45 protein-coding genes, 1 tRNA gene and 1 riboswitch (2 of these 47 cut by a window edge) are annotated in these 57,671 nt (G+C 61.9%); of the genes, 31 read left to right on the top strand and 15 right to left on the bottom strand.

Annotation, left to right across the window (positions count from 1 at the left end; translation table 11 throughout):
* From BHD07_RS22480 to exoR, 3 genes are all read left to right on the top strand, one after another.
* Window positions 1-379, top strand: the end of a protein-coding gene (locus BHD07_RS22480) for a valine--tRNA ligase (protein WP_338283137.1). 2,465 nt of this gene lie to the left of the window's left edge; only the last 379 of its 2,844 coding nucleotides appear in the window; its start codon lies beyond the left edge, outside the window; it ends in the stop codon at window positions 377-379.
* 469 nt (window positions 380-848) lie between these two features.
* The gene (locus BHD07_RS22475) at window positions 849-2,138 is read left to right on the top strand and encodes an OmpP1/FadL family transporter (RefSeq protein ID WP_338283136.1); all 1,290 of its coding nucleotides are present in this window, start codon (window positions 849-851) and stop codon (window positions 2,136-2,138) included.
* Window positions 2,139-2,509: 371 nt separating this feature from the next.
* The gene (exoR, locus tag BHD07_RS22470; protein WP_003534542.1) at window positions 2,510-3,316 is read left to right on the top strand and encodes a two-component system ChvIG regulator ExoR; all 807 of its coding nucleotides are present in this window, start codon (window positions 2,510-2,512) and stop codon (window positions 3,314-3,316) included.
* A 59-nt stretch (window positions 3,317-3,375) separates the two neighbouring features.
* Here exoR and xth read toward each other — a convergent pair whose 3' ends face one another.
* On the bottom strand, window positions 3,376-4,167 hold the full coding sequence (gene xth, locus BHD07_RS22465; protein ID WP_100674038.1) for an exodeoxyribonuclease III: 792 nt from the start codon (window positions 4,165-4,167) through the stop codon (window positions 3,376-3,378).
* 208 nt (window positions 4,168-4,375) lie between these two features.
* On the opposite strand from xth, the gene BHD07_RS22460 reads away from it, so the two are divergent.
* Window positions 4,376-5,839, top strand: coding sequence for a phospholipase D-like domain-containing protein (locus BHD07_RS22460; RefSeq protein WP_100674037.1), 1,464 nt, complete (start codon window positions 4,376-4,378; stop codon window positions 5,837-5,839).
* 84 nt (window positions 5,840-5,923) lie between these two features.
* On the opposite strand, the gene erpA is transcribed toward BHD07_RS22460, so the two are convergent.
* Window positions 5,924-6,253, bottom strand: a complete 330-nt coding sequence (erpA, locus tag BHD07_RS22455) for an iron-sulfur cluster insertion protein ErpA (protein ID WP_018097738.1) — start codon at window positions 6,251-6,253, stop codon at window positions 5,924-5,926.
* Between the two features lie 216 nt (window positions 6,254-6,469).
* On the opposite strand from erpA, the gene BHD07_RS22450 reads away from it, so the two are divergent.
* The 15 genes from BHD07_RS22450 to BHD07_RS22380 all read left to right on the top strand — a co-directional run bounded on the left by BHD07_RS22450 (window position 6,470) and on the right by BHD07_RS22380 (window position 23,804).
* A complete protein-coding gene (locus tag BHD07_RS22450; protein WP_100674036.1) occupies window positions 6,470-7,687 on the top strand; it encodes a deoxyguanosinetriphosphate triphosphohydrolase in 1,218 nt (405 codons plus the stop codon).
* A 97-nt stretch (window positions 7,688-7,784) separates the two neighbouring features.
* Window positions 7,785-9,542: an arginine--tRNA ligase gene (gene argS, locus BHD07_RS22445; protein ID WP_100674035.1), complete on the top strand. Its 1,758-nt coding sequence runs from the start codon at window positions 7,785-7,787 to the stop codon at window positions 9,540-9,542.
* A gap of 63 nt (window positions 9,543-9,605) precedes the next feature.
* The gene (locus BHD07_RS22440; RefSeq protein WP_338283132.1) at window positions 9,606-12,461 is read left to right on the top strand and encodes an SPOR domain-containing protein; all 2,856 of its coding nucleotides are present in this window, start codon (window positions 9,606-9,608) and stop codon (window positions 12,459-12,461) included.
* Window positions 12,462-12,569: 108 nt separating this feature from the next.
* The gene (gene nagZ / locus BHD07_RS22435) at window positions 12,570-13,604 is read left to right on the top strand and encodes a beta-N-acetylhexosaminidase (protein WP_338283131.1); all 1,035 of its coding nucleotides are present in this window, start codon (window positions 12,570-12,572) and stop codon (window positions 13,602-13,604) included.
* Between the two features lie 72 nt (window positions 13,605-13,676).
* Entirely contained in the window at window positions 13,677-14,516 is an 840-nt protein-coding gene (locus BHD07_RS22430; RefSeq protein WP_164867107.1) for a segregation and condensation protein A, read from the top strand.
* Entirely contained in the window at window positions 14,509-15,228 is a 720-nt protein-coding gene (gene scpB, locus BHD07_RS22425) for an SMC-Scp complex subunit ScpB (RefSeq protein WP_018097732.1), read from the top strand. Before BHD07_RS22430 ends, scpB begins: the two co-directional genes overlap by 8 nt.
* A 63-nt stretch (window positions 15,229-15,291) precedes the next feature.
* The gene (locus tag BHD07_RS22420; RefSeq protein WP_338283128.1) at window positions 15,292-16,401 is read left to right on the top strand and encodes an ABC transporter ATP-binding protein; all 1,110 of its coding nucleotides are present in this window, start codon (window positions 15,292-15,294) and stop codon (window positions 16,399-16,401) included.
* A gap of 94 nt (window positions 16,402-16,495) precedes the next feature.
* Window positions 16,496-16,702 (top strand): twin-arginine translocase TatA/TatE family subunit, encoded by a 207-nt coding sequence (locus BHD07_RS22415; RefSeq protein WP_003534564.1) that lies wholly within the window; start codon window positions 16,496-16,498, stop codon window positions 16,700-16,702.
* A 73-nt stretch (window positions 16,703-16,775) separates the two neighbouring features.
* Window positions 16,776-17,396 carry a Sec-independent protein translocase protein TatB gene (gene tatB / locus BHD07_RS22410; RefSeq protein ID WP_338283125.1) on the top strand — a complete coding sequence of 207 codons (621 nt, stop codon included), beginning with the start codon at window positions 16,776-16,778 and terminating at the stop codon, window positions 17,394-17,396.
* Window positions 17,393-18,235, top strand: a complete 843-nt coding sequence (gene tatC, locus BHD07_RS22405; RefSeq protein ID WP_018097729.1) for a twin-arginine translocase subunit TatC — start codon at window positions 17,393-17,395, stop codon at window positions 18,233-18,235. Before tatB ends, tatC begins: the two co-directional genes overlap by 4 nt.
* 134 nt (window positions 18,236-18,369) lie before the next feature.
* The gene (gene serS, locus BHD07_RS22400; RefSeq protein ID WP_100674029.1) at window positions 18,370-19,653 is read left to right on the top strand and encodes a serine--tRNA ligase; all 1,284 of its coding nucleotides are present in this window, start codon (window positions 18,370-18,372) and stop codon (window positions 19,651-19,653) included.
* A 27-nt stretch (window positions 19,654-19,680) separates the two neighbouring features.
* Window positions 19,681-20,451: a 5'/3'-nucleotidase SurE gene (gene surE, locus BHD07_RS22395; RefSeq protein ID WP_100674028.1), complete on the top strand. Its 771-nt coding sequence runs from the start codon at window positions 19,681-19,683 to the stop codon at window positions 20,449-20,451.
* Window positions 20,448-21,101, top strand: coding sequence for a protein-L-isoaspartate(D-aspartate) O-methyltransferase (locus BHD07_RS22390; RefSeq protein WP_018097726.1), 654 nt, complete (start codon window positions 20,448-20,450; stop codon window positions 21,099-21,101). The genes surE and BHD07_RS22390 overlap by 4 nt, the downstream gene beginning before the upstream one ends.
* Window positions 21,102-21,342: 241 nt before the next feature.
* Complete coding sequence (locus tag BHD07_RS22385; RefSeq protein ID WP_018097725.1) at window positions 21,343-21,996, top strand: hypothetical protein; 654 nt, start codon at window positions 21,343-21,345, stop codon at window positions 21,994-21,996.
* 266 nt (window positions 21,997-22,262) lie between these two features.
* On the top strand, window positions 22,263-23,804 hold the full coding sequence (locus BHD07_RS22380) for a LysM peptidoglycan-binding domain-containing protein (protein WP_324763339.1): 1,542 nt from the start codon (window positions 22,263-22,265) through the stop codon (window positions 23,802-23,804).
* 104 nt (window positions 23,805-23,908) lie between these two features.
* On the opposite strand, the gene BHD07_RS22375 is transcribed toward BHD07_RS22380, so the two are convergent.
* On the bottom strand, window positions 23,909-24,784 hold the full coding sequence (locus BHD07_RS22375; protein WP_338283123.1) for an ATP-binding protein: 876 nt from the start codon (window positions 24,782-24,784) through the stop codon (window positions 23,909-23,911).
* A 340-nt stretch (window positions 24,785-25,124) separates the two neighbouring features.
* On the opposite strand from BHD07_RS22375, the gene yajC reads away from it, so the two are divergent.
* From yajC to BHD07_RS22340, 5 genes are all read left to right on the top strand, one after another.
* Window positions 25,125-25,457 carry a preprotein translocase subunit YajC gene (gene yajC / locus BHD07_RS22370; protein WP_011975343.1) on the top strand — a complete coding sequence of 111 codons (333 nt, stop codon included), beginning with the start codon at window positions 25,125-25,127 and terminating at the stop codon, window positions 25,455-25,457.
* 166 nt (window positions 25,458-25,623) lie between these two features.
* Window positions 25,624-28,200 carry a protein translocase subunit SecDF gene (secDF, locus tag BHD07_RS22365; protein ID WP_338283121.1) on the top strand — a complete coding sequence of 859 codons (2,577 nt, stop codon included), beginning with the start codon at window positions 25,624-25,626 and terminating at the stop codon, window positions 28,198-28,200.
* Entirely contained in the window at window positions 28,200-28,586 is a 387-nt protein-coding gene (locus BHD07_RS22360; protein WP_003529512.1) for an Mth938-like domain-containing protein, read from the top strand. Before secDF ends, BHD07_RS22360 begins: the two co-directional genes overlap by 1 nt.
* A 21-nt stretch (window positions 28,587-28,607) precedes the next feature.
* Window positions 28,608-29,450, top strand: a complete 843-nt coding sequence (locus tag BHD07_RS22355) for a phytoene/squalene synthase family protein (protein WP_100674022.1) — start codon at window positions 28,608-28,610, stop codon at window positions 29,448-29,450.
* A 1,264-nt stretch (window positions 29,451-30,714) separates the two neighbouring features.
* Window positions 30,715-31,170, top strand: coding sequence for a hypothetical protein (locus BHD07_RS22340; protein ID WP_338283118.1), 456 nt, complete (start codon window positions 30,715-30,717; stop codon window positions 31,168-31,170).
* A 34-nt stretch (window positions 31,171-31,204) separates the two neighbouring features.
* Here BHD07_RS22340 and trmFO read toward each other — a convergent pair whose 3' ends face one another.
* From trmFO to BHD07_RS22325, 3 genes are all read right to left on the bottom strand, one after another.
* The gene (gene trmFO / locus BHD07_RS22335) at window positions 31,205-32,623 is read right to left on the bottom strand and encodes a methylenetetrahydrofolate--tRNA-(uracil(54)-C(5))-methyltransferase (FADH(2)-oxidizing) TrmFO (protein WP_338283117.1); all 1,419 of its coding nucleotides are present in this window, start codon (window positions 32,621-32,623) and stop codon (window positions 31,205-31,207) included.
* Window positions 32,624-32,715: 92 nt separating this feature from the next.
* Window positions 32,716-32,859, bottom strand: coding sequence for a DUF1127 domain-containing protein (locus BHD07_RS22330; RefSeq protein WP_003529520.1), 144 nt, complete (start codon window positions 32,857-32,859; stop codon window positions 32,716-32,718).
* Between the two features lie 304 nt (window positions 32,860-33,163).
* Entirely contained in the window at window positions 33,164-33,307 is a 144-nt protein-coding gene (locus BHD07_RS22325) for a DUF1127 domain-containing protein (protein ID WP_003529522.1), read from the bottom strand.
* 1,141 nt (window positions 33,308-34,448) lie between these two features.
* On the opposite strand from BHD07_RS22325, the gene BHD07_RS22320 reads away from it, so the two are divergent.
* Both BHD07_RS22320 and tig read left to right on the top strand, forming a co-directional pair.
* Window positions 34,449-34,533, top strand: a tRNA-Leu gene (locus BHD07_RS22320).
* A 174-nt stretch (window positions 34,534-34,707) separates the two neighbouring features.
* Complete coding sequence (gene tig / locus BHD07_RS22315) at window positions 34,708-36,183, top strand: trigger factor (RefSeq protein WP_275600026.1); 1,476 nt, start codon at window positions 34,708-34,710, stop codon at window positions 36,181-36,183.
* A gap of 222 nt (window positions 36,184-36,405) precedes the next feature.
* Here tig and gcvP read toward each other — a convergent pair whose 3' ends face one another.
* The 3 genes from gcvP to gcvT are packed head-to-tail and all read right to left on the bottom strand — an operon-like array spanning window position 36,406 to window position 40,788.
* Window positions 36,406-39,270: an aminomethyl-transferring glycine dehydrogenase gene (gene gcvP, locus BHD07_RS22310; RefSeq protein ID WP_338283113.1), complete on the bottom strand. Its 2,865-nt coding sequence runs from the start codon at window positions 39,268-39,270 to the stop codon at window positions 36,406-36,408.
* Complete coding sequence (gcvH, locus tag BHD07_RS22305) at window positions 39,270-39,632, bottom strand: glycine cleavage system protein GcvH (protein ID WP_029962390.1); 363 nt, start codon at window positions 39,630-39,632, stop codon at window positions 39,270-39,272. The genes gcvP and gcvH overlap by 1 nt, the downstream gene beginning before the upstream one ends.
* A gap of 16 nt (window positions 39,633-39,648) precedes the next feature.
* Window positions 39,649-40,788: a glycine cleavage system aminomethyltransferase GcvT gene (gcvT, locus tag BHD07_RS22300; RefSeq protein WP_338283111.1), complete on the bottom strand. Its 1,140-nt coding sequence runs from the start codon at window positions 40,786-40,788 to the stop codon at window positions 39,649-39,651.
* A 142-nt stretch (window positions 40,789-40,930) separates the two neighbouring features.
* Window positions 40,931-41,018, bottom strand: a riboswitch (glycine riboswitch).
* 155 nt (window positions 41,019-41,173) lie between these two features.
* Between gcvT and BHD07_RS22295 the strand changes: the two genes are divergently transcribed.
* Together BHD07_RS22295 and BHD07_RS22290 are read left to right on the top strand one after the other, a co-directional pair.
* Complete coding sequence (locus tag BHD07_RS22295) at window positions 41,174-41,569, top strand: hypothetical protein (protein WP_018097713.1); 396 nt, start codon at window positions 41,174-41,176, stop codon at window positions 41,567-41,569.
* 92 nt (window positions 41,570-41,661) lie between these two features.
* Complete coding sequence (locus BHD07_RS22290; RefSeq protein ID WP_338283109.1) at window positions 41,662-42,645, top strand: DUF1775 domain-containing protein; 984 nt, start codon at window positions 41,662-41,664, stop codon at window positions 42,643-42,645.
* Window positions 42,646-42,669: 24 nt separating this feature from the next.
* Here BHD07_RS22290 and BHD07_RS22285 read toward each other — a convergent pair whose 3' ends face one another.
* Both BHD07_RS22285 and BHD07_RS22280 read right to left on the bottom strand, forming a co-directional pair.
* Window positions 42,670-43,035 (bottom strand): hypothetical protein, encoded by a 366-nt coding sequence (locus BHD07_RS22285; protein WP_338283108.1) that lies wholly within the window; start codon window positions 43,033-43,035, stop codon window positions 42,670-42,672.
* 953 nt (window positions 43,036-43,988) lie between these two features.
* Complete coding sequence (locus BHD07_RS22280; protein ID WP_338283107.1) at window positions 43,989-44,147, bottom strand: hypothetical protein; 159 nt, start codon at window positions 44,145-44,147, stop codon at window positions 43,989-43,991.
* 187 nt (window positions 44,148-44,334) lie between these two features.
* Here BHD07_RS22280 and BHD07_RS22275 point away from each other — a divergent pair, with 187 nt between their 5' ends.
* Window positions 44,335-44,973 (top strand): glutathione S-transferase family protein, encoded by a 639-nt coding sequence (locus tag BHD07_RS22275; RefSeq protein WP_338283106.1) that lies wholly within the window; start codon window positions 44,335-44,337, stop codon window positions 44,971-44,973.
* Between the two features lie 222 nt (window positions 44,974-45,195).
* Here the strand turns inward: BHD07_RS22275 and BHD07_RS22270 are convergent, their stop codons facing one another.
* The 3 genes from BHD07_RS22270 to uvrA all read right to left on the bottom strand — a co-directional run bounded on the left by BHD07_RS22270 (window position 45,196) and on the right by uvrA (window position 53,485).
* Window positions 45,196-48,987: a vitamin B12-dependent ribonucleotide reductase gene (locus BHD07_RS22270; protein WP_338283105.1), complete on the bottom strand. Its 3,792-nt coding sequence runs from the start codon at window positions 48,985-48,987 to the stop codon at window positions 45,196-45,198.
* Window positions 48,988-49,660: 673 nt separating this feature from the next.
* On the bottom strand, window positions 49,661-50,464 hold the full coding sequence (locus tag BHD07_RS22265) for a DUF72 domain-containing protein (RefSeq protein WP_338283104.1): 804 nt from the start codon (window positions 50,462-50,464) through the stop codon (window positions 49,661-49,663).
* Window positions 50,465-50,563: 99 nt separating this feature from the next.
* Window positions 50,564-53,485 carry an excinuclease ABC subunit UvrA gene (gene uvrA, locus BHD07_RS22260; RefSeq protein WP_100674013.1) on the bottom strand — a complete coding sequence of 974 codons (2,922 nt, stop codon included), beginning with the start codon at window positions 53,483-53,485 and terminating at the stop codon, window positions 50,564-50,566.
* Window positions 53,486-53,771: 286 nt separating this feature from the next.
* Between uvrA and BHD07_RS22255 the strand changes: the two genes are divergently transcribed.
* The gene (locus BHD07_RS22255; protein WP_338283102.1) at window positions 53,772-54,299 is read left to right on the top strand and encodes a single-stranded DNA-binding protein; all 528 of its coding nucleotides are present in this window, start codon (window positions 53,772-53,774) and stop codon (window positions 54,297-54,299) included.
* Window positions 54,300-54,365: 66 nt separating this feature from the next.
* On the opposite strand, the gene BHD07_RS22250 is transcribed toward BHD07_RS22255, so the two are convergent.
* Window positions 54,366-54,995 carry a MarC family protein gene (locus BHD07_RS22250; protein WP_100674011.1) on the bottom strand — a complete coding sequence of 210 codons (630 nt, stop codon included), beginning with the start codon at window positions 54,993-54,995 and terminating at the stop codon, window positions 54,366-54,368.
* A 286-nt stretch (window positions 54,996-55,281) separates the two neighbouring features.
* On the opposite strand from BHD07_RS22250, the gene gyrA reads away from it, so the two are divergent.
* Window positions 55,282-57,671, top strand: partial view of a DNA gyrase subunit A gene (gene gyrA, locus BHD07_RS22245; protein WP_324763353.1) — the 5' portion only. 406 nt of this gene lie beyond the right edge of the window; 2,390 of the gene's 2,796 nt are visible here — the first part of the coding sequence; it begins with the start codon at window positions 55,282-55,284; the stop codon falls past the right edge of the window.

Below are 57,671 nucleotides of genomic sequence, written 5' to 3'. Positions count from 1 at the left end.
CATCGTCGGGGCGAAGGCGCTGACGAGCGAGCGGCTCGACCGGCACGCCTCTGCGATCAAGCGTCTGGCGAGAGTGGAGAACATCGAGCACGCGTCAGTGGCGCCCCGCGGCAGCGCTCAGATCGTGGTCGGCGAAGCGACGGCTTGCCTTCCGCTCGGCAGTCTCATCGATCTCGCGGCCGAAAAATTGCGTCTGGAAAAGGCCATCGCAAAGGTCGACGTCGAGCGGCAACGGATCCTCGGCAAGCTCGCCAACGAAAAATTTGTCGCCAATGCCAAGCCTGAACTGGTCGAGGCCGAGCGCGAGCGGCTGGTCGAACTCGACCTGCAAAGAGACTCGCTCGGCGTTGCTTTGTCCCGCGTTACGGAAGCCGGTTAGCTTTTTATCTGCGAGACAAACTCGAAGGCAGACACGGTCCGCGGCGGCAATGCCGCGGATTTTCCAATTTCTCACCCCATGCGGCGAATCGGCTGCCTGGTCTGGCTCGGCGGCAACGCAGGTGGGGGCGATCGACAATGCACGCATGGGTTTTAGCTGCCGGCGTTTCAATGGTACCTCGCAAGGGTGTCGTGTAAAAAGCCATGATGTTGTTCCAGCGTCACACACTGCGATTTGGTAGTATTTAATTCCATTTGTTGATCGAAATCGCGGACATTCTGGAAATCAAATTCTATCGGCGGTCGAATTGTGGCGAGAAGTGGGAATTCTTACGTAAATCCGATGACTGATCCCGACCGGTCGGCTCCGGGGCTTCCAGTTTGCCATTTCACGCAATCGTGAGGATACTTCCCTCAAGCGCGGCCCCGAGGCGGATGGCCGCAGAATTGGAATGCAGGGGAGGAGCTTGATGGCTCGAATTGGATTGAAGCAGGGTATTCTGGCTGCGGTGGCCGGAGTGCTCGTGGCCTCGGCTGCGCAGGCGGGAGGGCTCGAGCGCAGCGGCTATAATATCGATCTCTTGTTCGACCCGTCGGACTATGCGGCCGAAGCGACGGCGACCTACGTCAATCCGCAGCGTAAGCTGAAGAACGTCGAGGACACCGATACCGCCAATACGGACATTCTCGGAGGGACATTCGGTGGCGGAAACCTGAATTATCGTCCAAGCACCGCGGACGACACTGAGAGCTATTGGGCGCCCCGCATCGGCGTTAAGGCTGCTTTGGGTGACAGTATTGACTGTATGGCGGACTACTCGCAGCCTTGGGGCGCCCACACCAACCCCGGCAAAAACTGGGCCGGTGCCAACAACAACATCGAGACGAAGGTGGAGAGCGACAACTATGCGGCCACCTGTTCCTACAAGTGGGAAATGGGACCTGGCTATTTCCGGGTTATTGGCGGTGGATTCTATCAGGAAGTGGGCGGCTTTAAAGAGCGACTCGTGCAGGATTACACCTTCGCGCCGTTTCCGCTTTCGACCTTTTCTGGCGTCGGTCGTCTCGAGCTGGAAGACAGCGGATGGGGCTGGCGCACCGGCGTTGCATACGAAATTCCTGAATATGCTATGCGGGCGAGCTTGGTGTACAACAGTGCTGTAGATCTGGATGATCTTTCAGGCTTCATCGATCTGCGTCAGCTTGCGTTTCCGAACCCTTTCCCGGTCGGTCCTCCGTTGATCACCGGCACCAAATATGACGTTCGGGGTTCGGCCTCGATGCCGGATTCGCTTGAACTCAAGGTTCAATCCGGCATTGCCCCCGGCTGGTTGGCGTTTGGCTCCATCAAATGGACCGATTGGAGTCAGTTGCAGGTTGTAACATTCTGCCCTGCGACGATATCGCCTACTACGCCGTGCACCAGCCTCGATCTCCTTTACCGGGACGGCTGGACCGTCACCGGGGGCATCGGCCACAAGTTCAACGATCAATGGAGCGGTGCAGTCAGCCTCACCTGGGATCGTGGAACAAGCCAAGGCTATGGGGCTCAGACCGATACCTGGACGCTCGGCACAGGCGTTTCCTATACGCCGACCGAGAATGTAGAAATCCGTCTTGCCGGCGTCGTCGGTATCCTGACCAGCGGCAGTTCCGGTCCGGTTGATTTCGAAGGGGAGACGATCGGCGGCGATGTCTCCTACGACTTCGACAATGACTTCGTCGGTGCGATCTCGACATCGCTGAAGGTCAGGTTCTGATCTCCTAAAATCCACTGCTCGAGGCCCGGTCTCCGCCGGGCCTTTTTTATGTCTGGTAACCACGCTTATAAGCGGTTGTGAATGTGACGATTCAGCAACACATTTCCTGCTACGGTTTGCTACTATCCGGGCCGGGTCGATTATGTCCATTTCCCGCCACAAAATGAGAGCAGCGATATAGGGACGAAGGCTAGTCGAGTTCCATGCCCGCGTTGAGGTGAAGTGAGTTTTTGTGCCGTCATGACATCCCGTAGCAATTGGCCTCAGGCGCGCAGCCGGAGCACCGGTGGGCGCAGGAGCCAGCATGTGCAGCATCTTCGCGACGGTGATGGGGTCGGCGAGGCCGGCTCGAACGAAAGAAACTGATTGTTATGCGCGCGGGTGAATTGAAGTCGCTTAGGGTTGCGGTGCTTGGCATGTCGCTGGCGGTTGGCGCAACCGCGGCCGGGCCGGCACGGGCTTTCGATCCCGGAGCCGGCGTGACCAAGGAGTCGGGCCCCTTCGCGCTCTTCAAGTTCGGTTTTTCCGCCTATAAGAGCGGCCGGAAAGACGAAGCGGTCGAGGCCTATCGATATGCTGCGGAAAAGGGGCACACGGGCTCTCGCTGGGCGCTCGCCAATATGTATGCCTATGGCGATGGCGTCGCTGAGAACGATCTCGAAGCATTCAAGATCTACAGCGAAATCGCACAACAGGGTGTCGAGCCCGGCTCGGAAGATACCGGCTACTTCGTCAATGCATTGATTTCGCTTGCCGGCTACTACCGGCGCGGCATTCCCGACACCCCGGTAAGGTCCGACCTGTCGCAGGCCAGGCAGTTGTATTTCCAGGCGGCCTCCACCTTCGGCGTGGCGGAAGCGCAATTCCAGCTCGCGCGCATGTTGCTTTCGGGCGAGGGCGGAAGCGTCAATGTCCAGCAGGCCAAGAAATGGCTCAACCGGGCGCGCAAGAATGGTCATGCCGGCGCCATGGGCGTTTTCGGAAACGTCATTTTCCAGGAAGGTCAGACCGCTCGCGGTCTCGCATACATGACGGCGGCGCTCGGCCAATGTTCTCCCAAGGACCGGCCCTGGCTCCAGGCGATGCAGGAGCAGGCGTTCTCGCTCGCCACCGAAGACGATCGCCGGGTGGCGATAACCATGTCCCAGAACATGCATCTGCAGAACGACGACGATTGAGGTCCTGTGCGGCCCGACCCGAGGATGGCTGACCGCAGGGAAGGGAAGGTCGACTCGCCTCAGGTCGTCTCGAACGCGAATTCAGCCGTTACGGGCACATGGTCGGACGGCTTTTCCCAGGCACGGACGTGCTTTTCGATAGAGGTCGACACGAGCTTGTCGGCCGCCTCGGGCGACAGCATCAGATGATCGATGCGGATGCCGAAATTCTTCTGCCAGCAGCCGGCCTGATAATCCCAGAACGAATAGAGCGGCGCCTCGTCGGAGGTCGCGCGCACCGCGTCTGTGAAGCCGAGGTTGCGCAGCCGCCGAAAGGCGGCACGTGTCTCTGGCAGGTAGAGAGCGTCGTTCCGCCAGACCTTGACGTCCCAGCAGTCATGCGCCTCCGGGATAACGTTGTAATCGCCGGCCAGGATGAGCGGTTCCTCCAGCATGAGCCTCTGTTCCGCGAAGGCGGCCAGACGACGCATCCATGCGAGCTTATAGGGGTATTTTTCCGTCTCTACCGGATTTCCGTTCGGCAGATAGAGGCAGCAGACCCGAAGCGCTCCGCCATTGACGGAGAATACGCCTTCGATGAAACGCGACTGTTCGTCGGCAGGGTCTCCCGGCAATCCGCGATTGATCTCGTCCGGTCTTGTCTTGGAGAGCAGGGCAACGCCATTGAAGCCTTTCTGTCCATGCGTCTCCACATGGTAGCCGAGCGCCTCGATCTCGCTTCTCGGAAATGTCTCGTCGACGGATTTGATCTCCTGCAGACAGGCGATGTCGGGGTTCGACTCCCTAAGCCAGCCGACGAGGCCGTCGAGACGCGCTTTGACGCCGTTGATGTTCCATGTGGCAATCTTCATTGGGCAGCCTTGCCTCTCACGACATTTGAGTCCGTTCGGTCGATTGGTTCTAGCGGCTGGAAATTCTTTTGACAAATCCGGGATCCGCCATTTGGGTTCTGGATCGGGCGGCCGCCGGTCCGGCGCATCTTCCGCTTCTTCCCCACGTTAGGGTTCACCCTTAAGTAGCCGAATTGATTCCGTTCCGCGTCCGTCTATAGTCCCGCGCATGATCGCGTTCATAGAGAGTTACTGGCCGCATTTTCTGGCGCTGCTTTCGGTCGTCCTCGGCGTCCCGGCAATCATCCATGCGGCAATGACGAAGGACGATGTGCGTGCGGCTGCCGGCTGGGTCGGGGTTGTGCTGCTCTCACCGGTCATCGGTGCGGTCATCTACGCGGTCGCCGGCATCAATCGGATGCGCCGCTCGTCTATCGGCCTGCAGCGCTCGCTGCTGCGCTCGACCGAGCGGGACCCGTTCGGGCGCTTCGATGTCACGCATGATCAGGTGGTGGCCCGTTTCGGACAGCGTTTCGCGGCAATGAAGATGCTTGGAGACCGCGTTGCGCGCTTCACGATGTCGGCGGGAAACCACATCACCATGCTCGAGGGCGGCGACGCGGTCTATGCGGCGATGCTCGACGAGATCTCGTCCGCCCGTCGCAGCATTCTCATCGAGAGCTATATTTTCGACCGCGATCCCATCGGCATGCGTTTCGCCAATGCCCTGATCGCCGCAGTGAAACGCGGCGTCGCCGTGCGCGTCCTGATCGACGCCGTGGGTGCGCGCTATTCCGTGCCGTCCATTGTGGGCTATCTGAAGGAAGGAGGCGTGCCGACCGCCGTCTTCAACGGCAATATCATCATGGGCCTGCGGCTGCCCTATGCCAATCTCAGGACACACCGCAAGATCATGATTGTCGACGGTACGGTCGCTTTCGCCGGCGGCATGAACATCCGTGCGGGCTTTTCCGCTGAAATCGCAGGAAAGGCTGCTTCTTTCGATACGCATTTCCGCGTTACGGGACCCGTTGTCGCCGATATCTTTCAGGTTGCTGCGGAAGATTGGCAGTTCTCGAGCGAGGAGGTACTGACAGGCGACGGCTGGCGGCTCGCCGACCTTCCCGCGGAGCCGGACGTGCGATCGGTGCTGATGCGGGCCGTTCCCTCAGGTCCTGACAACACCAACGAGACGAATCACAAGATGCTTATGGGCGCCTTTTCGATGGCGCGAAAACATATCCGGTTGATGTCGCCCTATTTCCTGCCCGACAAGGAATTGATCAGCGCGCTCGTGACGGCGGCGAGGAAGGGTGTCGAGGTCGACATCATCGTGCCCTCCGTCAACAATTTGACACTCGTCGACCGCGCGATGACGGCACAGTTCGACCAGGTGCTGAAAGGTCACTGCCGCGTCTGGCGGGCAAAGGGCGCCTTCAATCATTCCAAGCTGATGGTCATCGACGACCGCTGGGTCTATGTCGGATCGACCAATCTCGATCCTCGCTCCCTGCGCCTCAATTTCGAGTTCGACCTCGAAATACTCGACGAAGCCTTCGCACGCGCAATCGGCGAAAAGGTCTGCGCCATACGCGCGACAGCGGATGAAGTGACCCTTGCGGGGCTCCGCGCGCAGCCGCTCGTAAACCGGCTGGCAAACCGATTGCTCTGGCTCGGATCGCCCTATCTTTAGTGCTGGATGAGGAAAAGCGTGCGCGGTTTTCCGCCCGCATCTCGCTCTAACGTCCTGGAATCGATAACGATGTAGCGCGAGGCGTCAGATCGAAAAGCTCGTTCCGCACCCGCAGCTTGCGACCGCGTTCGGATTGTTGATCTGGAACGACTGTCCGAGAAGATTGTCGACGAAATCGATCTCCGAGCCGCCCATGTAGACCAGCGACAGGCTGTCGATCAGGACCTTGGCGTCGTCCTTTTCGAGGATGAGATCGTCGGCATTTGCCGCGTCCACCAAATCGAACTTGTAGGAGAAGCCCGAGCACCCGCCGCCTTCGACGGAGACGCGCATCGCGCTCTTGTCCTTCTCCGCCTGGAGAATTGCGGCAATGCGTCTGGCCGCCGCATCCGAAAGCGTAACTGTTTCCTGCATCTTATTTGCCTCCTGCCGGGGTCAAGAACCGGAGAGATTCGTCTTCGCTCTGACGCTATAATCGCATGCCGTGACAGGCGATCTTCAGGCTTGCCGCAAGCCGTTGTTCCGCCCCGAGGGGACGGAGTCGCCGGCCAGCGTCGCTTTCCTGTAGCGCTTTCTATAGGTATGAAGACTTGAATGTCCCGTCAATGGGATGACGCGCGCAGGTGTGAAATGACAGTCGACAGGCAGGCCCTTGGTTTCGGTTACGGTGAACACGCAGCTTATGCATCGAACCCCTGGGCTTCCCGCGGCAGACTGTATCCCGAGGCATCGAGCCCCACACGTTCCGATTTCCAACGCGACCGCGACCGCATCGTCCATACCACGGCCTTCCGGCGGCTGAAGCACAAGACGCAGGTCTTCATTGCCGCCGACGGAGACCATTACCGCACGCGGCTCACGCATACGATCGAAGTCGCCCAGATCGCTCGCGCCCTCGCCAGGGCCTTGAAACTGGACGAGGATCTCGCCGAGGGGGTGGCGCTCGTCCATGATTTCGGCCATACGCCGTTCGGGCACACCGGCGAGGACGCTTTGCACGAGGTGCTGGAGCCCTATGGCGGCTTCGATCACAACGCCCAGTCGCTGCGCATCGTCACCAAGCTGGAGCGGCGCTATGCGGAGTTCGACGGCCTCAATCTCACCTGGGAGAGTCTCGAAGGGCTCGTCAAACACAACGGCCCGCTGATGACGGCAGACGGGCAGGGCCTTCGCGGCCCCGTTCCGCAGCCGATTCTCGATTACTGCGCGCTTCACGACCTCGAGCTTGCGAGCTTTGCGAGCCTCGAGGCGCAGGTGGCGGCAATTGCCGACGATATCGCCTATAATACCCACGATATCGACGATGGTCTGCGTGCCGGCTATCTCACTTTCGAAATGCTGGAAGAGATACCGTTTCTCGCCCGGTTGATGCGCGAGGTTCACGACCGCTATCCAGGCCTTGAAAGCAGCCGGTTCACGCATGAGATCATGCGGCGGCAGATCACCGCCATGGTGGAGGACGTCATCGCCGTGGCGCAGAAAAGGCTCGGTGAAGTCCGGCCGGAAAGCGCGAAAGACGTGCGATGCGCGGGCAGGGTAATGGCAACCTTCTCGGATGAGATGGGCGAGACGGACCGCCAGATCAAGAATCTACTCATGACGCGCATCTATCGGCATCCGGAGGTCATGCGGGTACGACAGGGAGCGGCATCGATCGTGACGGACCTCTACCGGGCCTTCATGCACGATCCGTCGCTGATGAAGGAGCATTACTGGATCGACCAAATCGCCGGTATGGCGGTGCCGGCCCGGGCGCGCCACGTCGGCGATTACCTCGCCGGTATGACCGATACTTTCGCGATAAGCGTGCATAGGCGCTTGTTTGACCATACGCCTGATTTGCGCTAGTGACGCCCCCGCGTGGAGGCTGCAGGTTCTCGATGGACCCGGCCTCCTTTGAATTTGCGCCATTCTCCAGTGTGGCTGGAAAAAGCGGACGGATTAGATGAACCTTTTCACAGACTTCGAAGCAAGAATTAACAGAATTCTGGAATCGATTGAGATCATTCGTGAAAAGCGATCCGAGCTGGACTTCGGGCGCATCAATGTAGAGCCGCCGCGCGATGCAAGTCACGGCGATGTGGCGACCAATGCCGCCATGGTGCTCGCCAAGCCCCTTGGCATGAACCCGCGCGCGCTTGCGGAACTGATCGTCGAAAAGCTCGGGCATGATCCGGAGGTTGCCGGCGTTTCGGTTGCCGGTCCCGGTTTCATCAATGTCCGCCTGTCGGTTTCCTATTGGCAGAAGCTTCTGGCAGCCATCACGCGTGCCGGCGTCGATTACGGACGCAGCACGTCCGGCGCCGGACGCAAGATCAACGTGGAGTATGTCTCGGCCAACCCAACGGGGCCGATGCATGTCGGTCATTGCCGCGGCGCGGTCGTCGGTGACGCGCTCGCCAACCTGCTGGCCTTTGCGGGCTATGACGTGACCAAGGAATACTACATCAACGACGCGGGCTCGCAGATCGAGGTGCTCGCCCGCTCGGCATTCCTGCGCTACCGCCAGGCGCTCGGCGAGGATATCGCCGAAATTCCGGCGGGGCTTTACCCAGGCGACTATCTCGTGCCGGTGGGCGAGGCGCTCGCGGACGAGTACGGCACGAGCCTCCGGATCATGCCGGAGGACAAATGGGTGCCGCTCGTCAAGGAGCGTGTCATCGACGCGATGATGGCGATGATCCGCGAGGATCTGGCGGCGCTCAACGTCAACCATGACGTGTTCTTTTCCGAGCGCGCCCTGCACGACAACGGTGCGGCGCGGATCCGCACGGCCATCAACGATTTGACCTTCAAGGGGCACGTCTACAAGGGCACGCTGCCGCCCCCGAAGGGGCAGCTGCCGGAAGACTGGGAAGACAGGGAGCAGACGCTCTTCCGCTCGACCGAGGTCGGCGACGACATCGATCGCCCGCTGATCAAGTCCGATGGCAGCTATACTTATTTCGCGGCCGATGTTGCTTACTTCAAGGACAAGTTCGATCGTGGCTTCCACGAGATGATCTATGTGCTCGGCGCCGACCATGGCGGCTACGTCAAGCGGCTGGAGGCACTGGCGCGTGCGATCTCCGGCGGATCGGCGAAGCTGACGGTGCTGCTCTGCCAGCTCGTGAAGCTCTATCGCAACGGCGAGCCCGTGAAGATGTCCAAGCGTTCGGGCGATTTCGTGACCCTGCGCGACGTCGTCGACGAAGTCGGACGCGATCCCGTGCGGTTCATGATGCTTTACCGCAAGAGCTCCGAGCCGCTCGACTTCGACTTCGCAAAGGTGACGGAACAGTCGAAGGACAACCCGGTCTTCTACGTGCAATACGCTCACGCGCGCTGCCGTTCCGTTTTCCGCCAGGCTGCGGAAGCATTCCCTGATCTTGATCTGTCTTCGGTCGACCTCGCGGGCGCGGCCGGCGCGATTGTCGACCCCACCGAAATGCAGCTCGTCGCCAAGCTTGCAGAATATCCCCGCGTGGTGGAGGCGGCAGCACTCTCGCACGAGCCTCACCGGATCGCTTTTTACCTGTATGATCTTGCCGCGGTCTTCCACGGACACTGGAACAAAGGTAAGGAAAACCCGGAATTACGTTTTGTTAACGATAAGAATAGAGAATTAAGCATTGCCAGACTCGGGCTGGTGCATGCTGTCGCCTCGGTATTGAAGTCAGGCCTGTCGATCACAGGCACTTCTGCACCGGATGAGATGCGGTAAGTCGTGTCACCAATTCCCCACAATGCACTGGCAATTCAACGCAGGCAGTTGTGAGTGGAGAGTATGGCAGACAAACAATTCGCACGAAGCGGGCCGGCAGAATTCGAACCATTGGCCGATGATGATCCGTTGAGCGAACTTGCCCGCATTGTCGGTTACGATGCTCGGCCAGCCGTTCAGCAACTGCAGGAACTTCAGCGCCATCAGGAGGCGATGCGGCGCGAGCCGGCCTTCGATCTCGAGGAGGAGCTCCTCCGCGCGTTCGATAGCTACGATACGCCCCATGCAGCGCCTGTTCGGCCCGATAGCGGCCTTGTCGAACATCCGTCTGCCCCAGTGTCGACCGATGGCGCGCACCCTGTCTTCGACGAACAGGTCGCTCAGAATGCAGTCGTCACCGATGTCGCTCCGGCCCCCGAGGGGGTCGCCGACGCTGCAGCGTCGCCTTCCATCGAGACCCCGGTGGAGCGGACGTCGAACGAGGATTTGACTGCGGTCGCCGTAGCGTCCCATGACGAACCCGCCGTCGACCTGGAGCGCGAGCTCGAATTGTCGCTTGGCTACGATGCGTCGCCGGATGCGACCGACGCCGCCCAGCCGGATGTGGTGCCTGCCGGCGTAAGCGACGTTCCTATCTTCTCCGACTGGCAGGAGCCGCTTTCCGCCAAGCTGGCCGTAGCCGGCAAACTCGCCGAGCAGGCCGGGCTTGCAGAGCCCGTCTATGTCGACATGGCCGGCGATCTCGCCGGTGCGGTCGAGAGCAACGAGCTGGCGGCCATTGCCGTCGCGCCGCCGGAAATGCAGTCGCAACCGTCGGCTTCCACTGACGCCGACCGGCTCCTGACCGATGTCGAACGTTTTCCGGTGCCTGCCGCCGCAGAAGTCGCTGCCCCGGCCGTGGCCGAAACGCAGGATCGGCCCGCTCCGGCGGCCGTGAAGAAGAACAACTATCCTTTTACTCCGACGTTCAGCCGCGCGACTCCGGTCGCGTCGTCAGGCGGCGTCTCGCAGCAGCGGGCTTTTGCCACGCCGACCGCCGAGACGGCTGTCGCAAGCCCGGCTGCCACAGGCGCGGCTGCCACAAGCCCGGGGGTCGTCGTTCAGAGCCTGTCGCCGGAACGAGCGCCCGAGATGCGTGCGGAAGCAGCGCCTCAGGTGCCCGAAAACAGGATGCCGGAAGCGGAAGTCGAGCCGAGCTTCGACATCGAGGACTTCGAACTCGAACTGGCCGACATAGCGCTCGACCTCGATCTTGCGGACAGCCCGGTCGCCGATGCGCCGACGACGATTGTCGCTACGCAGGCCGCCGCAGCGCACCCGGCGCTCGTGGAAACGCCTGCGCAGCCGTACTCGCAGGCTATGGTCGCGCCACGCGAGCCGGAGACATCCGTCCATCAGGCCCCCGTATCGGTTCGGGACATGTCTGTGCCGGTGGAGCCCGAAAAGCCATCCGCCGACGTGGCCTTGCCTTTCGACCCGGCGATGATCGGCGAGACCGAAAGCGGTGTCGCACCGATCGGCGAACTGGACGTTCCACAACTCCCTCCGGTCGAGGCGGAGGAAAAAGCAGCGGCTTATCCGGCCGATTACGATCTGGATATCGACGCCGAGATGGCGCAGCTTTTCAGCGCGCCGGCGCCTGCTGCCAAGAACGGCGCAAACCTCGAACCCGTGGCTGCATCGGCGGAAAAAGCGGATCCTGCATTCGCACCGGCCGATGATTTCGACGAGTTCGAGAAGGCGATGGAGGAAGACTTCCAGCGATCGATGGCGGAGCGCCGGAGCGCAACGCAGGAAGCCGAGCGCATGACGGCGATGCCCCATGCTCAGGCCGAGGAATATCGCGAAGACGGTTATGGCCGGCGGTCCCAGCGCTCGATGTTGCTGGCTGCCAGCGTTGCCGGCATCATCATCGTCGGCGGCGCCGCCGTCTACGCCTGGATGGGCGGCAGCAACGCGGTGCTTTCTGGCGATGGTCCGAAGATAATCCTGGCGGACAAGGCGCCGGTGAAGGTCGTGCCCGAGGAGAAGGGCGGCAAGACTGTGCCGAACCAGGACAAGGCGGTTTACGACCGCGTTGCCGGCGTCTCGGGCAAGGCGCCGCTCCAGCAGAGCCTGGTCTCATCGACGGAGGAGCCGATGGACGTGGTGCAGCGGACGCTGACGCCGGAGACTTTGCCGCTCGAGGGACGTGGAGACGTTGAGACGTTGCCGGGTGCTTCGCCCGCCGACGACGACGAGGTCGCCCGCTTGCTGCCGGGGACCGATGCCGGGAATGCCGCCGATGAAGAGGAAGCGGTTCCCGCCGTTGCACCGCGCAAGGTCCGCACCATGATCGTCAAGCCGGACGGTACGCTTGTCCCCCGTGAGGAACCGGCTCCGCAACAGGAAAGCGCGGCGGCAACAGCCGGCGGTCCGGCGCCGATCCCGGCCCGTGCGTCCGGTGAAGCCGTTGCCGCCGGTTCACAAGCCGAAGCAACGGCTGCCGCGCAGCCGGATCAACTCGCTGCAGCCTCCGAAGGGGCCACGCCCGTTCGAAGCGTAAAGACGACCGCGCTGCCGCAGGCACGCCCGGCCGCTCAGCCGCAGGCCGCTGCTCCCGCCGCGGCCCCCGCAGAAAGCCAGCCTGCAACCGAAACGGCAGCCGCGCCGCTGGCGACGGCTTCGGTTCCCGCCGGCAGCTACGTGATCCAGATTGCCTCTCTGCCTTCGGAGGCCGAGGCGCAGAAGAGCTACAACAATCTCTCCTCCAAGTTCGCGAGCGTGATCGGCGGTCGCGGGGTGGACATCCGCAAGGCGGAGATTGCTGGCAAGGGCACCTATTACCGGGTCAGGATCCCCGTCGGCTCGCGCGAGGAGGCCAATTCGCTTTGCTCTCGCTATAAAAGCGCCGGCGGAAGCTGCCTGGTAACGAAATAAGCCTGAGAAGAGAAAACAAGAAACGGGCGCGGCAGGAATGCCGCGCCCGTTTTCGTTGCGGGATTGCCGCACGTTTATATGGCCAAGTCGGCTACGCTTTAGGGAAACATGCAGTATGCTTTTCGTATGAGCGAATCAAAAGCATTCATATCCGGCTGCAAGGGCCTTACGCTGACGCAGGAAGAACGCGATTTCTTTGCGGGCGAGCGCCCATGGGGTTTCATTCTCTTCGGACGCAATATCGGCGAGGAAGAGCAGATCCGCGACCTGGTGGCGAGCCTGCGTGACAGCATCGGCAACCCCCGGGCTCCGGTATTGATCGATCAGGAGGGCGGTCGCGTTCAGCGCATACGCCCGCCGCTCGTGCAGCAATATCCAAACGGCGCGGCGATCGGCGAAATCTATCGGCGGGACAGGGAACGGGGCCTGCGTGCCGCATGGGTCATGGGGCGTCTGCATGCCTTCGACCTGATGCGCCTCGGCATCACGGTCGATTGCCTGCCGGTACTCGATGTGCCGGTACCCGGCAGCCATGACGTCATCGGCAATCGTGCCTATGGGCATGACCCGGCGACGGTAACCGCGATCGGTCGCGCGATGAGCGAAGGTTTGAAGGCGGGCGGCATGTTGCCGGTGATGAAGCACATGCCCGGTCACGGCCGGACCTTCGTCGACTCGCATCACAACCTGCCGGTCGTCAGCGCCGGTATCGATGAGTTGAAGAGCAGCGATTTTCTGCCCTTCGCGGCCATGAAAGACGAAGCGATGGCCATGTCGGCGCACATGGTCTTCACTGCTATCGACCCGGACAACCCGGCGACGACCTCTGCGAAGGTCGTGAGCGAGATCATCCGGGGCCACATCGGCTTCGACGGCCTGCTGATGTCCGACGACGTTTCCATGAATGCGCTTGCCGGCGACATGACTGCACGTGCCGGCGGAATAATCGCGGCCGGTCTTGATCTCGTCTTGCATTGTCATGGCATTATGGAAGAAATGAAGGCCGTGGCAGATGTCGTTCCGGTTCTCTCCGGCGAGAGGCTCCGCCGGGCGAGGGCTGCCGAGGCCGCTTTCCGGGAACCGGACGACGCAGTCGAAGCTGAACTGCGCGCGGAATTCAACGCAATGTTCGCGCTCGCCTAGGCTCTCGAGCCTGGCGCGCGGGTCCGTTGCTGAAAGGGCAGGGTCGTGAGCAAATCGGACGAAAGGCAGGAAATGCCTTCCGCGAAGGCGCCGATGGAGCCTTTGTGGCAGGACGAGTCTGCCCGTCGCGGATTGCACGAGGACGAGCTCGTCGTCGACATCGCCGGCTTCGAAGGTCCGCTGGACCTCTTGCTGCACCTCGCGCGCAGCCAGCGCGTCGATCTTTCCCGCATCTCGGTGCTGGCGCTGGCGGAACAATATATCGCCTTCGTCGAGCGGGCACGGTCTATCCGTATCGAGCTTGCCGCCGACTATCTCGTCATGGCGGCGTGGCTTGCCTATCTCAAGTCGCGCCTGCTCATCCCCCAGCCGGCAAAGGATGAAGGACCGTCGGGCGAGGAGATGGCCTCGGCGCTTGCATTCCGCCTGAAACGTCTGGAGGCGATGCGCGACGCCGCGACGAAACTCGTGAACAGGAACCGCCTCGGCCGGGACATCTTCGTGCGCGGCGCGCCCGAACACATCGTCACGGAGAGGAAGTCCGATTATGACGCCTCGCTCTACGACCTGCTGACCGCCTATGCGACGCTCAGGCAGCGTCAGGCGATAACCCAGGTGACGATCGAGAAGCGGCATGTCTGGTCGCTCGGCGATGCCCGTTTGATCCTGGCGAGAATGGTCGGCAGCCTTGACGACTGGACCGCGCTCGACCATTTCCTGATCCGCTACATGACGAGCCCGAAGGAGCGCGCGACGGCGATTGCGAGCTCCTTTGCGGCCTCACTCGAAATGGTGCGCGAGGGGCGTTTGGAAATTCGTCAGGAGGGCGCTTTCACGCCGATCTATCTGCGGCGCGGGCCAAATCCGATCGATGCGGCAACCTTGGCGGAGATGGAGGCGGCACGTGGCTGAAGCCCAGAAATTCGTGCCGGGTGACGAGGATTACGAGGAAGAATTCTCTTTCGATCCGAGGCTCGAGCAGGAAGCCGAGCGGATCGCCGAGGCCCTTGTATTTGCCTCCGCCCAACCGGTTTCAGAAACCTATATTGCCGGCCGCCTGCCGCGCGGCGTCGACGTCGCAACCGTTATGGCGCGGCTCAAGAGCCGATATGCCGGCAGCGGCGTCAACCTTGTTCAGGTCGCCGATCATTGGGCCTTCCGCACTGCCGCGGATCTGTCCTTCGTCGTCAATACGGAGGAGCAGGAGGTCCGCAAACTGTCGCGCGCGGCGCTGGAGGTGCTGGCGATCATCGCCTATCACCAGCCGGTGACGCGGGCAGAGATCGAGGATATCCGCGGCGTCCAGACTTCGAAGGGTACCCTCGACGTGCTGATGGAGGCGGGATGGGTGCGGTTCCGCGGCCGCCGACGCACACCCGGACGTCCGGTGACCTTCGGCACGACGAGAGACTTCCTCGATCATTTCGGCCTCGAAGAGATCCGCGACCTTCCAGGCATCGAGGAGTTGAAGGGGGCCGGCCTGCTGTCCGGGCGTGTCCCTTCCAATCTGAATATTCCGGTTCCGATCGGCGACGACGAGTTTGCCGAAAACGAGGATCCCATCACGCAGATGGACCTCGAAGAACTGGGCCTCTTGACACCGAAGGCTGAAGAAGACGATTAAAAATCCTGAGTATGGATATCGGCTTTAGGTTAGAGCCGGATCTTCGGGTCGAGGAATGCAAGCATGGTTTCAGATGCGCGTAGCGGCGCCGTCACGATGACGAGGCGCTCGGGTGTGTCGTTCGCAGCGAACCTGGCATTCGAGAATATCAGCCATCGGTATCATTCCAAGGAAACGATCAAGGGTGTTACGCTCAAGGCCGAGGCCGGCGAAGTGCTCTGCCTGCTCGGACCTTCCGGCTCCGGCAAGACAACGCTGTTGCGCATCGCCGCGGGCATCGAGAAGCAGACGGGCGGGCGTCTGTTGCTGAATGGACAGGAAATATCCGGCCCTTCCATCTTCATTCCGCCGGAGCAACGCGGCGTCGGCCTGATGTTCCAGGACTTCGCCCTTTTCCCGCATATGACCATCCGTGAGAACGTCTGTTTCGGCTTGACCGAATTGCCGAAGAAAAAGGCATTGCTGCAGGCCGATGCCGCGCTGGAGCGGGTCGGCCTTCTGCATTATGCCGAGCGGTATCCGCATGTGCTCTCCGGCGGCGAGCAGCAGCGCGTGGCGCTGGCCCGTGCGCTTGCGCCGCGGCCGGCGGTGCTTTTGATGGACGAGCCTTTTTCCGGCCTCGATTCCCGTCTGAAGGATTCCATCCGCGCCGACACGCTGGCCATACTGCGCGAGACGCGCGCGACCGCCATCGTCGTAACGCACGACGCCGAAGAGGCGATGCGTATGGCGGACCGGATCGCACTGCTGAAAGACGGCCGGCTGGTGCAGGTCGGCACGGCGGACGAGCTCTATCGCCAGCCCTGCGATCTCTTCACTGCCGGCTTCTTCTCGGAAATTAACGTCTTCGATGCGCGCGTGCGGGACGGCCATGTCGAAACGCCGCTGGGGGTTGTGGCAACAGGGCAATATACGGAGGGGCAGCCACTGAGCGTAGCGGTGCGCCTTTCCGGCATCCGGCTCGACGAGACCGGTGGAGAAATTCCGGCACGCATCGTATCCCGGCGCTTCCTGGGCGTCGTGGAGCTTCTGGAACTCGCCGTACCGCAGTCCGAACGTACCGTTCGCGCCCGCATCCGCGCCGATTTGCTGCCGCAAGGATTGCGTGACGTCACGCTTTCCGTTAACGAGCGCGATATATTGGTGTTTGAAAAAGACGCATCAACACCTTAGGGTCCGCCAAGAGGATGGCGTGCCCGGAGGGTGCGCCTGAAAAATGACAACGTGCTGGGCTCTAATTTGTTTAGGGTCTCGAGGGAGTAAGTGGATGGGTTCCTTTAGTATCTGGCATTGGCTGATCGTCCTGGCGGTGGTTCTGCTGCTGTTCGGCCGCGGCAAGATCCCCGAGTTGATGGGCGACGTTGCCAAGGGCATCAAGAACTTCAAGAAGGGCATGGGCGACGACGAGGTTGCTTCGGCCGACAAATCGATCGACGGCAAGACCGTCGACCACAAATCTGACGAAGTCCGCTGACGGTCGGAAGCTGACGGGGCTGGGTGCGACAGGCACCCGGTAGCCCGTATCACGGGTTTTTAGGGCGCGTCGGATGCTTGATATCGGCTGGACCGAGCTTGTTGTTATCGCAATCGTCTTGATCATCGTCGTCGGTCCGAAGGACCTGCCGCCGATGCTGCGCGCGTTTGGACGGATGACGTCAAAGATGCGCGGCATGGCGTCCGATTTTCGGCGGCAGTTCGACGAGGCGCTGCGCGAAGCCGATCTCGACGACGTGCGCAAGACGATCAGCGATGCGCAAAGCCTCAATCCGACCGCGGCATTGCGGGATGCGATGAATCCGCTGCGGCAGCTCGGTAACGAGATCAAGTCCGATCTGCAGAAGGCGACCACGCCCGACAGGCCGCCAGCCCCCACGACGCCCGAACCGCTGGTCGAACCGGTCAATACCGACGCCGCCGGCGAAACCGCGGCAGTAGCCACGGATAAGGTGGCGGCAGCAGCAGTGAGCTCGGCATCGAGACAGATGGACCGTGCCGCCGATGCGCCGAAGGCGAGCGAACCGGAACCTGCCGCCAAGTCCAGAGCGCAGTCGAAGAAGTCGGGCGCTTCCGTCACGAAGAAGTCGCCTGCGCGCAAGGCGCCGGGCGAAGCGCCGGCTGCGAGCAAGTCGAAGACGCGCGCGGCTTCGCGCAAGAAAGGTGACGCATGAGCCGCGATATCGAGGACCGGCCGCAGCCGCTTATCGAGCATCTGATCGAACTGCGCACGCGGTTGATGTGGGCGGTGGGCGCTTTCTTCGTGGCGTTCCTCGTCTGCTTCTATTTTGCCAAGCAGCTGTTCAACCTCCTTGTTCTGCCGTTCAAGTGGGCCGTGAGCTGGGCCGGGCTCAGCCACCGCAACGTCGAGCTCATCTACACGGCGCCGCAGGAGTTCTTCTTCACGCAGATCAAAGTTGCGATGTTCGGTGCGCTGGTGATCGCATTTCCGGTCATCGCCTCGCAGGTGTACAGGTTCGTTGCACCCGGCCTTTACAAGAACGAACGCGCTGCCTTCCTGCCATTCCTGGTCGCTTCGCCACTCCTGTTCCTGCTTGGCGGCGCGCTGGTCTATTTCTTCTTCACGCCGATGGTCATGTGGTTCTTCCTCGCCATGGAACAGGGCGGCGGCGAAGGGCAGGTTGCGATCCAGCTCCTGCCGAAGGTGTCCGAGTATCTCAGCCTCATCATGTCCCTGGTCTTCGCCTTCGGTCTGGTGTTCCAGTTGCCGGTCATCACGACGCTCCTCGCGCGTGTCGGCTTCGTCACCGCCCAGGGCCTCGCCGAGAAGCGCAAATACGCGATCGTGATCGCCTTCGTGGTCGCAGCGGTTCTGACGCCGCCGGATCCGGTTTCCCAGATCGGCCTTGCGCTGCCAGCCATCCTTCTCTACGAAATTTCAATCTACACGGCGCGACTCGTCGAAAGGCGAAGGGCTGCCGAGGCCCTCGAGCGCGAGGCTGCCTCTGAGCAGGAAAGCTCGTCCGAGACGGCTGACCCCGCCAAGGGCTGACCGCGGACGTCTTGTGCCGTTCACGGCGCCCTCGCTCTTCGCACGCGCAAGGGGCGCTGTGGCATTCTGAATCGCTGCAGGATTTCGCCGTAAACGGCTCCGATGTCCTGCAGCAACTAACGCGTGGAACGACTATGCTCGATATCAAATGGATCCGTGAGAATGCAGACAGGCTCGACGACGCCCTGGCGAAACGGGGTGCGGAGCCATTGTCGGCGTCCCTGATCGCACTTGACGAACGTCGCCGCGCAGTCCTCCAGTCCCTGCAGGACATGCAGTCGCGGCGCAATGCTGCGTCGAAGGAGATCGGCGCGGCGATGGCCCAGAAAAACAGCGAGCTGGCCGACAGACTCAAGGCCGAAGTCGCCGACCTCAAGAATGCCTTGCCGGCGGCCGAAGTGGAAAGCCGTCAGATCGAGGCCGAGCTCTCGGACGCGCTGTCGCGCATCCCCAATACGCCGCTCGACGACGTGCCCGTCGGCGCGGACGAAAGCGCCAATGTCGTGACGCGGGTCGTCGGCGCCAAGCCCGGCTGGAATCACAAGCCTCTCGAGCATTTCGAGATCGGCGAGGCGCTGGGACTGATGGACTTCGAGGGAGCGGCCCGGATTGCCGGGTCGCGCTTCACCATCCTGAAGGGCCAGCTCGCCCGGCTCGAGCGGGCACTCGGCCAGTTCATGCTCGATCTGCACACCGCAGAGCATGGTTACATCGAGGTTCAGCCGCCCTTGCTCGTCCGCGACGATGCGATGTACGGCACCGGCCAGTTGCCGAAATTCTCAGACGATCTCTTCCGCACGACCGACGGGCGCTGGCTGATCCCGACTGCGGAAGTGCCGCTGACGAACATGGTGCGGGAGCAGATTCTCGACGGTGAGAAACTGCCGTTGCGCTTCACTGCGCTGACCCCGTGCTTCCGCTCCGAGGCCGGTTCCGCCGGTCGTGACACCCGCGGCATGTTGCGCCAGCATCAGTTCAACAAGGTCGAACTGGTGTCGATCACCGACGCCGAAAGTTCGATCGACGAGCACGAGCGCATGACCGCTTGTGCCGAGGAGGTGCTCAAGCGCCTCGGCCTGCACTACCGCGTCATGACGCTCTGCACCGGCGATATGGGGTTCGGCGCGCGAAAGACCTATGATCTCGAGGTCTGGTTGCCGGGGCAGGACGCCTATCGCGAAATTTCCTCCTGCTCCGTCTGCGGCGATTTCCAGGCCCGTCGGATGAACGCACGTTACCGCGGGAAAGAAGAGAAGGGGACGAAGTTCGTCCACACGCTCAACGGATCCGGCGTCGCGCTCGGCCGGGCGCTGATTGCCGTCATCGAGAACTACCTGAATGACGACGGCTCGATCACGGTGCCGGACGTCCTTGTGCCCTATATGGGCGGCCTGCGGCGGATCGAGAAATCGGCCTAGCACGAATGAAGCGGAAGAAGACCGGCAATGCGCATCCTGCTGACGAATGACGATGGCATTCACGCCGAGGGCCTCTCCGTGCTGGAACGGATCGCCCGGACGATATCGGACGACGTTTGGGTGGTGGCACCGGAAGTGGACCAGAGCGGGCTTGCCCATTCTCTGACGCTTTCGGAGCCGCTGCGTCTGCGCCCGGTTTCCGAACGGCGCTTTGCGCTCCGGGGTACCCCGACCGATTGTGTCATCATGGCGGTCAAGAAAATTCTTGATCGCAAGCCCGACCTCGTCCTTTCCGGCGTCAATGTCGGCGCAAATCTTGCCGACGATGTCACCTATTCCGGAACCGTGGCCGGCGCCATCGAGGGAACGCTGCAGGGCATTCGCTCGATCGCACTCAGCCAGGCCTTTCAATATGCCGTTGGCCGCGACGTTCCCTGGGATGTAGCAGAGACGCACGCACCGGCGCTCATCCGCAAATTGATGGGAGTCGATCTGCCGGACGGAACGCTTATCAACCTGAACTTCCCGAACTGCGCCGTCGATGCCGTTGCGGGCGTTGAAGTCACGTCGCAGGGCAAGCTCGAATTCGGTCTCAGCATCGACGAGCGCACGGACGGACGCGGCTTTCCCTATTTCTGGCTCCGTTTCGGCGAGCGTGCCGGCGATTTCCGTTCCGGCACCGACATCAGGGCTCTTCGAGACAACAGGATTTCGGTAACCCCGCTTAAACTGGACATGACCGATCATGCCGCTCAGGAGCGCATCGCGCGGGCATTGCGGGAAGGAAGTGTCGCTTGAGCGGACGAATTTCGCAGCAGGAGGGGTTTGCAGCGATGGCGCTGCGGCTTCGCTCGGGCGGCATCGTCAATCATGAGCTGCTGAAGGCTGTGGAGCAGACGCCGCGGACGCTCTTCGCTCCGCCGCAATACCAGGACGAAGTCTACTCCAAGCGGCTGATTCCGCTCGATTGCGGCTCGTTCATGGAGGGCTGCGACATGGCCGTGCGGCTTCTGCATTGTCTCAATCTCAAGCCGGGCCAGCGTATACTCGAGGTCGGAACCGGCAGCGGCTTTACCGCCGCCGTGATGGGGCGGATCGCCGAGCGCGTACTGACGATCGAGCGGTACCAGACACTCGTCGCCTCGGCGCAGAAAAACCTCGAGAAGGCGGGCGTGCGCAACGTCGTCGTCCGCCAGGCCGATGGCAGTGCAGGAGTGCCGGGCGAGGGCACCTTCGACCGGATCCTCATTACCGCTGCGTTCAACAGCCTTCCCCGGACGTTCTCCGATCATCTCGTCTCCGGCGGCACGCTGTTGGTGCCGATCATGATGAGCGAAACGCATTGCCGCATCGTTCGCGTCAACCGCACCGGTAGCCGCTTCGACCGGGAAGACCTGTTCGATGCGCCTTACCTCCCGATCGTCCCACAGGTAGCGTCGTTCCTTTAGTCTAATTTTTTGGAATCGATGACGTTCATGTTTTTAGGCCGACCCGACCTGAAACATCGTGATCTCGTGCGCCTCCCGGAAGCGGGTTAATACAATCTTAACCCGCTCCAGCCCCGCGCAAGCTTCCCTCTTTAGGTACCCGACCTGAAATCATCGTGATCCAGGCCGGGACGGCATGAGATGACGCGGAGTACGCATTTGCTCCGCATCGCGGTCGTCATGCGACAGACGGAGACGGCATATGCAGATCGAGAACAGGTTGAACGCTGCCGCTGCGTCCGGTGATGGCTTGGGAAATCTCGCCGGGCGTTCGGCCGACCAGGCCGGTGCCGCAGACAAAGGCGAGAGCGGGGCGCTGGTTGCGCCTGCGGGCTTCGTCGACCCGACACCGCGCATTTCGCTGTCCGCCGACGCGTTGCTCTATCTCGGCCGGGCAAAAAGAACGCCTGAAAAATTGCCGCCGCTTACGAAGGACGAGTGGAACAATCGTCTTTCGCCGCAACTTGCGGCACGCGAGTACCAGGCGTTCGGCAAGCTCGCAGAAACCGGTGACTACAGGGCATACTACCGGGCCTTCATCGACTATTATGACGGCCTTCGCCCGGAGGATCAGAACAGCCTGCGCTATTTCGGGACGCGCGAAGCGGCGGTCGCGGGCCTGCGCTCGCTCGACTATGATGCTGACAGCGGCCTCGACATAGATGCCAAATTCGAGAACCTGGTCAGCGTCTTTCTCGAAGAAGACAAGATTGCCCCTTCGCCGGCCTCGACCACGATGTCGCCGGCAGAGCGCGCCTTTTTCGCCTGGGATGCGTCCAATATCAGCTATGAGGTAAATGCGCCCGAGCCGAGACCGATGACGGAAATCGAACGGCTTTATTCCGAGCTGCTATAGGGTGTTTCACTGTTTCGCTGAAACAGTGAAACACCTTACCACTTTTGGAACTGCGCACTTCCGGACGGAAACCGTTACACACTTTTCCCGGAGGCGCTCTGGCGAACCGTATCCGGGTTCCGCAGCGCACGTATGACCGGAAAACGCCCGCTTCGGCGCGGCTATGGTTAGCATTTCGCCAAAGTGGTGCCGTCTTTAACCGGGCGGTAACTCTAATGCGCTTTAATCCTTCTACAGCGAGTTGCGTTCGGAGTGGGTAAAGCGTCATGCGTAAATTTGTATCTCCCCAGGCAGGCAAGTCCATGATCCGTCTCTGTGCGGCGATCCTGCTTGCGGGTGTAGCGACCGGTTGCAGTTCTGACGCCAGCCGCTTCGGCGGGCTCTTTTCGCGGTCCGACGACATAATGACGGGTGCGATCCCGCAGGGTTCGAGTACGGTACCGAGAGGCGATGTCGCGAGCGGCGGTGCGGCGCCCTCCTACGGGAACAATGCAGCGCTCGGTCAATCCTATCCCTCCGGCGGCGGCAACGGAGGCTACAACACGGCGGCGGCCTCGCCGGTATCCAGCGCCCGTGTCGCATCGACGCCGATGAGCGTTCAGCGCACGAGCCTCGATGAACCATCCGCCGCATCTCGGCAGCCGCAGGTTCAGACCGCCTCCCTCGCGTCGCAGGCTGCTGCCCTCCCGAAGGCGGAGCCGCTGGCGGGGGCAGCCAAGGATATGTCGAGCAAGGGTGGCTGGAGCGCCTCCAACGCGCCGACCATCATGGTCCGTCAAGGCGACACGATTACTGTTCTCGCCAGACGCTTCGGCGTCCCCGAAAAGGAGATACTGAAGGCGAATGGCCTGAAATCGGCAAGCCAGGTAGAGCCGGGCCAGCGGCTCGTCATTCCGGCGTTCGGTACTGCAGGCAGCGCGGCAAAGGCGGCCGCATCGGGTTCGATCGCCGACGTGGAGGGCGGCAAGAAGCGTCCGTCTCCGCTGCCGACCGATCAGCGCGAGGTGGCAATCCTCCCCGGCCAGTCCCAGTCGCGTGAAAAGAGCGAAAGCCGCAGCGATGTCGCGGCGGGCAAGCTCAACAGCGCCGGCGAGGGCGGTGGAAATGGTGCCTATACGGTCAAGCCGGGTGACTCGCTCAACCGAATCGCCAAGGCGAACGGCGTTTCGGTCGCTGCCCTGAAGCAGGCGAACGGGCTTACGACAGAAGCCATCCGCATCGGGCAGAAACTCAACATCCCGAGCGCCTCGGCGAAAACGCCGGCGACCGATGCGGTGGTCACGGCTTCTGTTTCGGCCAAGAAGAACGAGGCCCAGGCGGCTTCGACCGAGCAGGGCAAGCTGACCGAATCCAAGGCGCCTGCCGCCAAGGAAAGCGTGTCGGAGGTTGCCATCCGGTCGGATGGTGACGAGGATCTTCCGAAATCGACCGGCATCGGAAAGTACCGTTGGCCTGTCCGTGGCGCGGTCGTTGCTGGCTATGGCGCCAATGTCGACGGCAACCGAAACGATGGCATCAACATTTCGGTGCCGGAGGGGACGCCCATCAAGGCAGCCGAGAACGGTGTCGTGATCTACTCGGGCAGCAGCCTGAAAGAACTCGGCAATGCCGTTCTGGTGCGCCACGACGACGGTACGGTAACGGTTTACGGCAACGCTGCCGAACTCAAGGTTCAGCGCGGTCAGAAAGTCCAGCGCGGCCAGACGCTCGCATCCTCCGGCATGACAGGCAGAGCGACCCGGCCACAAGTGCACTTCGAGGTGCGCAAGAATGCGACCCCGGTCAACCCTGCGACCTATCTGGAATAAGCGGTGGCACCGGCCGCTCCCGGCTTATGCGCAAATCGAAAGCGCCGCGTGTCTGGCAAGACGCGCGGCGCTTTTGCGATCACGCCGGCAGACGGCAAGTGCGATTATGCAGGAGCGTCGAGCTGTCTGCGCAGACGACCGGCCAGATCCTGAATGAATTGCCAGGCGACGCGGCCGGACCTCGATCCTCGCGTCGTGGCCCATTCAAGAGCCTCGGCATGCAGCGCTTCCGGCTCGAGAGGCAATTTGAAGTACCGCGCATATCCGTCGACCATCGCCAGATAGTCCTCCTGGCTGCATTTGTAGAAACCCAGCCAAAGCCCGAAGCGGTCGGATAGCGACACCTTTTCCTCGACGGCTTCCGAAGGGTTTATGGCGGTGGATTGCTCGTTTTCCATCATGTTGCGGGGAAGCAGGTGTCTACGGTTGGACGTCGCATAGAGCAGAACGTTTGCCGGCCGCCCCTCGACGCCTCCGTCGAGCACCGCCTTCAGCGACTTGTAAGAGGTGTCGTCGTGATCGAAGGAGAGATCGTCGCAGAAGACGATCACGGGCATCGGCGCCGCCTTCAGGATTTCCATCAGCACGGGCAGGGTGGCGATATCCTCCCGGTGGACTTCGACGAGCTTGAGTGCGCTTCCGGTGTCGTGGGCGACCTTTGCGTGAACGGCCTTGACCAGCGACGATTTGCCCATCCCGCGGGCGCCCCAGAGGAGCACGTTATTTGCCGGATAACCGTCAGCGAAGCGAAGCGTGTTGTCGAAGAGAATGTCGCGGACGTGGTCGACGCCGGTAATGAGCGTGAGATCGATGCGATTCGGGTTCGGGACGGGCTGCAGGTGGCGCGTGGCCGGTGCCCAGACGAAACACTCCGCCTCATGCCAGTCATTGACGGCATATGCCGGTCCGGCGATGCGCTCCATCGCGGCCGAAAGCTTCTGTATTTCGTTGAGCAGGACGTCGATCTTGCTTTCGGGCATTTCATCTATCTCCGGCAGGCTGGATTTCGAACATGAGCGGCCGACCCGCGCGATAACGGGCGTGCGCCGGCTTAACCCAAATCCTTGAATCGCCGCGACGTTCATCCTCCGGTCGAATCCGTTGAAGCTGCCGCCGGCGGCGTTTTTCTCGGTAGCACGGCGGTTTGCGCTGGAAAAGACCGGCAGCCTGCAACCAGGGGGTTCTCCTGCTGCGGAATTTGTGCCAGAGGCAGGAGAAACGGGGAAGTGTACCGACGATTTGCGTTACGGGACGGCTTGCCTATATTCCGGCAGGTTTGCCGCGGGGGCAAGCGCGCAATTTGAACTCAAGGAGTGATCGATGTTTATTACCGAAGCTTTCGCGCAGACGGCGGCCCCTGGGGGCGGCGGCGCCGATATTCTGATGTCCATCCTGCCATTCCTGCTGATTTTCGTGGTGATGTATTTCCTGATCATCCGGCCGCAGCGTGCGCAGATGAAGCGCCGCGAAGAGCTCCTGAAGAACATCCGGCGCGGCGATCAGGTCGTCACCGGCGGCGGCATCGTCGGCAAGGTGACCAAGGTCGTCGACGATACGGAGCTCGAGGTGGAGATCGCCGAGGGCACCAAAGTCCGCGTTGTGCGCAGCGGCGTATCCGAAGTTCGCGTGAAGGGCGAGCCCGTCAAGGAATAAATCCGGCGCGGGGAACGTGAAGAAGCGTGCGCGGTTTTCGCCCGCATACCGCGCTTGATATCGGCATCGATCACGGTTTGATTTTGGGGCGACGCGAGGCCAAAATCACCGTGGTTAGGGCAAGGGCCGCGACCGGCAGAGACCGGCGGATGGAGCATTTCGAAATATGCCCAGGTTGTCGCCGTTCAAGAACATTCTCATCTGGCTGGTCGTCCTTGCGGGCCTCGCCTTCGCACTGCCGAATCTTCTTTCCAGAGAGCAGCTTGCCGACTGGCCGATCTGGCTGCCGCATCGGCAGGTGCCGCTCGGGCTCGATCTCAGGGGCGGTTCCCATATCGTCCTGAAGGTCAGCCGCGAAGACATCGTCGCGGAGCGCCTGCAATCGACCATCGACACGATCGCCGATGCCCTGAGACAGGCGGATATCCGCTATACGGGGCTGTCAGGAAGCGGGCAGAGCCTGCAGTTTCGTCTCCGCGATGCAACGAAAGCACCAGCGGCACGCGACGCGCTGAAGGCGTTGGTCGCCCCCGTTCGACAGGGCGGCTTTTTTGGGAGTTCCATACAGGAACTGGTCTACGAGGGAAGCGCGACCAGCGACACGCTTCGGCTTCGCCTGACGGACGAGGGCATAAATCTCAGGGTCTCAGATGCCGTCGCCCAGTCCATCGAGGTCGTACGCCGGCGGGTCGGCGAAGTCATCGCGGTCGTGCCGATCATAGAGCGTCGCGGCGGTGACCGGCTGAGCGTGCAGGTCCCCGGTCTGGACGAGCCGCAAAGGTTGAAGGATCTCCTCGGACAGCGAGGAGATGTCGCTCTGAAGTGGCTGGATTCCTCGATGCCGGCACAACAGGCCGTGGATACGAGGCCGCCTGCGGGGTCCGAGGTCCTCTATTCGCTGGACGATCCACCAATACCCTACCTGGTCGAGAGACACGCCTTTGCTGCGGCACCGGACTTCGTCGAGGCGCAGCCGGGCTTCGATCCGGCAACGAGCGAACCTGTCGTCAATGCAAGGATTACTGCCGGGGCTGCCGCACGGATCGCGCCGGTCCTGCAGTCGGATCCACGGAAGCAGTTCGCGATCGTGCTCGACGGGCAGGTTATCTCGACGTCCGTTCTAGACGGCGCGCTTTCCGGTGATAGCGTCCGGATTTCCGGAAATCTCTCGGAGGACGGGGCGAACGACCTTGCCGCCCTGATGCGTGCCGGCCCGCTTCCCGTTTCGCTGACCGTCATCGAGGAGCGTACCGTCGGTCCCGAGGACGGCGCCGACGCCGTGGCAAACGGCCTCACGGCGGGCCTGATCGCGGCCATTGCCGTCGCAGCCTGTATGATTGGCTTCTACGGCTTCTTCGGTGTCGTCGCCGTCATTGCCGTCATCGTCAATGTCGTGCTGATCATCGCGGTCCTGTCCGTCACCGGCGCCACGCTGACATTGCCCGGAATTGCCGGGATCATCCTCACGATCGGAATTGCGGTCGACTCGAACGTTCTCATCTATGAGCGGCTGAGGGAAGAAGCGCGTACCAGCGGCAAACCCTTGCGAAGGGCGCTGGACGACGGATTCGAGCGCGTCTTGAGGAGCATCGTCGACGCGAATCTGACGATTTTCATCGCCGGCGTAATCCTCCTCTATCTCGGGTCGGGCGCCATTCGGGGTTTTGCGGTTACGCTTGCCATCGGCAGCGTCACCACCATTCTGACGGCGCACAGCCTGACACGCCGCCTCATTCGCGGGTGGTATCGCCGCCGCCTGCCGCGGCGTCTGCCGCGCGGCATCCGGACGGGATTTTTCAGTCGGGCGGATTTCCGTTTCATGGCGATCCGCAATCCGGTCTTCATTCTGATGACGGCATTGTCGCTCGCTTCGCTGGTTCTCCTGACGAGCCTCGGGCTCAACATGGGAGCAGATTTCAGGGGCGGCTCCGTCATCGAATTGAGGGCACGGACCGGCGTCGCCGATGGTGCCGACATCCGTGCCCGTCTCGATGAATTGAACCTCGGAGAGGTTCAAGTCGAGGAACTTGGATCGGCGCGAGACGTTCTCGTCCGTATCCCGTCGCAGGAAGCCGGCGACAATGCCGAGCAGACGGCCGTCGGGCTGGTTCGCTCCGAACTCGAGGATCAGTATGTCTTCCGGCGTGTCGAGGTGGTTGGCCCCGGGGTTTCCGGCGAGTTGACGAGGGCAGGGTCGCTCGCCGTCGCCGCCGCCGTGCTGGCCGTGCTGCTTTACGTGTGGCTCCGCTTCGGCCGGCGATTTGCCGTCGGAGCCATCGTCGCGACGTTGCATGATGTGCTGCTGACGCTCGGGTTCCTCGTCGTGACGGGCATCGAATTCAACCTCGCAAGCATCGCAGCGCTGCTGACGATCGTATGTTACTCGCTGAGCGACACCATGGTGATTTATGATCGAGTCCGGGAAAATCTGGTGCGCTATCGAAGGATGCCGCTTTCGGTCCTGATCGACACGTCGATCAACCAGACCCTGTCGCGGACCGTCCTGACCGCCTTGACGACGCTCCTTGCTCTCGTTGCGCTGTATCTGTTCGGAGGCAGTGGTCTCGTCCAGTCCTTCAGCGCGACACTCATATTCGGTGTGCTTGTGGGCACCGTTTCCTCGATCTATGTCGCGGGACCGCTGCTCATCCTCTTCAATCGCCGAAACAATCGTCTTGGAGGCACGGAGGACCCGGCGGACCGGGATACCTCGTCGGAGACGGAAGCAAAGGGTGCGGTGTGATGGCAAAAGGGATCGAAATGCGCGAAGCGCACTTTCCGGGACGCGCGCCTGTCGACGCCTACGGCAATGGCGGCTTCCGCTTCGCCGATATGTCGCATCGCGGGTCCGTTCTGATGTTGCCTTCCGGTATCTACGCCTGGGACGTTGCCGAAGGCGACGTGCTCGCGGTCGCGAAATTCCAGCGCATCTTCGATGAGGCGCGTGACGTCGAGGTGCTGCTCGTCGGCACCGGCCGGGAAATCCGTCCTTTGCCTGGTGACCTGAAGGAGGCGCTCAGGGCCGCCAACATCTCGTCCGATCCGATGAGCACGGGGGCGGCGGTGCGGACCTATAACGTAATGCTGGCGGAATCGCGGGCCGTCGCCGCGGCATTGATCGCGGTGTGAGGCGTTCGAAGGAAATCCGGCGTGCAACAGTCCGATGATCAGATTCTCGCAACCTTGCGGGACACCGACCGCGATCGCTACCTGGCCTGTCTGCTTTCTCCTGCAGAGAAGCGCCACTCGCTCGCGGCGCTCTATGCCTTTTACGCGGAGATCGCCCGTATCCGCGACACGGTCAAGGAGCCGCTCCCCGGCGAGATCCGGCTGCAGTGGTGGCGTGACATTCTCGAAAGCCAGCAGTCGGACGGCGCGGGGCATCCGCTGGCCGAAGCGCTCCTGCGTTGCATTCGCGAGCATCACCTTCCTGTCCGCGTTCTGCAGGACATGATCGATGCACGCATTTTCGATCTTTACGACGACCCGATGCAGGACAGGGCGGCGCTGGAGGGCTATGCCGGTGAAACCGCCTCGGCGCTCATTCAGCTTTCATCTCTCATCCTGGACCCCGAAAATGCTGCGAAATCCTCAGACGCAGCCGGTCATGCCGGGGTTGCTCAGACGGTCGCCGGTCTCCTGCTGCTTCTGCCGGTTCATACCGGGCGTGGCCAGGTCTATCTTCCTGCCGAGCTTTTGAGCGCAACGGGCCTCGACCGGGAAACGCTTCTTGCCGGAACCGACGAGAGTGCGATCGAAAGGGCCGTTCGCGCCTTCTGCGGCCTCGGTCGCGATCATCTCGCCAAGGCACGTGAAAGTGCAGGCGCGATCTCCGCCCGGAATTTCTCCGCTTTCCTTCCCGTTTCCCTGGCCGAACCGGTGTTCGATCGCGCGGAGGCTGCCGGAGTGCGAATTCTTCGTCAGCCACTGCGGCCGCCGCAATGGCAGCGGCAATGGCGGATGTGGCGGGCGAGCCGGCGCCGGCAGTTTTAGACGAAGGCCCGTTGAGATTCCGGATACCCGCCGCCGCTTGTTGATCTCCTGTGCTCGTCACAGGAACGAGGGCGGAGAGGGTGCGGTCCCTCGACGCGTTTCATAAACCATGAAGATAGTGAGGCGGCACGGAAGGTCGCGGGTCACGCCCGTGTACAGCATCCCGCTTCGATTCGATGCGAGAATGTAGTAGCCGCTCATCCCGGCCCTCATTCCTGTGCTTGTCACAGGAATCCAGCCAGACCAAGTCCTTGGGCTGAAAGAATGCTTCCCGCGCCGCAGACGCGGCGCTGCTGGATCCCTGTGACGAGCACAGGGATGAGGTGGAGAGGGTGTGGTCACTCGGCGCGCTTTCATAAACCGTGAAGATAGCGAGGCGGCGCGGAATGCCCCAAGTCACGCCCGTATACCACGTCCCGCTTCGTTTGGACGCGAGAATGTAGACGTGACCTTTCATTGCGTGACAGATTGACCGTTCCCTCGCATATTCGTAACGGAAGTTGTATTGGCCGCACATCCCCGGTCCCTCATTCCTGTGCTTGTCACAGGAATCCAGCCAGACCAAGTCCTTGGGCTGAAAGAACGCTTCCCGCGCCGCGGACGCGGCGCTGCTGGATCCCTGTGACGAGCACAGGGATGAGGTGGAGAGGGTGCGGTCCTCGGCGCGTTTCATAAACCGTGAAGATAGCGAGGCGGCGCGGAGGGCTCCAAGTCACGCCCGTACACAGCGTCCCGTTTCGCTTCAGCCGCACATCCCCGGTCCCTCATTCCTGTGCTAGTCACAGGAATCCAGCCAGACCAAGTCCTTGGGCTGAAAGAACGCTTTCCGCGCCGCAGACGCGGCGCTGCTGGATCCCTGTGACGAGCACAGGATGAGGTGGAGAGGGTGCGGTCCTCGGCGCGTTTGATAAACCGTGAAGATAGCGAGGTGGCGCGGAGGGCCCCAAGTCACGCCCGTACACAGCGACCCGTCTCGCTTCAGCCGCACATCCCCGGTCCCTCATTCCTGTGCTTGTCACAGGAATCCAGCCAGACCAAGTCCTTGGGCTGAAAGAACTCTCTCCGCGCCGCAGACGCGGCGCTGCTCTCACCCCGTGTGAGCAGAGGGATGAAGGAGGAGAGATTGCAGTCCTCCGAAAAGTGCTACAGCGCCCGTCTTAGACGAGGATTCATTCGCTAGGCGCTCGCCCGTCACGCTGGCGCAAGTCTCGCGGGATATGACCCTTCTCAATCGAAATCCCGTCGCGATCAAGGGACCCACGCGATGCTTTGGTTACTGCTCCTGGTGGCGATCGCCGCCGTCTGCGTATTTTATATTCGGATGAACGCACGCGCCGAGCGCGACGCCGACAATCCGGATGCCGGGTCGGCGATCGTGGAATTCGGCCGGGCATTCCCGGACGAAGCGATCCGGGCACTGCATTCGACCGTCGACAGAACGGCGATCTTCCTGCGTCTGCACGATGGCAAGGCCGGATTCATACAATCGCACGGCACGCATTATGTCTGCCACGTCATTCAGCCCGGCAAGGTGCGGGTCAACACGTCCGAGAGTGGGCGCGGGCTGATTGTCCACTTCCCGGATTTCGCCTATCTGGACAACGCTTTCGAATTTCGGACGGCTGCCGAGGCAGCCGAGGTTTCGCTCTGGCTGCTCGGCACCTTCAGTCCGAAATCGGAGTTGGAAGCACCGGGTGGCGCGGCGCAGGGTCTGGACTGACCGGCTGAATCCGCAACGGAGTTCTCGTCGCTCGTCAGACGGCGTTGCCGAGCCAGCTTGCGCAATCACTCAGCGCGCGTGACGCCATCGCCTGCTTCTTGGCGAGCGCCTTCTCCTTGCCACGGAAGCGTTTGGCACCCTCCGGCCTCGTCAGGGCGCCCGGTTCGAGCGGCGGAAACAGCCCGAAGTTGATATTCATCGGCTGGAACGAGCGCTTGCCCGGTTCGTCGTCTGAGACGATGTGGCCGCCGGTGATGTGATTGAGGAGAGCACCGAAGGCCGTGGTCACGGGAGGTAGGACGGGTGAGGCGCCTTTGCGTTCCGCCGCGGCGAAGCGGCCCGCCAGGAGGCCGATGCTCGCGCTTTCCACATAGCCCTCGCAGCCGGTTATCTGGCCGGCAAAGCGCAAGCCCGGACGTGACTTGAGCGTCAGCGAATTGTCGAGGAGCGTCGGCGAGTTGATATAGGTGTTGCGGTGCAGGCCGCCGAGCCTCGCAAACTCGGCGTTTTGGAGCCCCGGAATCATCCGAAAGACTTCGCCCTGCGCGCCGTATTTCAGTTTCGTCTGGAAGCCGACCATGTTGTAGAGCGTGCCGAGCGCGTTGTCCTGCCTAAGCTGAACCACGGCATAGGGCTTGACCGAGGGATTATGGGCGTTGGTGAGGCCCATCGGCTTCATCGGCCCGTGACGCAGGGTCTCGCGGCCGCGCTCTGCCATCACTTCGATCGGGAGGCAGCCGTCGAAATAGGGTGTGCCTTCCCATTCCTTGAAGCCGGCCTTGTCCCCGGCAATGAGCGCATCGACGAAGGCGTCATACTGCTCCTGTGTGAGCGGGCAGTTGATATAATCCTTGCCCGTGCCGCCCGGGCCGACCTTGTCGTAGCGCGACTGATGCCAGCAGATATCCATGTCGATCGTGTCGGCATGGACGATCGGTGCGATGGCGTCGAAGAAGGCCAGGGCATCGGCGCCGGTCTCCGCGCGGATCGCCTCGGCGAGGGCCGGTGCTGTAAGCGGGCCCGTCGCAATGATGGCTAGATCCCAGTCCTTCGGCGGCAGGCCCCCGACCTCTTCCCGCAGAACCGTGATCAGCGGGTGGTCTGCGATCGCTGCGCTGACGGCCTCGGCAAAGCCTTCGCGATCGACGGCGAGCGCACCGCCTGCGGGCACCTGGTTGAGATCGGCGCATCGCATGATGAGCGAGCCCGCAAGACGCATCTCCGCATGGAGCACGCCGACGGCATTGCTGGTCGCATCGTCGGAGCGGAAAGAGTTCGAGCAGACGAGTTCGGCGAGGCTCTCGGTCTTGTGCGCATCCGTGCCGCGCACGCCGCGCATTTCATGCAGAATGACCGGCACGCCCGCTTCGGCGATCTGCCAGGCGGCTTCCGACCCGGCGAGGCCGCCGCCAATGACGTGAATGGGCGAATGGGAGGACGTCGTTTTGTTCATGGGCGGCTTCCTACCACAGGCATCCGTCGCTTCCAAGAAACGAAAACGGCGCCCGAGGGCGCCGTCTTCAAGCTAAGCAATGCTCGATCCGATTAGCGGAAGGAGCGAGCCGCAATGTTGCGGATGTCGTAGCGGGTAATGCCGATATCGTTCAGAGCGTGGTTGGAAAGGCTGCCCAGCTCGGCAACGGTACGGCGGTAGTTGATCCAGCTTTTTGCAATGCGAATCGGGTTCATGGTCGTTTCCTCAAGAAGATCGCTCGCGACAGTGATTGTCTGCGTCGTTGAGGTTCTTATACGCTTGTCTAACTGGAAGATGGAGTGCAAAGTAGATGCATCTGCTATGCATTTGTGCAGTGCATCGATCGTTTCGTGAGCATGCATCTCGGCCGGCCCGAAAATGCGCCATCGATTAAGTTTCGGTTAAGTTGCTTTTGCAGGGATTGCTGCACGAGATCAGAACGACTCAGCAGAATAAAAAAACGCCCGCCGGCGAACCGGAAGGCGTTTGAACGGCCATTATCTGGCGAAAGCTTGATGCTTACTTGATTGCCTGACGGGCAACGTAGGGGATGTCTGCGCGGCCGATGCCAAGGTCAGTGAGCTCACGGTCGCTCATGCGGCCGAGCTCGTTGCAGGTCTGACGATACTTGCGCCAGTTGTTGAAAGAACGTGCGAGGTTCATGATCCTATTCCTTTCTAGGTCGTTCGCCAGCGCTCTATCTCTCTTGCTGGCCGTCATCTTATGAACCGGAATATAATCGGTTTGAGCCAGGATTACAGAGCTAATGCTGCATCGCACCCATGCGCGGCGTGCAAAGCTTTTCGGCGGCATTAACCGGAGTTTAACCTTTTGTTGCCGATGCCGGCCTCTTGCGCATTTCCAGACCGTTCCAAAGACCTTGGCGGTCTATCAGAGCGCGCGGCACGTAGTGCGATTCTCGGAGCAAGGGAGTTGGCAGAAATAAACAACGCCCGCTGGGGGAGGAGGTCCAGCGGGCGTTGCTTGATCTGATTGGCAACCGGGAGGAGGAGTGTCGCCAATCCGTATCGGGCGCGCTGGGAGGAGGAGTGCGCTGCCCGATCGATGATTGGAATATAGGCCGAACCCCCGGATTCTGCTAGGGGCCGCCCGGAATGGCACCTATGCAAATGGTGCATGGCTCAAGCGTCGGACGATCGCAAAATGCCGAAATAATGGGCAGACGGAGGTGCCGTACGGAATATCTGAGGGGAAAATGACGCCCGTCGGGGGAGGAGGACCGGCGGGCGTCACAAATGCGATTGGCAACCGGGAGGAGGAGTGTTGCCAATCCTATCGAAGCGGCGATGGGAGGAGGAGTGCGCTGCTTCGAATTCTGTCGAGCTCAGGCTCGGATCTTCGCGGGATTTCCCGCTGCGGGCGATCATGCCCGCCGGCGTCCACTCGGCTATCACCGCGACGCTTCGTTGATCTGGAATATAGTGGCCTTAAATCGATTTGTGCAGTGCAATGTCCACATGGAAGATATGCGGATTGCGCAACGCGGATTGCCGTTCGCCGTCCCGCCGATGGAGGGCGAGGATCCAGTGGCTGTCATGCGGTGGAACGCAGCATCACGTTTCTGCCGGCATCCTTTGCTAAGGAGCCTCGAGCTGCCCGTTCGAAGCCGTGGCTGCGAGCGGGCAACGGGCGCGAGCATTTTCCCTTTGATCCGATGAAAACGAGTGTTATAGAGACGCCGCGCTCGGGAGCCCTGAACCTTTCGCATGGCCCAAGAATATCCGCGGCATTCCGCTGATGAGATCTTGTGAGGAATGCGATTGGGCGGTGCGGTCGTCTGAACGCGGGTATGGTGAAATTGGTAGACACGCCAGATTTAGGTTCTGGTGCCGCAAGGCGTGGGAGTTCAAGTCTCTCTACCCGCACCAGGACGATATAGCAGTCACGCGTCGGTATTCGGCGCTGGGAGGGCCGGCAAGGCGCCATTTTGCTTGCAAAGCGGTCGGAATTGCGTAAAGCCACTCCCGGCAAATGGATCGGCTCACGTGCTCGCCTAGCCTTTCAAGGGAAGAGCACTGTCAACGTGAAGTGAAGGTTTTAACATGCAGGTTATCGAAACGCTCGCTCAAGGGCTGAAGCGCGAACTCAAGGTCGTTATCCCGGCCGACGAAATGCAGGCTCGGATGAACGAGCGCCTCGTCGAAGTGAAGGATCGCGTTCGCATCAACGGCTTCCGTCCCGGCAAGGTGCCGGTTGCGCACCTTAAGAAGGTTTACGGCAAGTCGATCATGGCCGATCTCGTCAACGAGATCGTTCGTGAAAAGCCGACGGAAATCCTCACGAGCCGCGGCGAAAAGTCGGCCACCCAGCCCGAAATCGCGATGACCGAGGACGAGGCAGAAGCCGACAAGATCCTGAGCGCCCAAGCCGATTTCGAATTCACGGTCGCCTACGAAATCATTCCGCCGATCGAACTCAAGGATGCAAGCGGCATCAAGGTCACCCGTGAGGTCGTCGACGTCAGCGAGGATGAAGTCAACGAGCAGATCCAGCGCATCGCCGAGAGCGCTCGCACTTACGAATCGAAGAAGGGCAAGGCTGCCAATGGCGACCGCGTCACGGTCGACTATCTCGGCAAGGTCGACGGCGAAGCCTTTGACGGCGGCAAGGACGAAGATGCGGAGCTCGTGCTCGGGTCCAACCGCTTCATCCCGGGCTTCGAGGAGCAGCTTGTCGGCGTAAAGGCCGGCGATGAAAAGACCATCACGGTCACGTTCCCGGCCGATTATCCGGCAGCCAACCTTGCCGGCAAGGAAGCAACCTTCGACATCACCGTCAAGGATGTCGCTGCCGCTGCCCCGATCGAGATCAACGACGAGCTGGCAACGAAGCTCGGCCTCGAATCCGTCGACAAGCTGAAGGAAATCGTCCGCGGCCAGATCGAAAGCCAGTTCGGCTCGATCACCCGCCAGAAGGTCAAGCGCCAGCTTCTCGATCAGCTCGACGAGCTCTATCAGTTCGATACGCCCGAGCGCCTCGTCGATGCCGAGTTCGAGAACATCTGGCGCCAGATCAACACCGACCTGCAGCAGGCCGGCAAGACCTTCGCCGATGAAGACACGACGGAAGAAGATGCGCGCGCCGAATATCGCAAGCTCGCCGAGCGTCGCGTCCGCCTCGGCCTGGTTCTCTCCGAAATCGGCGAAAAGGCCGGCGTCCAGGTCAGCGATGACGAGATGCAGCGTTCGCTGTTCGAGCAGCTGCGCCAGTTCCCGGGGCAGGAAAAGGAAATCCTCGAATACTTCCGCAACACGCCCGGTGCTGCCGCCTCGCTGCGCGCACCGCTCTTCGAGGAGAAGGTTGTCGACCACCTGCTCACCGAGGTTTCGGTGACCGACAAGAAGGTCTCGAAGGAAGAGCTGACGGCTGACGACGAAGCCGACGAAAAGCCGGCCAAGAAGACGGCCTCCAAGAAGAAGGCAGCCGCCAAGGCCGAAGCCGGCGAGGGCGAAGAAGCCGCCGCGCCGAAGAAGAAGGCCCCGGCCAAGAAGAAGGCTGCGGACGAGAGCGCCGAGTAATCGCATCTCTCAAGGATAGGAAGAAGCCGCCTGCGGGCGGCTTTTTCTTTTTTTAGAGAAACCGTTAGTGAACCCTCTAAGACTTGAAATTACCTTCCCGACCGAAAACCGCTGCACACTTCTCCTGGAAATGCTTAGACCAGCAAAAAGCCCGGCTTAGCCGGGCTTTTTGACGTAGCAGGCAGGCGCGGCGCTTGAACCGCACCCGATCGGATCACATCGTCATTCCGCCGCTTCCGCGTAGCTCTCGATCGGCGGGCAGGTGCAGACGAGATTACGATCGCCATAGACATTGTCGACACGGTTGACCGGCGACCAGTATTTGTCCACGCGGAAGGCGCCCGGTGGGAAGCAGGCCTGCTCACGCGAATAGGGCCGGTCCCAGTCGCCGACGAGATCCTCGACCGTATGCGGCGCGTTCTTCAGCGGGTTGTTGACCTTGTCCATCCGGCCGTCCTCGATGGCGCGGGCCTCTTCGCGGATTGCCAGCATGGCGTCGCAGAAGCGGTCGAGCTCGGCCTTCGTTTCCGATTCCGTGGGTTCGATCATCAGTGTGCCCGCGACCGGCCAGCTCATCGTCGGCGCATGGAAGCCGCAGTCGATCAGGCGCTTGGCGACGTCGTCGACCGTGACGCCGGCGCGTTCGGCGAGCGGACGGGTGTCGATGATGCATTCATGTGCGACCCGGCCCTTCGCCGACTTGTAGAGCACGTCATAAGCACCCTTCAGCCGGGCGGCGACGTAATTGGCGTTGAGAATCGCGACCTTGGTCGCTTGCGTCAGGCCTTCGCCGCCCATCATCAGGCAGTAGCTCCAGGAGATCGGCAGGATCGAGGCCGACCCGAACGGTGCGGCGGAAACGGCGCCCTCGTGCCCGTCGGTCTGCGGGTGTCCCGGAAGGAAGGGGGCGAGATGCGACTTGACGCCGATCGGGCCCATGCCGGGGCCGCCGCCGCCATGCGGAATGCAGAAGGTCTTGTGCAGGTTCAAATGACTGACATCGGAGCCGATGTCGCCGGGGCGGGAAAGGCCAACCATCGCATTCATGTTGGCGCCGTCCAGATAGACCTGGCCGCCGTGCTTATGCACGACCTCGCAGACCTCGCGGACGTTCTCCTCGAACACGCCGTGCGTCGAGGGATAAGTGATCATACAGCAGGATAGGGAGTCCGCATACTGCTCCGCCTTGGCGCGGAAATCGTCCATGTCGATCTCGCCGGCGTCGCTTACCTTGACGACCACCACCTTCATGCCGGCCATCTGCGCCGAGGCCGGATTCGTGCCGTGCGCCGATGTCGGTATCAGGCAGACGTCGCGATGTGCGTTGCCGTTGGCGATATGGTAGGCGCGGATCGCGAGCAGACCGGCATATTCACCTTGAGCACCCGAGTTCGGCTGCATCGAGATCGCATCATAACCGGTGATCGCGCAGAGCTTTTGCGACAGGTCTTCGATCAGATGCTGATAGCCGAGTGCCTGGTCGGTCGGCACGAAGGGATGGATTTCCGAAAACTCCGGCCAGGTGATCGGCAGCATTTCCGCTGTCGCGTTGAGCTTCATCGTGCAGGAGCCGAGGGGGATCATTGCGCGGTCGAGCGCCAGATCGCGATCGGCGAGGCGGCGCATGTAGCGCGTCATCTCGCTCTCGGCGCGGTTCATGTGAAAGATCGGATGGGTGAGATAGGCGCTGGTGCGCAGCAGTTCCTGCGGCAGGCGGTAGTCCGGTTCGAATTCCTCGACCTTGAAATCGCCGCCGAAGGCGCGCCAGACGGCCTCGAGCGTGACCGGCCGCGAACGTTCGTCGAGACTGATGCCGATCCTGGTCGTTCCGATCTTGCGAAGGTTTACCTCCTCGGCCACGGCGGCTTTGAGGATGATGCCCTGCAGCTTCCCGACTTCGACGGTGATCGTATCGAAGAAGACATCCGGTTCGACGGTATAGCCGAGCTTTTCCAATCCCATGGCAAGCCGCACCGTCTTCTGGTGCACGCTCTGGGCGATCGCCTTTATTCCGTCCGGACCATGGAAGACCGCATACATGGAGGCCATGACGGCAAGCAGTACCTGCGCGGTACAGATGTTCGATGTCGCCTTCTCGCGCCGGATATGCTGTTCACGGGTCTGGAGCGACAGCCGGTAGGCGCGGTTGCCCCGCGCATCCACCGACACGCCCACCAGGCGGCCGGGCATGGAGCGCTTGTAGGCGTCCTTGACCGCCATATAGGCGGCGTGCGGACCACCGTAGCCGACCGGAACGCCGAAGCGCTGGGTAGAACCGATCGCGATGTCGGCGCCCATTTCCCCCGGAGACTTCAGAAGCGCCAGCGCCAGCGGATCGGCTGCGACGGCGGCGATTGCACCCTGCTCGTGGAGTTTGGCGATCAGGCCCGAGAAGTCGCGGACATGGCCGTAAGTGCCGGGGTACTGGAAGATCGCGCCGAAGACGCCGGCAGCGTCCAGATCCTCGAAGGGGTCGCCGACGACGATCTGCCAGCCGAGCGGCTCCGCCCGGGTCTTCAAGAGCGCAATCGTCTGGGGATGGCAGTTCTCATCGATGAAAAACGCCTTCGCCTTGGACTTTGCCACGCGCTCCGCAATGGCCATGGCTTCGGCTGCCGCCGTCGCCTCGTCGAGCAGCGAGGCGTTTGCGACGTCCAGCCCGGTCAGATCGCAAACCATGGTCTGGTAGTTGAGCAGGGCTTCCAGGCGCCCCTGACTGATTTCCGGCTGATAGGGCGTATAGGCGGTGTACCAAGCCGGGTTCTCGAGGATATTGCGCTGGATGACCGGCGGGGTAATGGTCCCGTAGTAGCCCTGACCGATCAGAGACACGAGCTTCCGGTTGCGGTTCGCCGTCTCGCGCAGCTTGTCGAGTGCCTCGCGCTCCGTCATCGGCTCGCCCCAGGCAAGCGGCGTTCGCTGGCGGATCGACGGCGGCACGGTGTCGTCGATGAGCGCGTCGAGACTGGGATAGCCCACGACCTTCAGCATCTCGTCCATCTCGGCCGGCGAAGGGCCGATGTGACGTCGATTGGCGAAGTCGTAAGGCTTGTAATCGGTAAAGGTAAAGTCCTTGGGCATGCTCATCAGGCGACGAACTCCTTGTAGGCCGCTTCGTCCAGGAGCGCATTGGCAGCGTCCGGATCGGCGAGCTTCAGTTTGAAGAACCAGGCCGCGCCTTGCGGATCGCTGTTGACGAGCGACGGATCGTCGACGATCGCCTGATTGACCTCGACGATTTCGCCATCAAGCGGACAATAGACGTCCGATGCCGCCTTGACGGACTCGACCGTCGCGGCCGAGTCGCCCTTGGAGAAGCTGGCACCCGCTTCCGGCAGCTCCACGAAGACAAGATCGCCGAGCTGGCCCGCGGCATGCTCCGTGATGCCTACGGTCGCGACGTCGCCCTCGATCTTCAGCCATTCGTGTTCCTCGGTGAATTTCAGCATACGCGGGTTCTCCTGATCAGCGTTTGTAGGTTTGTTTGATGAAGGGCAGGGCGGTGACGGCGATGGGCAGGTATTTGCCGCGCACCTCTGCGAACAGTCTGGTGCCGATTTCGGCGTGCTCGGCGGCGACATAGCCCATGGCGACCGGTCCATCCACGCTCGGTCCGAAGCCGCCGGAGGTGACGGTTCCTGCCGCAGTCCTGCCCTCCGCATCGGCAAAGAGATTGGCATTGCCGCGCACGGGCGCCCGGCCTTCGGGCCTCAGGCCGACACGCCGCCTGGAAACTCCGTCGGTGAGCTCGGCCAGTATCCGGCCGGCGCCCGGAAAGCCGCCGGCGCGCTCACCGCCGGCGCGGCGGCTTTTCTGGATTGCCCATTCGAGGCCCGCTTCGATCGGGCTCGTATTCGTGTCGATATCGTTGCCATAGAGACAAAGCCCCGCTTCGAGGCGGAGCGAGTCGCGTGCGCCGAGCCCGATGGGCAGGACGTCGGGATGTTCGAGCAGGCGCTGCGTCACATCCACAGCCGCGTCGGCGGGAATGGAAATCTCGAAGCCATCCTCGCCGGTGTAGCCGGAGCGGGAGATGATACAGCTCACGTCGTGAAGGTCGGCTTCGGCGACATCCATGAAGCGCATCGACGCGACGTCCGCCCACAGCTCGCACAGAACCGCTCCTGCCCGGGGCCCCTGAAGGGCGATCAGGGCACGGTCTGTCAGCATGGTCACGTCGCAGGCGCTGCCGAGGCCGTCCCTGAGATGCGCAAGATCGGCATCCTTGCAGGCCGCGTTGACGACCAGGAAGAGATGATCGCCGCGATTGACGATCATCAGGTCGTCGAGAATACCGCCTGCGGCATTGGTGAAGAGGCCGTAGCGTTGCCGACCCTCCCGGAGGCCGAGCACATCCGCCGGCACGAGCTTTTCGAGCGCCAGCGCCGCGTCCTCGACTTTTCCCGATTTCGGCCGCACGACGATCTGCCCCATGTGGGACACGTCGAAAAGGCCGGCGGCGGCGCGGGTATGCAGGTGCTCCTTCAATACGCCTTCCGGGTATTGGACCGGCATGTCGTAACCGGCGAAGGGCACCATGCGCGCACCGAGCGAAAGATGCAGCGCGTGCAACGGCGTGTGTTTCAGAGTGGAAACGTCTTCCAAGTCCGGCCTCCAGGTCTGGCGCGTCTTCGCGCCGGCTCACAATACCGGCGTCATGCGCCGACAAATTCGAGCCCCCTCTGTCCCTTTGCCTGAGATTGTTATCCCTTCGGCGAGCGCGAACGCTTCTCTCCAGAGTCCTACCGGCACCTTGCTGGTCCTTTGGCCTGAGAGTTTCCGGGGCGGTTGCTCCTTCGGCACCGGATCGAACCGGTTTCTCCCAACAAGGTCGAATCCAGATAACGGCGAAGGCCGGATTTTGGCAAGGGCCTATGTCGCGACCAAACATATTTTTGTCGCCCTGGCTTCATCCTCCGCGACCGGTGCGGCAAATCGGCCTTTGCAATTTTCCTGGGCAGCGGATAGGGAAGACCGAAGAGAGGTGGCCATGACTGGGCGCGAGCGGAAATGGGGAATTGGGGTGCGGCTGCTCGCAGCCTTCGCACTCCTATTCCTGTCCTTCGCTCATAAGCCAGCCCTTGCGAAAGCTATCGGCCCGGCGATCTCCGCCGAATATCTTCTCCCCGACGGCACCTTCGCCGATATCTGCTTCGGCACGGGCGGCGTCGATCATGACACCGGCCACGGCAAGTCGTCGTCATCGGCTCCCGTTTGCGAAGCGTGCCGGCTCGCCGCCTCCGTGCTCCTGCCGGCGGCGCCCGATGAAAGCTCGACGGCCGAAAACGGCAACTGGATTGCCGGAACGCCGATCGTCGCCGCCGAGGCGGTGCTTCTGCCCCTGCGCCTGTTGCCGCCACCGCGCGGTCCGCCGGCCCAACCGTAGATCTCCTCGAATCCAACCCAGAATTTCTTGCGCCGCTATGCGGCATTGACCCACGAAGGCCGCGTTCCGGCACGTGGTTCGGAGATTACGACATGAACGAGATCAGACTTTCCTTGCTTGCCACCGGCCTCACAGTTGCCGTGGCCGGTCCCGCCCATGCCCATGCGACATTCGAGACGGATAGCGCGCCGGCCGAAACGACCGTCAACGCCACCCTTCAGGTGCCGCATGGCTGCGACGGCAAGGCGACGACCGAAGTACGGGTGCAGTTGCCGGAGGGGTTCGTCTTTGCCAAGCCCCAGCCGAAGCCCGGCTGGGAGCTGGAGATCATCAAGGGCGACTACCGGAAGACCTATGACGATCACGGCACCAAGGTTTCCTCCGGTCCGCTGGAAATCCGCTGGAAAGGCGGCAACCTTCCCGACGAACATTACGACACCTTCGTCATGCGCGGGAAACTCGCGGGTTTCGACAAGGAGACCGTGCTTACCTTTCCGACGACGCAGCTTTGCGGCGCCGACGGCAAGGTGGTCTGGGATCAGGTGGCGGCGGAGGGCCAGGACGCCCATTCCCTCGAGCATCCGGCGCCCACGATCACCGTCACCATGGTGACGGGCGGCGATGAGCACTCCGCTCACGCGGGGCATCATCAATCCGCGGCCGAAGCGGTCAAGGTCGGCGACCTCGAGATCTCGGGCGGAGCCGTGAAGGCCATGCTGCCCGGTGCCAAGGTCGGCGGCGGCGGCTTCGTGGTCAGGAACGACGGCAGTGCCGACGACCGCCTGCTTGCGGTCGAGAGCCCGGCCGCGGGCCGGGTCGAACTTCACGAGATGACGATGGAGAACGACGTCATGAAAATGCGCAAGCTCGAGGACGGCATCGCCGTTCCCGCCGGTCAGGCGGTCGAGCTGAAGAACGGCAGCCTGCATCTCATGTTCATGGAGGTGAAGAAGCCCTTTGCCGAGGGCGACATGGTGCCGGTGACGCTTACCTTCGAGAAGGCCGGTGAGGTCGACTATGTCCTGCCGGTCGGCACGGCGGCGGGCAGCGCTCATTCCGGGCATAGCCATCAATAGCTGCCGGCGTGATCCTTGATCGGTTCAGGTTCCCTGAATGAACCGGTCGAGCATGTCGGTGAGCGCAACTTGCTCCGGTTCGTCGCCGGCAGGTCCATCTTCCTGCCGGCGATCTTCTTCGCGGCCGTCTTCGTCCTCGGCGTTTTCGAGATAGCGGCGAAGCGTTTCGGCCTGTGTCTGTTGCGGCAGACGGCGCTCTGCGCAGATCAGCATGAGGTGCAGCGGCAGCGCGTTTCTGATCTTCGGGACCGCCGCCTGCTCTTGGCCGCGCGCGGAAAGCAGTGTGATTGCCTCGTCGACAGGTCCATCGCCACGCAGGCGTGTGGGCGGCTTCAATGCGTCCGCCGCATAGGCCGCCGTCGTCGCGGAGATGGTAACGACCTGGGTCATCCTGTCAGTCCTCAGGCACGATAATCCTTTCCTGTGCCAGACTGCGATTGCGAGCAGGTGAAATCGGGTGATCGAATTTTAAGAAAATCGTAACGATTCGAGGGCTGCGGGCTGAACGTTGCGCAATTTTGTGTACCGTCGGTTGAACGGTATGTACAATCGCAGCCGTAACCGAGAGCCGGCGCCGCTTCTGCGCCGGCAAGAAATTTAGTTCATAAAAGTCATATTGAAGAACCTCACTCACGAAAGGACGTAAATCCATGCGCGCGATCGTATTGTTGTTGGCGATCTTTGCTCTCAGCGCGTGCTCGCAAACGGGAAGGCCCAGCGCCGAACGGTATTATGCGGGGGAAGGCCAATACTATACCGGCGTCGTACCCCCGACGCCTTTCTGAAGCATGTCGCCCAGCCCCATAGCGGCTTTAAGGACGACAGCATGAAGCGAAGCCCGAAACGCGGCGCACGAACTCGTTTCAGTCGCGTAGGAAGAGGGCTGTCGCGGTGCGCCTCACGAGAAGCGCCCGCGGCGCATGTGCCAACTTCGGCCGGCAACTGGTCGCAGAAGTTGCAGATCGACAGGTTTGGAATTGATCCGGCGCGAATGGCAGAATATCAATGGCCGTCAAACTGTTAGGAAAGGTATGGGGGCCTATGCGCAAGATCGTGTTGTTGCTCGCACTCGCCACGCTGGCGGCGTGCTCGCACACCGGGGACCGGGTGGTCGGCGGTGACGGGGATTACTATCATGGTCTAATCCCGCCGAGGTGATCGCCTCCGAGATCATCGTCGCCTCTGCGTGGCCAAATCCAATGCGACCCAAGCGGCGGCGGCTCGCAACGGCAAAACGGAGGCGCTGCGACTGTGCCGCCTCCGTCAGGGGAACCGGTTTATCCACACCTTGAAAACATAGGCGGCTGCGAAATTCCGCGAGCTTCCTTGGCCGGTCCAGGTGCTTAATAGCCTACGCGAACACCGCCGGAGCTCGCGGCGCTGAAATTGGGAACCGGATTCGGTCCGTACCATTGAGCATAGGTCGTGTTGTTTCCGCCGGTGCTGGTGCACCCCGACAGGACGGCAAGCGCCAATAGGGCGGTCAAATATTTAAGGGACATGAACTCTCCGATTCTGCTTCGTCAGACGCGCATAAATTGCGGTATCCCGAGGCGGCAGTCCATCGCTTTCACATTGACTCCTTTGCTTTTTCCTTCGTGAGACGAACGCTGCCCGCGTCTCGTCGCATCGATGCCGCGAAAGCCGGCTACATCTTAGGACGACATATTCATGCAAGGGGAGGATGCAATGACGGAAAGACCGCGCCTGTTCGGAGCGGACTACAGTGTCTACGTGCGGATCGTGCGGCTGGTGCTGGCCGAGAAGGAGATCGGCTACGAACTCGTCCCCGTCGACATCTTCGCTGCCGAGGGGCCGCCAGCGCACTACCTCGAGCGACATCCCTTCGGCCGCATTCCCGCCTTCGACCATGCAGGCTTCAGGCTTTATGAGACCGGCGCGATAGCGCGCTATGTCGACGAGGTATTCGACGGGAGGCAGCTTCAGCCCCTCGATCCACGGGAACGCGCCCGCTGCAACCAGATCGTCAGCATCGCGGACAACTACGCCTATCCCGCTTTGGTCTGGGGGATCTACGTCGAGCGCGTCTCAAAGCCGGCAAGCGGCGCAGTTGCCGACGAAGCGGTATTCGCTGCAGCGCTGCCGAAAGCAAGGACCTGCCTGAAGGCGTTGTCCGATCTCATGGGGGCGTCGCCATGGCTCGCAGGCGAGACCATGTCGCTCGCCGACCTCTATGCCGCCCCGATATTCGATTATTTCCTCAGGGCGCGGGAGGGGCAGGAGATGCTCCGGGAACAGGAGAATCTGGCGGCGTGGTGGGCGCGGATCTCGGTGAGGCGCTCGATGGAGGAGACGCGGCCCGCATAGTCCGAGTTTCCTCTTCCGGGAAGCCCACGGATAGAACAGCTCAATGCCGAACGATCATATTTCGAACGACGCATAGGACTATTCTCAGCCGCTGCGACTTTCAAAATCCCCCTGCAGAACAGCGATATGGCCGCTTCCAGGGAGGCGGCCATATCTGTTACTGCGTCATTTCAGTGGGAGTGCGTCGTAACCAATGGCTGATTACAACTTCCGCCGCCTATCTCAGCTGCACCCGCTCGTGGCGCCGCATGTGTCACACTTCTCGCACGTGCCGTTTCGCACCATCGTGAAGTTCTGGCACTCGGAGCACATGTTGCCGGTATAGCCCTGCATGATCGAGCGGGCGCGGCGTTCGGCTTCGACCTTCTTTGCCTCGGACTTTGCCGCAGCGGCCTCTGCCGCGGCCTTGTCGGAGAAGAGGGCAGTCACCTCCTGTTCCGCTTCTTCGGCAATCTCCTCGGCGAGTTCGACGGCCCGTTCCTCGTAATCGCGCTTGAAGGCGACGACTTCGGAGGTGGCGGCGGCGATTGCCGGCTCCAGCTTGCGCACGGCATTGCCGGAGATCGAGGTGACGGAAGCGCCGGCCGAGGCGCGGGCCGGGGCGGCCGTCGAAGCCCCCTTCGGTTCGGAGCGCTCGCCCGTGCCGCCGACGATGGACGGCTTGTAGCCGCGGGTCCAGCCGGTGGAGACGAGGTTGGTCTTTCCTTCCTGAATGCCGCGGCCGAGCGCGGTGTTGCTGAAGTCGGAGGTGTCGACATGAGCAAGGTCGTGGCGGCCGAGATAGGAAACGGCAAGCTCACGGAAGACATAGTCGAGGATCGACGTTGCGTTCTTGATCGCGTCGTTGCCCTGGACCATGCCGGCCGGCTCGAACTTGGTGAAGGTGAAGGCCTCCACATATTCTTCGAGCGGCACGCCATATTGCAGGCCGAGCGAGATGGCGATGGCGAAGTTGTTCATCATCGCCCGGAAGGCCGCACCTTCCTTGTGCATGTCGATGAAGATCTCGCCGAGGCGCCCATCACCGAATTCGCCGGTGCGCAGATACACCTTGTGGCCGCCGACGATCGCCTTCTGGGTATAGCCCTGGCGACGGTTCGGCAGTTTCTCGCGGGCGCGCACTACCTTCTCGATGACGCGCTCGATGATCTTCTCGGTGACGGCGACCGCCTGGGCGGCTGCCGGCGCCTGCATCAGCTCTTCGATCGCGTCCTCGTCTTCCTCATCCTCGATCAGCGAGGCGTTCAGCGGCTGCGAGAGCTTGGAACCGTCGCGGTAGAGCGCATTCGCCTTCAGCGCGAGCTTCCAGGAGAGCATGTAGGCGTTCTTGCAATCCTCGACGGTCGCCTCGTTCGGCATGTTGATCGTCTTGGAGATTGCACCCGAAATGAAGGGCTGGGCGGCCGCCATCATGCGGATATGGCTTTCGACCGAGAGGTAGCGCTTGCCGATCTTGCCGCAGGGATTGGCGCAATCGAAGACCGGCAGGTGCTCTGCTTTCAGGAACGGTGCCCCTTCGAGCGTCATCGCGCCGCAGACATGGATGTTGGCGGCTTCGATGTCCTTTCTGGAGAAGCCCAGATGCTCGAGCAGGTTGAAGTCCATTGAGGCAAGCTGCTCGTCGCTGACCTTCAGCGTCGCCTTGAGGAAATCGGCGCCGAGCGTCCACTGGTTGAAGACGAACTTGATGTCGAAGGCAGCTTTAAGCGCCGCATTGACGGCTTCGATCTTCTCGTCGGTGAAGCCCTTGGCCTTCAACGTCGTCGGGTTGATGGCGGGCGCCTGGTTGAGGTTGCCGTGGCCGACGGCATAAGCCTCCATCTCGGCGATCTGGCTTTCCGAGTAGCCGAGCGTGCGCAACGCCTCGGGAACCGCACGGTTGATGATCTTGAAGTAGCCGCCGCCGGCGAGCTTCTTGAATTTCACCAGGGCGAAATCGGGCTCGATCCCGGTCGTGTCGCAATCCATTACGAGCCCGATCGTACCGGTCGGCGCGATCACGGTGGCCTGAGCGTTGCGGTAGCCGTGCTTCTCGCCGAACTCGACCGCCTTGTCCCAGGCGCTCTTGGCATGGGCGATCAGGTCCTGGTCTGGGCAATCGCCGTGGACGAGCGCGACCGGGTTGACGGACAGGCCCTCATAACCGGCGGTCTCGCCGTGAGCCGCGCGGCGGTGATTGCGCATGACGCGCAGCATGTTGTCGCGGTTGGGCGCAAAGCCGGGGAAGGGGCCGAGCTTTGCGGAGATCTCGGCCGAGGTGGCATAGGCGACGCCGGTCATGATCGCGGTCAGCGCGCCGGCGATGGCGCGGCCCTCGGGGGAGTCATAGGGAATGCCTGACGACATCAGCAGGCCGCCGATATTCGCATAGCCGAGGCCGAGCGTGCGGTATTCGTAGGAGAGCTCGGCGATCTCGCGGGACGGGAACTGCGCCATCATCACCGAGACTTCGAGAACGACCGTCCAAAGACGGACGGCATGCTCGTAGTCGCCGATATTGATCCGCTTGGTCGCGGCATCCTTGAACTGCATCAGGTTGAGCGAGGCGAGATTGCAAGCCGTGTCGTCGAGGAACATGTATTCCGAGCACGGGTTCGATGCGCGGATCGGGCCTGCAGCCGGGCAGGTGTGCCAGTCGTTCATCGTCGTGTTGAAGTGCAGGCCCGGATCGGCCGAGGCCCACGCGGCGTGGGAGATCGACTCCCAGAGATCGCGCGCCTTCAGGGTCTTCATGACGCGGCCGTCCTTGCGGGCGGTCAGGTGCCAATCGCCATCCGCCTCCACGGCGCGCAGGAAGTCGTCCTTGATCGAGACCGAGTTGTTGGAATTCTGGCCGGAAACCGTGAGATAGGCCTCCGAATCCCAATCCGTGTCATAGGTCTTGAACTGGATGTCCTTATAACCCTGACGCGCGAACTGAATGACGCGTTTGACATAATTCTCCGGAACCAGCGCCTGCTTGGCGGCGCGGATCTCGCGCTTCAGCGCCGGGTTCTGCTTGGGATCGAAGCAGGCATCGTCGCTGCCGTCGCAATTGATGCAGGCCTTCATGATCGCCTTCAGGTGCTTGGCGACGATCTTCGAGCCGGTGACGAGGGCGGCGACCTTCTGCTCTTCCTTGACCTTCCAGTTGATATATTCCTCGATGTCGGGATGGTCGATATCGACGACGACCATCTTGGCGGCGCGGCGCGTCGTGCCGCCCGACTTGATGGCGCCCGCGGCGCGGTCGCCGATCTTCAGGAAGCTCATGAGGCCGGAGGACTTGCCGCCGCCCGAGAGCCTTTCGCCTTCGGCGCGCAGATGCGAGAAGTTCGAGCCGGTACCGGAGCCGTATTTGAAGAGGCGCGCCTCGCGCACCCAGAGATCCATGATGCCGCCCTCGTTGACGAGGTCGTCCGCGACCGACTGAATGAAGCAGGCGTGCGGCTGCGGGTGTTCGTAGGCAGACTTGGACTTCGTCAGCTTGCCGGTGAAGGGATCGACGTAGAAGTGGCCCTGGCCGGGGCCGTCGATGCCATAGGCCCAGTGGAGGCCGGTGTTGAACCATTGCGGCGAGTTCGGAGCAACGCGCTGGGTGGCGAGCATGTAGGCGAGCTCGTCACGGAAGGCGCCGGCGTCCTCTTCCGTGTCGAAATAGCCGCCCTTCCAGCCCCAATAGGCCCAGGTGCCGGCCAGGCGATCGAAAACCTGGCGGGCATCGGTTTCGGAACCGTACTGCTCTTCCTTCGGCAGCGCCTTCAGCGCGTCGGCGTCCGGAACCGAGCGCCAGAGGAAGGACGGCACGTCGTTTTCCTCGACGCGCTTCAGTTTTGCCGGCACGCCGGCCTTGCGGAAATATTTCTGGGCGAGAATATCGGCGGCGACCTGCGAGAACTGCGCTGGCACGTCGATATCCGCAAGGCGGAAGACCACGGACCCGTCCGGGTTCTTGATCTCACTCGTCGCCTTGCGGAACTCAATCTCGGCATAGGCGGATTGCCCTGCCTTTGTGAAACGACGCTCGATCTTCATTGTCCCGTCCTTTGTTGCCATGCGCTAAAGCGCAGTTAACCTCGCCCGGCCGCGATGGATCTCGCAGCCAGCCTGAAAATTTCTGTCGATGTGAGGAAACCCAGCTCCTGGGTAACCCTGTATCTTGTGATGATGCTGGCTGCAAACACTAAATATAGTATTAACAGGCTCTTTACGCCAGCTCGAAATGCCGCTTTGGCGACCCAAATTTCGCGCAAAATTCCGCCACTGCAGCCGCTCGGGCTCATTCGCCCGGGCCGCATGTCGGAACCGACGATTTGGGGGTGTGAACCGGCCTCTGAACTTCCCGGTCCGCCGCCGTCGCAACGTGAAATCCATTAACCGTGAATCGCCTCGGGGCGTCAAGGGGTGGTTTGTGACGGAAGTTTGGGCGCTATATCTTGTGTGGGTCGACTGTGGAAAACGGGGACATCGATCAATCCGTTGAAAAACAGGGACTTCCACCGCTTGCCTGCGAAGATGAGCTAGCGGCAGGCCGAAATTCAAATTTTTATGGATGAAAAAGCGGGTAAAAGACGTGGCCCAGCGCTACTCGCGATTGCGAATCAGGTGGGTGTGTGAAGCGGCCCGTTTGGTGATTCGGATGCGATGATCTTGCTGCCCCCTGGCCTGCCAGAGGGGCTCAACAAGAAGACCTCGGCGATGGCCACGCCTAGGCCACGCGTTTCTGCAGTTCCCTGGCGCCGTTCGGCGCATTGACCTTGCCTGAGGAGATGAAGAAGGCAAAGACGTCGCGAGGTGCCGTCTCGGGCTTGCGTTCCGACGCAGCTTTCTCCAGGTCGTCCGGCTCACCGCCGGCGGCAAAGGTCTTCAGCCGCTCGGCCCAGCGATCGAGATCCTTCGGCGGATAGCAGGTCTTCACCTCGTCGCTGCCCTTCTGCAGCCGTGCATAGACGAAATCACTCGTGACATCGGCGATCATCGGGTAGTCCGCATGCTCGGCAAGAACGACGGCCACCTTGTATTTTTCAATGAGCTTGACGAAGTCCGGAACCTGGAAGCTGGGGTTGCGGACCTCGACCACGTGGCGGAGCTTAAGGCCGTCCTGCTTTTCCGGCAGGAGCTTCAAGAATCCCTCGAAATCCTCCGCGTCGAATTTCTTGGTCGGCGCGAACTGCCAGAGGATGGGACCGAGGCGGTCGCCGAGCTCCGTCAGTCCTTGGGTCAGGAACCGCTCCATGGATTCACCGGCTTCGGACAGGACCCTGCGATTGGTCACGAAGCGGCTCGCCTTCAGCGAGAAAATGAAGCCGTCGGGAACCTCCGACCCCCACTTGGCGAAAGTTGCCGGCTTCTGTGAGCTGTAATAGGTGCCGTTGACCTCGATCGTCCGCAATTCCTTGCCCGCGAATTCGAGTTGCCGCTTCTTCGGAAGATCGTCCGGATAGAAGGTGCCTTCCCAGGGTTCGAAGTTCCATCCGCCGATGCCGATACGGATTTGTCCCGAATTTGCCATCCACTTCCTCCTCGATGCTCACTCAGACGCGCAAAACCGCTGTAGCCGGGGCGAATCAGAGACGCCACCCGATTTCACGAGGCGTCCGGCCCGGCCACATCACTCCGCCGCAACCACCTTTTTCACTGGCCGGCGCTCCAGAAGCTCCTTCAGGAACTGGCCGGTATAGGAGCGCTGCTCCTTCACGACCTCTTCCGGCGTCCCCTGCGCAATGACCTCGCCGCCGCCGTCGCCGCCTTCCGGGCCGAAGTCGATGATCCAGTCGGCCGTCTTGATGACTTCGAGATTGTGCTCGATGACCACTACGGAGTTACCCTGATTGACCAGCTCATGCAGAACTTCAAGAAGCTTGGCTACGTCGTGGAAATGCAAGCCTGTTGTCGGCTCGTCGAGAATATAGAGCGTGCGCCCGGTTGAGCGTTTCGACAGCTCCTTGGCGAGCTTGACGCGCTGGGCTTCGCCGCCCGAAAGCGTGTTCGCCTGCTGGCCGATCTTGATATAGCCGAGGCCCACCTGGTTCAGTGTCACCAGCTTGTCGCGCACCGCCGGAACGGCCGCGAAGAACTCGACGCCTTCCTCCACCGTCATGTCGAGCACATCGGCGATCGACTTTCCCTTGAAGTGAACGTCCAGCGTCTCGCGATTGTAGCGCTTGCCGTGACAGACGTCGCAGGTGACGTAGACATCCGGCAGGAAGTGCATCTCGATCTTGATGACGCCGTCACCCTGACAGGCCTCGCAGCGGCCGCCCTTGACGTTGAAGGAGAAGCGGCCCGGCTGGTAGCCGCGCGCCTTTGCTTCCGGCAGCCCGGCGAACCAGTCGCGAATGGGCGTGAAGGCTCCGGTATAGGTCGCCGGGTTGGAGCGCGGCGTGCGGCCGATCGGCGACTGGTCGATGTCGATCACCTTGTCGATATGCTCGAAGCCGTCGATCCGGTCGTGTTCGGCCGGATTTTCGCGCGCGCCCATGACGCGGCGGGCGGCAGCCTTGTAGAGCGTCTCAATCAGGAAGGTGGACTTGCCCCCGCCCGATACCCCGGTGACGGCGGTGAAGACACCGAGCGGGATCGATGCGGTCACGTTCTTCAGATTGTTGGCGCGCGCGCCGACGACGGTGACTTCCTTCTTCTTCTTCGGTTTGCGCCGTTCGCCGGGCACGGCAACGGAAAGCTCGCCGGAGAGATATTTCCCGGTCAGCGATTTCGGATTGGACATGATATCGGAAGGGGTCCCTTCCGCAATGACCTCGCCACCGTGAATGCCGGCCGCCGGGCCGATGTCGACGACGTAATCGGCCGTCAGGATCGCATCCTCATCATGCTCCACGACAATGACCGTGTTGCCGATGTCGCGCAGATGCCTCAGCGTATCCAGGAGGCGGGCATTGTCGCGCTGGTGAAGGCCGATCGAGGGCTCGTCGAGAACATAGAGAACGCCCGTCAACCCTGAGCCGATCTGCGACGCGAGCCGGATGCGCTGGCTTTCTCCGCCCGAAAGCGTGCCGGAATTGCGCGAAAGGCTCAGATATTCGAGGCCGACGTCGTTCAGGAAGCGCAGGCGCTCGCGGATCTCCTTGAGGATGCGCACGGCGATCTCGTTCTGCTTCGTGCTGAGATGCTCGGGCAAGACCTCGAACCAGTCGCGTGCGGCGCGAATAGACATATCGGAAACCTCGCCGATATGCAGCGCGTGGATCTTGACGGCAAGCGCTTCCGGCTTCAGCCGGTAACCGGCACAGGCGGGGCAGGGCGCCGCCGACATATAGCGCTCGATCTCCTCGCGCGCCCAGGCGCTGTCGGTCTCTTTCCAGCGGCGTTCGAGATTCGGCACGATGCCCTCGAAGGTTTTCGTCGTGTTGTAGGATCGGGCGCCGTCCTGATAGTGGAAGGTGATCTTGTCCTTCGTGCCGTGGAGAATCGCGTCCTGTGCTTCCTCGGAAAGCTCGCTCCAGCGACTGCCGAGCTTGAAGCCGAAAACCGTGCCGAGGGCCTCGAGCGTCTGGTTGTAGTAGGGCGAGGTGGATTTCGCCCAGGGTGCGATGGCGCCGTCCCTGAGGGTGCGGTTCGGCTCCGGAACGATCAGCGCCTCGTCGATCTTCTGCTGGCTGCCCAGCCCGTCGCAGGTCGTGCAGGCTCCGAAGGGATTGTTGAAGGAGAAAAGCCGCGGCTCGATCTCGGGAATGGTGAAACCCGAGACGGGACAGGCGAACTTCTCGGAAAACAGCACCCGCTCATGCGTTTCGTTCAGCGACTTGTTGGCCGAGCCGCCGGCGGAGGTCTCTTCCGGAGGCAGGGGGCGGTCGGCGAATTCGGCGATCGCCAAGCCGTCGGCGAGCGTAAGGCAGGTTTCGATACTGTCGGCGAGACGGGTTCCGATATCGGGCCGCACCACGACACGGTCGACGACCACGTCGATGTCGTGTTTGTATTTCTTGTCGAGCGCCGGCACGTCGGCAATCTCGTAAAATTGCCCGTCTACCTTGACGCGCTGGAAGCCCTTCTTCATCAGCTCGGCGAGTTCTTTTCTGTACTCGCCCTTGCGCCCGCGCACGAGCGGGGCCAGCATATAGAGGCGCGTTCCCTCGCCGAACTCCAGCACCCGGTCGACCATCTGGCTGACGGTCTGGCTTTCGATCGGCAGGCCCGTGGCGGGAGAATAGGGCACGCCGACGCGCGCGAAGAGCAGGCGCAGATAGTCGTAGATCTCGGTAACGGTTCCGACAGTCGAACGCGGGTTGCGCGACGTGGTCTTCTGCTCGATCGAGATCGCCGGCGAGAGCCCGTCGATCTGATCGACGTCGGGCTTCTGCATCATTTCGAGGAATTGGCGCGCATAGGCCGACAGGCTCTCGACATAGCGCCGCTGGCCCTCGGCGTAGATCGTGTCGAAGGCAAGCGAGGATTTCCCGGAGCCCGAAAGGCCGGTCATCACGATCAGCTTGTTGCGCGGCAGATCAAGGTCGATGCCCTTGAGATTGTGCTCGCGAGCGCCGCGAATGGAGATGGTCTTGAGTTCGCTCATCGGAAGGCCAGCTTTGTATGTCGGTTGAAAGCCCCCTATGTAATGACGGCCGCGCCCATGTCGAGGCGCAATCGGCAAAAGAGGCGGTGCAATTGCGATTCGGTTGACAGGATCATAGAGGAATACTAGAACAAAAAAAGAACAAACTCTGCCATATCCACGCCAAATCAGCTGTGGATTATGCGCGATACGGGGCGTATCGGCGGCGGCGGGCCGCTAAGGTGTTCGCACATGAGACATTGGAGAGCCGGCCGAGCGGTCCGGCGGCAGAAACGGGAAAAGCGATATGGCTGGTAGCGTCAACAAGGTGATCTTGATCGGAAACGTCGGGGCCGACCCGGAAATCCGGCGCACGCAGGACGGCCGGCCGATCGCCAACCTCAGAATTGCCACCTCCGAGACCTGGCGCGACCGCAATTCGGGCGAGCGCCGCGAGAAGACGGAGTGGCACACGGTCGTCGTCTTCAACGAAGGCCTCTGCAAGGTCGTCGAACAATATGTGAAGAAAGGCGCCAAGCTCTACATCGAAGGCCAGCTGCAGACGCGCAAGTGGCAGGATCAGACCGGCAATGACCGCTATTCGACCGAGGTCGTCCTTCAGGGCTTCAACTCGACCCTGACGATGCTCGACGGTCGCGGAGGCGAGGGCGGCGGCGCAGGCCGCGGCGGCAGCGACTACGGCGGTGGCGGCGGCTACGATGAATACGATCAGTCGCGGCCCTCCTCGGGCGGCGCCCGGTCCGGCGGTCAATCGAACCAGCCGAACCAGGGCGGCAACTTCTCGCGCGATCTCGACGACGACATTCCGTTCTGATCGACTGCTCCAGCCAGCCCGAGACCCATCCGGCCCGCTTCGTTGCGGGCCGTTCTCGTTATGCCTTCAGACCTGAAACGCCGAGCGCACGCCGTCCACGACGAATTGAACGGCGAGTGCGGCAAGGATGACGCCGAGGAGGCGGGTAAGGATCGCCCGGCCGGTGACGCCCAGGAACCGATCGATGCGCTCGGCGATCACCAGCGCCAGGAACAATATGGCCATCGATGCGGCGATGACGACGATGAGCTGCACCCGATCCAATGCCGAGGGAAAGGAGCTGCCGAGAAGGATGGTTGCCGAGATCGCTCCCGGCCCGGCAATCAGCGGCAGTGCGAGAGGGAAGACCGCGATATTGTGAAGGTGGTCCTTCGTGATCGCCGTCTCTCCGGCCTTTTCCTTTCGCTCCTGGCGTTTTTCGAAAATCATCTCGAAAGCGATCCAGAAGAGCAGCATGCCGCCGGCGATCCGGAAGGCGCCGATCGAGATGCCGAGCAGACCGAGGATGCCGTCGCCAAAAAGCGCAAAGGCGGCGAGGATGAAAAAAGCGATGAGCGAGCCGCGGGTCGCGACCTGGAAGCGCTGCTGCCGGCTCAAGCCGACGGTCAGGCTCAGGAAGATCGGCGCAAGGCCGGGCGGATCAAGCGTGACGAGCAGCGTCGTCAGCGCATTGACCAAGAGATCGACATCGAACATCCGTATCCCCTTCCGGATTTCTACCCCGGCTATTCCCGGTGGTGCGACCCGCATTGTTAGGCAAGCGACGCGAGCTTGGAAAGTGCGGGTAGCCAAGTGCAACGCAATGGCTTAAACCAGCGCCATCCCCGAGGCGCGCAGCTTTCCTTGCGAGCTCCTTTCCTTGCCCTAGAAAAGCCTGTTCCTGCGGCAAAAGACTGTTCAAAACACCGGCCGAAAATTGGCGCTCCGAGCCGCATTCGGCTATAAAAAACCGATTGATTCTGAACAAAGATCGTGATCGCCATTGACTGAGCAAAGCACCCCCGGCGGCGGAAAAAATCCGCCAGGCATCGAGCCGATTTCCATCATCGAGGAAATGCAGCGGTCGTATCTCGATTACGCCATGAGCGTGATCGTGTCGCGCGCGCTTCCCGACGTGCGCGACGGTCTCAAACCCGTTCATCGCCGCATCCTCTACGGGATGAGCGAGCTCGGCATCGACTGGAACAAGAAATACGTAAAATGCGCCCGCGTCACCGGTGACGTGATGGGTAAATACCATCCGCACGGCAACATGGCGATTTACGATGCGCTCGCACGCATGGCGCAGGATTGGTCTCTGCGGCTGCCGCTGATCGACGGCCAGGGCAACTTCGGCTCCGTCGACGGCGATCCGCCGGCGGCAGAGCGTTATACCGAGTGCCGGCTTCAGAAGGCGGCGCATTCGCTGCTGGACGATCTCGACAAGGACACGGTCGATTTCCGCGACAACTACGACGGCACCCTGCACGAGCCCGTCGTCGTCCCGGCAAAGTTCCCGAACCTGCTCGTCAACGGGGCCGGCGGCATCGCCGTCGGCATGGCGACCAATATCCCACCTCATAACCTCGTAGAGGTGATCGACGGCTGTATCGCCCTGATCGACAATCCCGCGATCGAACTGCCGGAGCTGATGCAGATCATTCCGGGGCCGGATTTCCCGACCGGGGCGCTGATCCTCGGCCGTTCGGGAATCCGTCAGGCCTACGAGACCGGCCGCGGCTCCGTCATCATGCGCGGGCGTGCCCATATCGAGCCGATGCGCGGCGATCGCGAGCAGATCATCATCACCGAGATCCCCTATCAGGTGAACAAGGCGACGATGATAGAGAAGATGGCCGAACTCGTCCGCGAGAAGCGGATCGAGGGCATTTCCGATCTTCGCGACGAATCCGACCGCCAGGGCTATCGCGTCGTCATCGAACTGAAGCGCGACGCCAACGCCGAAGTCATTCTCAACCAGCTTTACCGCTACACGCCGTTGCAGACCTCCTTCGGCTGCAACATGGTGGCGCTGAACGGCGGCAAGCCGGAGCAGATGACGCTGCTCGATATGCTGCGCGCCTTCGTCTCCTTCCGCGAGGATGTCGTCAGCCGGCGCACGAAATACCTGCTGCGCAAGGCGCGCGAGCGGGCGCATGTGCTGGTCGGTCTCGCGATCGCGGTCGCGAATATCGACGAGGTGATCAAGCTCATCCGCCAGGCGCCGGATCCGCAGACCGCGCGCGAACAGCTGATGGAACGCCGCTGGCCGGCGCACGACGTCGATGCGCTGATCCGGCTGATCGACGACCCGCGTCACCGGATCAATGACGACGCTACGTATAACCTGTCCGAAGAACAGGCTCGCGCGATCCTCGATCTGCGCCTGCAGCGTCTGACCGCGCTCGGCCGCGACGAGATCGGCGACGAGCTCAACAAGATCGGCGAGGAGATCAAGGACTACCTCGACATCCTGTCGTCCCGTCTCCGTATCATGCAGATCGTCAAGAACGAACTTGCCGCAGTCCGCGACGAGTTCGGCACGCCGCGCCGAACCGAGATTGCCGACGGCGGTCCGGACATGGACGACGAGGACCTGATCGCGCAGGAGGACATGGTGGTGACCGTGTCCCATCTCGGCTACATCAAGCGTGTGCCGCTGACGACCTATCGGGCGCAGCGCCGCGGCGGCAAGGGCCGCTCGGGCATGGCCACGCGCGACGAGGATTTCGTTACCAGGCTGTTCGTCGCCAATACGCACACGCCGGTTCTGTTCTTCTCCTCCCGCGGCATCGTCTATAAGGAGAAGGTCTGGCGCCTTCCGATCGGCACGCCGCAGTCGCGCGGAAAGGCGCTGATCAACATGCTGCCGCTGGAACCCGGCGAGCGCATCACCACGATCATGCCGCTTCCCGAGGACGAGACGACCTGGGAAAACCTCGACGTCATGTTCTCGACGACCCGCGGCACGGTCCGTCGCAACAAGCTCTCAGACTTCGTCCAGGTCAACCGCAACGGCAAGATCGCGATGAAGCTCGAAGAGGAGGGCGACGAAATCCTCTCGGTCGACACCTGCACCGAGTTCGACGACGTGGTGCTCACGACAGCCCTCGGCCAGTGCATCCGCTTCCCCGTTGCCGATGTCCGCGTCTTTGCGGGCCGCAACTCGATCGGCGTTCGCGGCATTTCGCTCGGTGACGGCGACCGGATCATCTCGATGGCCATCGTCGCTCACGTCGAAGCCGAGCCGTGGGAGCGTGCCGCTTATCTGAAACGGTCGGCCGCGGAGCGTCGCGCCTTGACCGGTGAAGAAGAGGAAATCGTGCTTGTCGGCGAGGAGGTCACCAATGGCGGCGAACTCACCAATGAGCGCTACGAGGAACTGAAGGCGCG

The organism is Sinorhizobium sp. KGO-5 (assembly GCF_036245905.1).
Lineage (GTDB): Bacteria > Pseudomonadota > Alphaproteobacteria > Rhizobiales > Rhizobiaceae > Sinorhizobium > Sinorhizobium meliloti_A.
This window is presented reverse-complemented; position numbering and strand designations above follow the sequence as displayed.

Bases quoted from the DNA above. Each gene is read 5' to 3' on its own strand.
- BHD07_RS22290 (WP_338283109.1), top strand. From the start codon at position 41,662: ATGAACGAGATCAGACTTTCCTTGCTTGCCACCGGCCTCACAGTTGCC.
- BHD07_RS22325 (WP_003529522.1), bottom strand. From the start codon at position 33,307: ATGAACCTCGCACGTTCTTTCAACAACTGGCGCAAGTATCGTCAGACC.
- BHD07_RS22265 (WP_338283104.1), bottom strand. From the start codon at position 50,464: ATGGCAAATTCGGGACAAATCCGTATCGGCATCGGCGGATGGAACTTC.
- yajC (WP_011975343.1), top strand. From the start codon at position 25,125: ATGTTTATTACCGAAGCTTTCGCGCAGACGGCGGCCCCTGGGGGCGGC.
- tig (WP_275600026.1), top strand. From the start codon at position 34,708: ATGCAGGTTATCGAAACGCTCGCTCAAGGGCTGAAGCGCGAACTCAAG.
- xth (WP_100674038.1), bottom strand. From the start codon at position 4,167: ATGAAGATTGCCACATGGAACATCAACGGCGTCAAAGCGCGTCTCGAC.
- BHD07_RS22330 (WP_003529520.1), bottom strand. From the start codon at position 32,859: ATGAACCCGATTCGCATTGCAAAAAGCTGGATCAACTACCGCCGTACC.
- BHD07_RS22250 (WP_100674011.1), bottom strand. From the start codon at position 54,995: ATGTTCGATGTCGATCTCTTGGTCAATGCGCTGACGACGCTGCTCGTC.
- BHD07_RS22460 (WP_100674037.1), top strand. From the start codon at position 4,376: ATGATCGCGTTCATAGAGAGTTACTGGCCGCATTTTCTGGCGCTGCTT.
- BHD07_RS22420 (WP_338283128.1), top strand. From the start codon at position 15,292: ATGGTTTCAGATGCGCGTAGCGGCGCCGTCACGATGACGAGGCGCTCG.
- BHD07_RS22440 (WP_338283132.1), top strand. From the start codon at position 9,606: ATGGCAGACAAACAATTCGCACGAAGCGGGCCGGCAGAATTCGAACCA.
- gcvH (WP_029962390.1), bottom strand. From the start codon at position 39,632: ATGCTGAAATTCACCGAGGAACACGAATGGCTGAAGATCGAGGGCGAC.
- BHD07_RS22430 (WP_164867107.1), top strand. From the start codon at position 13,677: ATGCCTTCCGCGAAGGCGCCGATGGAGCCTTTGTGGCAGGACGAGTCT.
- BHD07_RS22270 (WP_338283105.1), bottom strand. From the start codon at position 48,987: ATGAAGATCGAGCGTCGTTTCACAAAGGCAGGGCAATCCGCCTATGCC.
- serS (WP_100674029.1), top strand. From the start codon at position 18,370: ATGCTCGATATCAAATGGATCCGTGAGAATGCAGACAGGCTCGACGAC.
- BHD07_RS22285 (WP_338283108.1), bottom strand. From the start codon at position 43,035: ATGACCCAGGTCGTTACCATCTCCGCGACGACGGCGGCCTATGCGGCG.
- BHD07_RS22360 (WP_003529512.1), top strand. From the start codon at position 28,200: ATGGCAAAAGGGATCGAAATGCGCGAAGCGCACTTTCCGGGACGCGCG.
- BHD07_RS22385 (WP_018097725.1), top strand. From the start codon at position 21,343: ATGCAGATCGAGAACAGGTTGAACGCTGCCGCTGCGTCCGGTGATGGC.
- BHD07_RS22295 (WP_018097713.1), top strand. From the start codon at position 41,174: ATGACTGGGCGCGAGCGGAAATGGGGAATTGGGGTGCGGCTGCTCGCA.
- BHD07_RS22380 (WP_324763339.1), top strand. From the start codon at position 22,263: ATGCGTAAATTTGTATCTCCCCAGGCAGGCAAGTCCATGATCCGTCTC.
- BHD07_RS22475 (WP_338283136.1), top strand. From the start codon at position 849: ATGGCTCGAATTGGATTGAAGCAGGGTATTCTGGCTGCGGTGGCCGGA.
- tatC (WP_018097729.1), top strand. From the start codon at position 17,393: ATGAGCCGCGATATCGAGGACCGGCCGCAGCCGCTTATCGAGCATCTG.
- argS (WP_100674035.1), top strand. From the start codon at position 7,785: ATGAACCTTTTCACAGACTTCGAAGCAAGAATTAACAGAATTCTGGAA.
- trmFO (WP_338283117.1), bottom strand. From the start codon at position 32,623: ATGAACAAAACGACGTCCTCCCATTCGCCCATTCACGTCATTGGCGGC.
- BHD07_RS22375 (WP_338283123.1), bottom strand. From the start codon at position 24,784: ATGCCCGAAAGCAAGATCGACGTCCTGCTCAACGAAATACAGAAGCTT.
- exoR (WP_003534542.1), top strand. From the start codon at position 2,510: ATGCGCGCGGGTGAATTGAAGTCGCTTAGGGTTGCGGTGCTTGGCATG.
- surE (WP_100674028.1), top strand. From the start codon at position 19,681: ATGCGCATCCTGCTGACGAATGACGATGGCATTCACGCCGAGGGCCTC.
- gcvP (WP_338283113.1), bottom strand. From the start codon at position 39,270: ATGAGCATGCCCAAGGACTTTACCTTTACCGATTACAAGCCTTACGAC.
- BHD07_RS22415 (WP_003534564.1), top strand. From the start codon at position 16,496: ATGGGTTCCTTTAGTATCTGGCATTGGCTGATCGTCCTGGCGGTGGTT.
- BHD07_RS22255 (WP_338283102.1), top strand. From the start codon at position 53,772: ATGGCTGGTAGCGTCAACAAGGTGATCTTGATCGGAAACGTCGGGGCC.
- BHD07_RS22275 (WP_338283106.1), top strand. From the start codon at position 44,335: ATGACGGAAAGACCGCGCCTGTTCGGAGCGGACTACAGTGTCTACGTG.
- uvrA (WP_100674013.1), bottom strand. From the start codon at position 53,485: ATGAGCGAACTCAAGACCATCTCCATTCGCGGCGCTCGCGAGCACAAT.
- BHD07_RS22450 (WP_100674036.1), top strand. From the start codon at position 6,470: ATGACAGTCGACAGGCAGGCCCTTGGTTTCGGTTACGGTGAACACGCA.
- BHD07_RS22340 (WP_338283118.1), top strand. From the start codon at position 30,715: ATGCTTTGGTTACTGCTCCTGGTGGCGATCGCCGCCGTCTGCGTATTT.
- BHD07_RS22280 (WP_338283107.1), bottom strand. From the start codon at position 44,147: ATGTCCCTTAAATATTTGACCGCCCTATTGGCGCTTGCCGTCCTGTCG.
- tatB (WP_338283125.1), top strand. From the start codon at position 16,776: ATGCTTGATATCGGCTGGACCGAGCTTGTTGTTATCGCAATCGTCTTG.
- erpA (WP_018097738.1), bottom strand. From the start codon at position 6,253: ATGCAGGAAACAGTTACGCTTTCGGATGCGGCGGCCAGACGCATTGCC.
- secDF (WP_338283121.1), top strand. From the start codon at position 25,624: ATGCCCAGGTTGTCGCCGTTCAAGAACATTCTCATCTGGCTGGTCGTC.
- nagZ (WP_338283131.1), top strand. From the start codon at position 12,570: ATGCAGTATGCTTTTCGTATGAGCGAATCAAAAGCATTCATATCCGGC.